This is a genomic window from Klebsiella sp. JN_Kp121 (assembly GCF_040062145.1).
Lineage (GTDB): Bacteria > Pseudomonadota > Gammaproteobacteria > Enterobacterales > Enterobacteriaceae > Klebsiella > Klebsiella aerogenes.
Genome location: NZ_JBEAHX010000013.1, coordinates 1 through 49,738 on the forward strand (window position 1 = coordinate 1; position 49,738 = coordinate 49,738).

Annotated in this window: 42 protein-coding genes; 23 read left to right on the top strand and 19 right to left on the bottom strand. The window is 56.3% G+C overall.

The window, feature by feature from the left end; genetic code table 11:
• Positions 1–162: 162 nt before the first annotated feature.
• The 3 genes from ABLU86_RS16820 to ABLU86_RS16830 all read right to left on the bottom strand — a co-directional run bounded on the left by ABLU86_RS16820 (position 163) and on the right by ABLU86_RS16830 (position 4,940).
• Entirely contained in the window at positions 163–621 is a 459-nt protein-coding gene (locus ABLU86_RS16820; protein WP_015366918.1) for a (2Fe-2S)-binding protein, read from the bottom strand.
• Positions 622–664: 43 nt separating this feature from the next.
• Positions 665–3,880, bottom strand: a complete 3,216-nt coding sequence (locus ABLU86_RS16825; RefSeq protein ID WP_348796347.1) for a molybdopterin cofactor-binding domain-containing protein — start codon at positions 3,878–3,880, stop codon at positions 665–667.
• A 289-nt stretch (positions 3,881–4,169) separates the two neighbouring features.
• Complete coding sequence (locus ABLU86_RS16830) at positions 4,170–4,940, bottom strand: DeoR/GlpR family DNA-binding transcription regulator (protein WP_015705204.1); 771 nt, start codon at positions 4,938–4,940, stop codon at positions 4,170–4,172.
• 92 nt (positions 4,941–5,032) lie between these two features.
• Here ABLU86_RS16830 and ABLU86_RS16835 point away from each other — a divergent pair, with 92 nt between their 5' ends.
• The 8 genes from ABLU86_RS16835 to ABLU86_RS16870 all read left to right on the top strand — a co-directional run bounded on the left by ABLU86_RS16835 (position 5,033) and on the right by ABLU86_RS16870 (position 12,545).
• Positions 5,033–5,416 (top strand): VOC family protein, encoded by a 384-nt coding sequence (locus tag ABLU86_RS16835; protein WP_042894917.1) that lies wholly within the window; start codon positions 5,033–5,035, stop codon positions 5,414–5,416.
• Positions 5,417–5,445: 29 nt separating this feature from the next.
• Entirely contained in the window at positions 5,446–6,096 is a 651-nt protein-coding gene (locus ABLU86_RS16840; protein ID WP_047036685.1) for a CatA-like O-acetyltransferase, family 1, read from the top strand.
• A gap of 183 nt (positions 6,097–6,279) precedes the next feature.
• Positions 6,280–7,983 (top strand): ABC transporter substrate-binding protein, encoded by a 1,704-nt coding sequence (locus tag ABLU86_RS16845; protein WP_042894914.1) that lies wholly within the window; start codon positions 6,280–6,282, stop codon positions 7,981–7,983.
• A 44-nt stretch (positions 7,984–8,027) separates the two neighbouring features.
• Positions 8,028–8,984 carry an ABC transporter permease gene (locus ABLU86_RS16850; RefSeq protein ID WP_020079022.1) on the top strand — a complete coding sequence of 319 codons (957 nt, stop codon included), beginning with the start codon at positions 8,028–8,030 and terminating at the stop codon, positions 8,982–8,984.
• A gap of 2 nt (positions 8,985–8,986) precedes the next feature.
• Positions 8,987–9,934, top strand: a complete 948-nt coding sequence (gene opp4C, locus ABLU86_RS16855) for an oligopeptide ABC transporter permease (RefSeq protein ID WP_348796353.1) — start codon at positions 8,987–8,989, stop codon at positions 9,932–9,934.
• Positions 9,931–10,911, top strand: a complete 981-nt coding sequence (locus ABLU86_RS16860) for an ABC transporter ATP-binding protein (RefSeq protein ID WP_032714358.1) — start codon at positions 9,931–9,933, stop codon at positions 10,909–10,911. Before opp4C ends, ABLU86_RS16860 begins: the two co-directional genes overlap by 4 nt.
• Entirely contained in the window at positions 10,908–11,876 is a 969-nt protein-coding gene (locus ABLU86_RS16865; RefSeq protein WP_213193988.1) for an oligopeptide/dipeptide ABC transporter ATP-binding protein, read from the top strand. Before ABLU86_RS16860 ends, ABLU86_RS16865 begins: the two co-directional genes overlap by 4 nt.
• Before the next feature lie 123 nt (positions 11,877–11,999).
• On the top strand, positions 12,000–12,545 hold the full coding sequence (locus ABLU86_RS16870) for an anti-virulence regulator CigR family protein (RefSeq protein WP_015366928.1): 546 nt from the start codon (positions 12,000–12,002) through the stop codon (positions 12,543–12,545).
• Positions 12,546–12,869: 324 nt separating this feature from the next.
• Here the strand turns inward: ABLU86_RS16870 and ABLU86_RS16875 are convergent, their stop codons facing one another.
• Positions 12,870–15,269 (bottom strand): membrane-bound PQQ-dependent dehydrogenase, glucose/quinate/shikimate family, encoded by a 2,400-nt coding sequence (locus ABLU86_RS16875; RefSeq protein WP_045385957.1) that lies wholly within the window; start codon positions 15,267–15,269, stop codon positions 12,870–12,872.
• Positions 15,270–15,623: 354 nt separating this feature from the next.
• Here ABLU86_RS16875 and ABLU86_RS16880 point away from each other — a divergent pair, with 354 nt between their 5' ends.
• The gene (locus tag ABLU86_RS16880; RefSeq protein ID WP_015705194.1) at positions 15,624–15,764 is read left to right on the top strand and encodes a hypothetical protein; all 141 of its coding nucleotides are present in this window, start codon (positions 15,624–15,626) and stop codon (positions 15,762–15,764) included.
• A gap of 46 nt (positions 15,765–15,810) precedes the next feature.
• Here the strand turns inward: ABLU86_RS16880 and ABLU86_RS16885 are convergent, their stop codons facing one another.
• Positions 15,811–16,701 (bottom strand): LysR family transcriptional regulator, encoded by an 891-nt coding sequence (locus tag ABLU86_RS16885; RefSeq protein WP_020079025.1) that lies wholly within the window; start codon positions 16,699–16,701, stop codon positions 15,811–15,813.
• Positions 16,702–16,841: 140 nt separating this feature from the next.
• Here ABLU86_RS16885 and ABLU86_RS16890 point away from each other — a divergent pair, with 140 nt between their 5' ends.
• The 6 genes from ABLU86_RS16890 to ABLU86_RS16915 are packed head-to-tail and all read left to right on the top strand — an operon-like array spanning position 16,842 to position 22,566.
• The gene (locus ABLU86_RS16890) at positions 16,842–17,549 is read left to right on the top strand and encodes a CoA transferase subunit A (RefSeq protein WP_015705192.1); all 708 of its coding nucleotides are present in this window, start codon (positions 16,842–16,844) and stop codon (positions 17,547–17,549) included.
• A 2-nt stretch (positions 17,550–17,551) separates the two neighbouring features.
• On the top strand, positions 17,552–18,220 hold the full coding sequence (locus ABLU86_RS16895) for a CoA transferase subunit B (RefSeq protein WP_015366933.1): 669 nt from the start codon (positions 17,552–17,554) through the stop codon (positions 18,218–18,220).
• Positions 18,217–19,398 carry an acetyl-CoA C-acetyltransferase gene (locus ABLU86_RS16900; protein ID WP_348796348.1) on the top strand — a complete coding sequence of 394 codons (1,182 nt, stop codon included), beginning with the start codon at positions 18,217–18,219 and terminating at the stop codon, positions 19,396–19,398. Before ABLU86_RS16895 ends, ABLU86_RS16900 begins: the two co-directional genes overlap by 4 nt.
• Before the next feature lie 11 nt (positions 19,399–19,409).
• The gene (locus ABLU86_RS16905) at positions 19,410–20,333 is read left to right on the top strand and encodes a 3-hydroxyacyl-CoA dehydrogenase family protein (RefSeq protein ID WP_015366935.1); all 924 of its coding nucleotides are present in this window, start codon (positions 19,410–19,412) and stop codon (positions 20,331–20,333) included.
• Positions 20,334–20,380: 47 nt separating this feature from the next.
• A complete protein-coding gene (locus ABLU86_RS16910) occupies positions 20,381–21,772 on the top strand; it encodes a GntP family permease (protein ID WP_213759689.1) in 1,392 nt (463 codons plus the stop codon).
• A gap of 23 nt (positions 21,773–21,795) precedes the next feature.
• Positions 21,796–22,566: a 3-hydroxybutyrate dehydrogenase gene (locus ABLU86_RS16915; protein WP_213759690.1), complete on the top strand. Its 771-nt coding sequence runs from the start codon at positions 21,796–21,798 to the stop codon at positions 22,564–22,566.
• A 48-nt stretch (positions 22,567–22,614) separates the two neighbouring features.
• On the opposite strand, the gene ABLU86_RS16920 is transcribed toward ABLU86_RS16915, so the two are convergent.
• Together ABLU86_RS16920 and ABLU86_RS16925 are read right to left on the bottom strand one after the other, a co-directional pair.
• Complete coding sequence (locus ABLU86_RS16920; protein WP_042894888.1) at positions 22,615–23,007, bottom strand: cell envelope integrity TolA C-terminal domain-containing protein; 393 nt, start codon at positions 23,005–23,007, stop codon at positions 22,615–22,617.
• A 92-nt stretch (positions 23,008–23,099) separates the two neighbouring features.
• The gene (locus ABLU86_RS16925; RefSeq protein WP_048228686.1) at positions 23,100–23,972 is read right to left on the bottom strand and encodes a LysR family transcriptional regulator; all 873 of its coding nucleotides are present in this window, start codon (positions 23,970–23,972) and stop codon (positions 23,100–23,102) included.
• A 106-nt stretch (positions 23,973–24,078) separates the two neighbouring features.
• Here ABLU86_RS16925 and budA point away from each other — a divergent pair, with 106 nt between their 5' ends.
• The 3 genes from budA to ABLU86_RS16940 are packed head-to-tail and all read left to right on the top strand — an operon-like array spanning position 24,079 to position 27,340.
• Positions 24,079–24,858 (top strand): acetolactate decarboxylase, encoded by a 780-nt coding sequence (gene budA, locus ABLU86_RS16930; RefSeq protein WP_015366940.1) that lies wholly within the window; start codon positions 24,079–24,081, stop codon positions 24,856–24,858.
• Positions 24,859–24,867: 9 nt separating this feature from the next.
• Positions 24,868–26,547 carry an acetolactate synthase AlsS gene (alsS, locus tag ABLU86_RS16935; protein WP_348796349.1) on the top strand — a complete coding sequence of 560 codons (1,680 nt, stop codon included), beginning with the start codon at positions 24,868–24,870 and terminating at the stop codon, positions 26,545–26,547.
• A gap of 22 nt (positions 26,548–26,569) precedes the next feature.
• Positions 26,570–27,340, top strand: coding sequence for a (S)-acetoin forming diacetyl reductase (locus ABLU86_RS16940; protein ID WP_015366942.1), 771 nt, complete (start codon positions 26,570–26,572; stop codon positions 27,338–27,340).
• A gap of 184 nt (positions 27,341–27,524) precedes the next feature.
• Here the strand turns inward: ABLU86_RS16940 and ccmI are convergent, their stop codons facing one another.
• The 4 genes from ccmI to ABLU86_RS16960 form a co-directional block, all read right to left on the bottom strand.
• Positions 27,525–30,230, bottom strand: a complete 2,706-nt coding sequence (gene ccmI / locus ABLU86_RS16945; RefSeq protein ID WP_348796350.1) for a c-type cytochrome biogenesis protein CcmI — start codon at positions 30,228–30,230, stop codon at positions 27,525–27,527.
• Between the two features lie 79 nt (positions 30,231–30,309).
• Positions 30,310–31,653 carry a cytochrome c gene (locus tag ABLU86_RS16950; protein WP_162198589.1) on the bottom strand — a complete coding sequence of 448 codons (1,344 nt, stop codon included), beginning with the start codon at positions 31,651–31,653 and terminating at the stop codon, positions 30,310–30,312.
• A 10-nt stretch (positions 31,654–31,663) separates the two neighbouring features.
• Entirely contained in the window at positions 31,664–33,448 is a 1,785-nt protein-coding gene (locus ABLU86_RS16955; RefSeq protein WP_015366945.1) for a GMC family oxidoreductase, read from the bottom strand.
• Positions 33,449–33,450: 2 nt separating this feature from the next.
• Complete coding sequence (locus ABLU86_RS16960; RefSeq protein WP_026612334.1) at positions 33,451–34,200, bottom strand: gluconate 2-dehydrogenase subunit 3 family protein; 750 nt, start codon at positions 34,198–34,200, stop codon at positions 33,451–33,453.
• Between the two features lie 511 nt (positions 34,201–34,711).
• Between ABLU86_RS16960 and ABLU86_RS16965 the strand changes: the two genes are divergently transcribed.
• Positions 34,712–35,083 carry a VOC family protein gene (locus ABLU86_RS16965; RefSeq protein ID WP_020079032.1) on the top strand — a complete coding sequence of 124 codons (372 nt, stop codon included), beginning with the start codon at positions 34,712–34,714 and terminating at the stop codon, positions 35,081–35,083.
• A gap of 7 nt (positions 35,084–35,090) precedes the next feature.
• On the opposite strand, the gene ABLU86_RS16970 is transcribed toward ABLU86_RS16965, so the two are convergent.
• The 5 genes from ABLU86_RS16970 to ABLU86_RS16990 all read right to left on the bottom strand — a co-directional run bounded on the left by ABLU86_RS16970 (position 35,091) and on the right by ABLU86_RS16990 (position 40,466).
• Entirely contained in the window at positions 35,091–36,161 is a 1,071-nt protein-coding gene (locus ABLU86_RS16970) for an ABC transporter ATP-binding protein (RefSeq protein ID WP_015366949.1), read from the bottom strand.
• Positions 36,154–37,923, bottom strand: coding sequence for an iron ABC transporter permease (locus ABLU86_RS16975; protein WP_348796351.1), 1,770 nt, complete (start codon positions 37,921–37,923; stop codon positions 36,154–36,156). Before ABLU86_RS16975 ends, ABLU86_RS16970 begins: the two co-directional genes overlap by 8 nt.
• A gap of 126 nt (positions 37,924–38,049) precedes the next feature.
• Positions 38,050–39,138 carry an ABC transporter substrate-binding protein gene (locus ABLU86_RS16980; RefSeq protein WP_032707865.1) on the bottom strand — a complete coding sequence of 363 codons (1,089 nt, stop codon included), beginning with the start codon at positions 39,136–39,138 and terminating at the stop codon, positions 38,050–38,052.
• 465 nt (positions 39,139–39,603) lie between these two features.
• The gene (locus ABLU86_RS16985; RefSeq protein WP_071596086.1) at positions 39,604–40,131 is read right to left on the bottom strand and encodes a DUF2778 domain-containing protein; all 528 of its coding nucleotides are present in this window, start codon (positions 40,129–40,131) and stop codon (positions 39,604–39,606) included.
• 176 nt (positions 40,132–40,307) lie between these two features.
• Positions 40,308–40,466 carry a hypothetical protein gene (locus ABLU86_RS16990; RefSeq protein ID WP_155953463.1) on the bottom strand — a complete coding sequence of 53 codons (159 nt, stop codon included), beginning with the start codon at positions 40,464–40,466 and terminating at the stop codon, positions 40,308–40,310.
• 14 nt (positions 40,467–40,480) lie between these two features.
• Here ABLU86_RS16990 and ABLU86_RS16995 point away from each other — a divergent pair, with 14 nt between their 5' ends.
• Both ABLU86_RS16995 and fdhF read left to right on the top strand, forming a co-directional pair.
• Complete coding sequence (locus ABLU86_RS16995; protein ID WP_020079036.1) at positions 40,481–41,572, top strand: malate/lactate/ureidoglycolate dehydrogenase; 1,092 nt, start codon at positions 40,481–40,483, stop codon at positions 41,570–41,572.
• A 244-nt stretch (positions 41,573–41,816) separates the two neighbouring features.
• On the top strand, positions 41,817–43,967 hold the full coding sequence (fdhF, locus tag ABLU86_RS17000) for a formate dehydrogenase subunit alpha (RefSeq protein WP_045366998.1): 2,151 nt from the start codon (positions 41,817–41,819) through the stop codon (positions 43,965–43,967).
• A 216-nt stretch (positions 43,968–44,183) separates the two neighbouring features.
• On the opposite strand, the gene ABLU86_RS17005 is transcribed toward fdhF, so the two are convergent.
• Positions 44,184–45,191: an AraC family transcriptional regulator gene (locus tag ABLU86_RS17005; RefSeq protein WP_072259371.1), complete on the bottom strand. Its 1,008-nt coding sequence runs from the start codon at positions 45,189–45,191 to the stop codon at positions 44,184–44,186.
• 278 nt (positions 45,192–45,469) lie between these two features.
• Between ABLU86_RS17005 and ABLU86_RS17010 the strand changes: the two genes are divergently transcribed.
• Complete coding sequence (locus ABLU86_RS17010; protein WP_348796352.1) at positions 45,470–47,071, top strand: aldehyde dehydrogenase family protein; 1,602 nt, start codon at positions 45,470–45,472, stop codon at positions 47,069–47,071.
• A 368-nt stretch (positions 47,072–47,439) separates the two neighbouring features.
• Positions 47,440–47,883 (top strand): acetyltransferase, encoded by a 444-nt coding sequence (locus tag ABLU86_RS17015; RefSeq protein ID WP_049035100.1) that lies wholly within the window; start codon positions 47,440–47,442, stop codon positions 47,881–47,883.
• 19 nt (positions 47,884–47,902) lie between these two features.
• Here ABLU86_RS17015 and ABLU86_RS17020 read toward each other — a convergent pair whose 3' ends face one another.
• The gene (locus ABLU86_RS17020; RefSeq protein WP_108418939.1) at positions 47,903–48,487 is read right to left on the bottom strand and encodes a helix-turn-helix domain-containing protein; all 585 of its coding nucleotides are present in this window, start codon (positions 48,485–48,487) and stop codon (positions 47,903–47,905) included.
• A gap of 322 nt (positions 48,488–48,809) precedes the next feature.
• The gene (locus ABLU86_RS17025; protein WP_072001148.1) at positions 48,810–49,430 is read right to left on the bottom strand and encodes a histidine phosphatase family protein; all 621 of its coding nucleotides are present in this window, start codon (positions 49,428–49,430) and stop codon (positions 48,810–48,812) included.
• Positions 49,431–49,738 lie beyond the last annotated feature (308 nt).

The window sequence follows — 49,738 nt, forward strand, 5'->3', positions numbered from 1 at the left end:
GCCGCTATCCGGGAACCCTCCCCGGTGGCGCTTACGCTTACCGGGGCTACCGACCAAATACCGAACCGTAGCCCGGATAAGGCGCTGTGCGCCGCTATCCGGGAACCCTCCCCCGGTGGCGCTTACCGGGGCTACTAACAAAACAGCAGCCCCGTTACAAGATCACGATTTAATCGCGTGTTGAATGGAATCAATAATCGGCTGATAGCCGGTACAGCGGCACATATTGCCTTCTAATACATCCTTTATTTGCGCTTCGTCCGGATGCGGCTCTTTGGTTAATAATTCGGTGGCGCTGACCAGTACTCCCGGCGTACAGAACCCGCACTGCACGCCGCCCTTCTCAATAAATGCATCCTGTAATTTTTGCGTAATCGGATTATCGTTTAACCCTTCGAGCGTCTCGATCTCCGCTTCATCACACTGTTCGGCCAGTACCAGACAAGAACAAACGGCGTTACCGTCCATCAGCACCGTGCAGGCGCCGCATTCGCCAATCGAACATCCCTCTTTGGTGGCGGTAAGATGCAATGTATCCCGCACCAGATCCAATAGGCGCATATTGCCTTCTACTTTTGCTTCCACCAGCTTGCCGTTTACCTTCACTTTAATTGTGCTCATAGCTTTATCCTGTACAGGGCGCTCTGGCGCCCTGATTGAATCATTAAATCCCTGAGGCCCGTTGCGCCTCGGCCATCATGTCGCGGAACATATTGACGAACACCGGCTGCTTATATGCCGCCGACCAGCGCTTACCGATGGCCGCATAGATAAGCTTGTCCAGCACCTCGCAGGCGCTATTAATCGTGTCGCTATTTAACGGTTTCCCTAGCAGGCAGCGTTCAATATCCAGTAACCGCTGCGGCTTACTGAACAGCGCGCCGTCCACCAGACGGCAGTAGCTCACCGTGCCATCATCAGCAAAATCGAGCAGCGCGCTCAGGCTCTGACGGGTGATGTTGAGCGCGTTGCGCCGCCCTAACTGGTGATAGAAACCTTTAGCCCGCGGACGCGCCGGCGGCGGCAGTATCACTTTGGTCAAAAGTTCATCCGGCTGGCGCTGGGTCTTGTAGCCGGACAGCAAAAACTCGCCCAGACCGAGGGTGCGTACGCCATTTAGCGAGCGCAGCTCGATGCGTGCGTCATAGAGGATGGCAGGTGGAATGGAATCGCCGCAGGGCGCGGCGTTGACGATATTGCCGCCGATGGTGGCACGATTACGGATCTGGTGCGAACCGACGGTATGACAGGCCTGCACCAGCAGCGGGTAACGTTCGCGCAGCAGCGGATGATCGGTAATACGGTTAAAGGTCATCGCCCCGCCAATGATGACCTCATGGCTGACCGGATCTTCGCTCACCTGCGTCAACTCCGGCAGACGGGAAATATCAACCAACCGCAGCGCGCGGGTTTGCAGACGCCCCTGCACAATTACATCGGTACCGCCGGCGATAGCCGTCACGCCCTCTTGCGCCAGCAGGGTTAACGCCTCCTGCAGGCTTTTCGCTCGGGTCACTTCCACGTCAGTGAGGCGCAGCACCTGCTTCTTGTTTTCCGCCTCCAGCATCATTTCGCTTTGGCGAACCGGCTTTTTCAAGTTGTAGCCGAGGATCACCTGTTCAAGAGTCAACGGTAATTTATTAAACCGCGTCTCGAGGGCAAAACTCACCGCGTTGTTAATAGCCGCCGCCGCCAGTTCAGTGGCTGGTTCGCCGATCCCCTTCGCGCCCAGAGGCCCGGCGATATCCGGGTTTTCTACGCCGATAATCGTCATCGGCGGAATATCTTTCATCGTCGGCAGCAGGTAGCTGTCGAAGTTTTCCGATTTGACCTGGCCGTTTTCAATGTTGAAGTCTTCCAGCAGCGCATAGCCAAAACCCTGCGCCACCCCACCGTAAATCTGGCCTTCAAACCCCACCGGGTTGAGTACCCTACCTACGTCATGGGCGGCGGTAACATGCAGCAGATCGGTTTTACCGGTGCTGGTGTTCACTCTTACCTCAGCCACCTGGCAGCCGTAAACCCAGGTAAAGTACGGGCTGCCGCAGCCTTTTTCTTCATCCCAGTGAATGGGCGGCGGCACAAACCAGCCGTACTCGGTCAGGCTGACGCTGGCCCATTTGGTTTTATTAACCGCGGTTTTGAAATCAATACGCCGTTCACTGTCCTGGACGTTGATGATAAAGCCATCCTGCCACAAGGTTTCAGCCAACTCGCGGGTGCCGATGCTGTCGCCGACGACGCTGAGAATGCGGCGTTTTATCTTGTCCGCGGCGTCAAGAATCGCCCCGCCGCCGACCATAGTCCCACGGGTTGCCGCCGTCGATCCGCCGTCGCCGATAACCGAGGTCGGCGGTTCCATAAAATGCAGTTCAGATAGAGGAATACCAAAGGCTTCCGCGGCGATTAGCGACATCGCGGTTTGCAGACCCTGACCGTTTTCAGAAACCGATGTCGCCAGATTGACGCTGCCGTCCTCATTCACCTGAATGAGCGCCGTCGAGGTATCTACCCCTTCCGCGCCGATGGAACAACCACGGTAGCTCAGCGCCAGGCCAATGCCATAGCGATAAACGCCGCCTTTTTGGTTCAATTCACGATAGTGCTGGCGTTTTGCCGCAAATTCCGAGGCATTCACCGCCTTACTCAGGACTTCAGTCGCCGAGACGGTGTGTTTATCAAACCGCTGCCCGGTGACCGAGATATCGCCCTGACGCAGCGCGTTCACTTCACGCACCGCCACCGGCGAGAGATTGAGCACGTCGGCAATTTCATCCATAAAGGATTCGTTGGCGTAAACCACCTGTGGTGAACCGAAACCACGCATCGCCGAGGTATAGCTGTTGTTGGTATAGACGGCTTTAACGTCGATATGGACGTTATCAATATTGTACGGCCCAGCGGCCTGCACCGAAGAACGCCAGGTGACGAACGGGGAGGACGCCGCATAGCCGCCGCTGTCGGCAAGAATATCGATTTTGATCGCCAGAATGCGTCCGTTGTCGTCCACCCCGGCGCGATACTTCATTTTATAAGGGTGGCGCTTACAGCTTTCGATAATGGACTGCTCGCGGGTGTAGGTAAATTTCACCGGACGACCGGTCAGGCGCGTCATCAATGCGGAACGGCAGGCCAGGTGATCGATGATGTCATCTTTGCCGCCGAACGAGCCGCCCATCACCGCGCGTTTGACGTTAATCTGGCTTTGCGGGCAGCCCATAAACTTAGCCACGAAGCTGCGTACGCGGTGCGGGTTCTGAATGGAGCCGGAGATAATCAGGCTACCATCGGTGGGGTCAAGCCAGGTCAGTACAACTTCCGGTTCAATGTAAGCGTGTTCCTGGAAGCCCACTTCATATTCACGTTCAATCACGTGACTGGCTTCGGCAAAGCCTATGGCGATGTCACCCTTAACGGTGTGGTGATGGGCGGTGATATTATCGCTGCGCTCCGGGTGAATTCGCCGGGCGTCCGCCGCCAGCGCGGCTTCTACGTCCGTTAGCGGCTCATAGGGCGTATAGCGCACATGTATTTTATCCGCCGCCTCACAGGCGGCTTCATAACTGGTTGCCGCCACCACGGCGACGACATCGCCGTGGAAGACCACCTCGTCTTTGACGATAGGCAGATAATCTTTGACGATAATCCCCACGACCGGAGTACCGGGAATATCTTGCCAGGTGGCGATTTTTACCACGCCTGCAACATTCAGCGCCTCGCTAAGATCTATCGCCTCGATTTTCCCGGCGGGTATATCCGCAAAGCGGCAAACGCCATACAGCATGCCCGGTAAGGTAATATCGTCGCCATAAACGGCCGTTCCTTTGACTTTCGCCAGTCCATCCACGCGCCGTAGCGGCGCTGAAGGTGAAGCACACATAACAGTCCCCTCAATGATTATCCGTTGCGGGCAATCCCGGGTTTGCTAAACGTCGCGCTATCCATAACCCATGGGAAAAGCCACATCACCGATAACAAATCCAAGATTTGTGCCAGAAATCAATGAGGTGCCGTTTAAGCTTCTTTTTTGTGAGTCGTCGCGCAAAATGCGGCTAAAGTGCAGAGAAAATAGCGCAGCTAAGGCCGCGGTCCGCAGGCCAGTAACATTTCGCCGTCGTTTTTATCAAAGTGATAGCCCGGTTTTCTCAAATTAATAATTTGCCCGTGTGTTAAACGGTATAGATACGGATCTCGTGTTCACGGAAAGCATCCCGGTATTTACGGCTGATGTTTTCCTCCACCACCAGCACGTCAATGGCGCTGCTTTCAGCTACCACAAAACGCGCGACGGCGGGGATTTTATCTGAGGTTAAGCCAACGATAATTTCACTGCACTGTTTGATAACCGCTTTCTTAAATTCACAATCGGCGTGATCAAAACCGGTTAGACCTGACTCCGGAGCCATTGCGCAGCCGCCAATAAATCCCTGATCGAAGAGGATCCCCTGCACCTGGGCCACCGCCGATGCGCCGACACAACCGCCTGCCGCGCGTTGCACCAAACCTCCGAGCATCACAACCTCGTAAAGCGGTTTTTTAAGCAGAACCGCCGCGATTTCCGGAGAATTGGTAACCACGGTTAAGGCCAGTTCGCCCGGTAGCGCTTCCGCCATGGCCAGATTGGTGGTGCCGGTATCAATAAAAATACAGCCGCCCGGTTTCACTAGCTGTGCGCACTTCTGTGCGATTCTGCTCTTTGTTGCCCTGTTTTTCTCTTTACGTTCGTTGTACTCCATGGATTCCGGGAGGGTCATCACCGCGCCGCCGTAGACTTTCTTACAATATCCGTCTTTGCTCAACTCATGAAGATCGCGGCGAATAGTGTGTTCAGAGACCTGTAAGCGCTGGGCCAGATCGGCGCAGACGACCCTACCGTCCTCCTGCAGGATCTGACAAATCAGCGCTTGTCGTTGCTGAGGGAAAGCTGCATAATCGAGCACAACAACTCCTTAAAATAAACATAACGAGCAGAAAAGAGCATAATCGTTCACTTATGCGCATGCTGTCAACCCGACCCTTTACGAGGTAAACCATGAAAGTTGCCCATATCGCCCTCTGGACCCGCCATCTTGAGCAGCAAGCACGCTTTTGGGTGGAGTTTTTTGCCGGTGAAATTAACGAAAAATACCGTAGTAAAACCAATCCTGGTTTTGAATCCTATTTTGTAAAAATTGGCTCTGACGTGGCCATTGAGTTAATGTCCAAACCCGGTTTACATGACTCGACCCACGATAACAACCATACGGGGTGGGTGCATCTGGCGATCGCCGTCGGCGGCACGGAACAGGTGAATGCGTTAGCCAAACGCGCTGAAATGGCGGGAATTTTAGTCTCTGCCCCGCGCACCACCGGCGATGGCTATTATGAGGCGGTTATCAAAGACCCGGATGGTAACCTGGTGGAAATCGTCGCATAGTAAGGGAAACCCACATGAAGGAGTCGACCGTGGCACATTATCGCGTCATTGATAAAGCGAGCTGGCCTCGCCTGGATCACTTTACGTTCTACCGTACCTTTGCCAATCCCAGCTTCAATCTGTGCGTACCGGTCGAAGCGCAACAGTTGTACACCTGCGCGAAGGACCGGGGCGTCTCCTTCTTTCAACTGGCGTTATTCGGCCTGTTGCGTGCGGCCAACGCCGTACCACAGCTGAAACAGCGCCTGCGCAACGACGATATCATCGAATATGACGCCATCTCGGTGATGACGCCGATCATGACGGCCAGCGAAGGTTTTCGCCAGGTATGGTGCGATAACGCCGCTGATTTCCCCACGTTTAGCGCCGCCGCGACGCCGCGCATTGAGGCCGCAAAAAGCACCAACCCCTCACCGCTTATCGTGGAAGAAGAAAATTTCTTTTGCGCCAGTTGTCTGCCGTGGCTGCACTTCAGCGCCATGACCCATGCGGAATACTACGTGGGCGCGGCGGTACCCGCCCTGACGTGGGGAAAACTGAAAAATGGCATCATTCCGGTTGCCGGCCGGTTTAATCACGCTTTTGTTGATGGCCTGCACGCCAGCCGTTTTTATGCCAAAGTCGAATATTATTTCGCCAACCCGCAGGCCCTGTGGCTGCCGGTTGAGGCCGGCGATTAGCTGCCGCGGCATAAAGAACAATCTACTATGACTTCCCCGAAAACCGGCATTATATTGCCGGTTTTTTGCTAATGCGAAATGGCTATAAACCATAGCGTTTCGTTGTTAGACAGTATTCAGCGCGCCTCTTATCTTCGTCATGAATTGTAAATAACAACGCAATCATTTGATGAGGTAGCACTTTTGTCCAGATTACGGCAAGGATTAAAAACCAGACAAACGCGCTTCGCGCTGGCGCTGAAAGTGGCGCTGCTCGGTAGCATGGTGGCATTTTCTTCTGTCGCCAACGCCGACGATATTCTTAAAGAAGGGATTACTCCCGCAACCGATGCCAGCCAGATCCCGGCCAGCGCCAAACTGCGTAAAGACACGGTGGTGGCCGGCATTTCCGAACCGCAGGGGATCTTTAACCCTTACTTCTTCGTCAACGGTTGGGATGAGAACGTCACCAACGTTATTTTTTCACGCCTGATTGACTGGGACAGTCAGGGTAAGCTGGTGCCGGGGCTGGCTGAGAGCTGGACGGTGAGCGCGGATAACAAAGTCTATACCATCAAATTACGCCCTAACCTGACTTTCAGTGACGGATCGCCACTCACCGCGGAGGATGTCGCCTTTACGCTGACCGTTCTGCTCGACCCGAAATATGACGGCGATACCGATATCACTCTGGCCAATATCGCCGGCGGCGCGGAATATAAAGCCGGCAAAGCCGATAGCGTGAGCGGCCTGAAAGTTATCGATCCGCTGACCCTGCAGGTTACTACCACCCAGCCGGGCGCGACAACGCTGGCGAAAATCGGCGGTCCGGTATTATCGAAAGCCTGGTACGGCAAAGGGTATCAACGCGGAAATCTGGATTATCTGCGTTCTCTGCACGGAAAACCGCTGGGTAACGGTCCTTATGTCTACGATAAATATATTCCCGGTCAGGAGATTCGCTTCCACGCCAACACGCATTTTTATCGCGGTACGCCGCCAACGCCGCGCTTTATCTATCGCGTGACCAATCCGTCTACCAATTTCCAGCTATTCCAGACCGGCGAAACCGACTACGACGCCTTCACCTCGCGTCCGGATGATATTGAGCAGCTTAAGATGCTCGGTTTTGCCAATATCAACCTGTACGGCTCCAGCGACTACAGCCAGGTGGAGTTCAACCTCCATCGCCCGGCGCTGCAGGATAAAAAAGTGCGTCAGGCGCTGATTTACGGGCTGGACCGCCAGAAGTTAATCGACGTGGTGTATCAGGGATACGGCAAGGTAGCCATTGAACCAATCGCGCCTATTTCCTGGGCCTTCAATGCGCAGGGCGTCAACCCCTACCATTACGATCCGGTGCAAGCGAAAAAACTGCTCGATGAAGCGGGCTGGCTGCCTGGCGCCGATGGCATCCGCGTGAAAGACGGTAAGCGGCTGGAATTGACCCTACTGGCGAGCAAAAAAGTCATTAACGATGCGCTGATCCCAATTGCCAAAGAGAACTGGCGGCAGATAGGCGTGCTGCTGAAACCGCAGGTGGTTGATTTCAACGCGCTGATGGCGCAGCGCAAAGCGGGTAATTACGATCTGGCGTCGTTTAGCACCAGTACTCTCAACGATCCGCATGATGGCGTGTGGGACTTCTACAGCAGCGAGGCCAAAGAGTCGGGCTACCACAATGCTGAAGTCGATAAGCTTATCAATGCGGGTAACGCGGTGCTGGATGTCGAACAACGCAAGCCTATTTATCACCAGCTGTACCAGGTGCTGGCCGAGGATCCGCCGGTTATCTTGCTTGGATACCGGGAGATTCTTTCCGCCAGCAGCGCCCGCGTGACCGGCTTTAAGCCGGATATCTATAACGGCCTCACCGGCAGTTTGCCGGGCGTGAAAATCGTGAAGTAAATCCCCCAGCCGCCGGCCTCCCCGGCGGCTGATGTGAGAATGTTATGAAAAATTTCATCCTGAGGCGCTTATTGCAAACGCTGCCGATGCTGCTGCTGGCCTCCTTTATCATTTTTATGCTCTTTGCCAAAACCCCCGGCGACTTTATCGATGGCAATATCACCTTGACGGCCGCCCGCGCCGCCGAACTGAAGGCGATATACGGCCTCGACCAGCCGCTTTTCACCCGCTACCTTCACTGGCTGGGGCAACTGCTGCGCGGGGATTTAGGCTTCTCGCTGCAATACCAAATTCCGGTCAGCCAGTTACTGAACCAGTACATCTGGAACTCCTTCCTGCTGGCGAGCGTGGCGCTGGTTTTCTACTGGGGTATCGGCCTGACGGTTGGCGTGGTCTCCGCGCTCAGACCTAATTCCTGGTTTGATCATCTGGTGAGTATCGCGGTGTTCGCCGCGATGTCCTTTCCCACCTTTTTCCTCTGCCTGCTGCTAATTAAGTGGTTTGCCGTCGACCTTCACTGGCTGCCGGTAGGCGGGATGACCAATACCGGCAGCGACGATAGCGGCTGGCGGTATGTGCTGCAGGTCGCCGCCCATCTGGTACTGCCGGTACTGGCGCTAGTGATGCTGCAGGCCGGTAGCCTGACGCGCTATTTTCGCGCCAGCATGCTCGACGTGGTGAAGATGGATTTCATTCGTACCGCCCGTGCTAAAGGGCTGCGAGAACGCACGGTTATCATGAAACACGCGCTGCGCAATGCGCTACTGCCGGTCATCACCCTGCTTGGCTTTGAACTGCCGGGATTGTTCTCTGGCGCCATCATTACCGAAAAAGTATTTAACTGGCCGGGGGCCGGACACATTCATATCGATTCGCTGGCCGCTCGCGATTATCCGGTATTGATGGGGTTTACCCTGTTTCTGGCGGTGCTGACGATCATCGGTAATTTACTGGCCGATGTGCTCTACGCGTGGGCCGATCCGCGCATTCGAGTGAGGTAATGATGATAACTTCCCTGTTTGGCCACCGTCGCCGCCTGCGCCAGGCGACAATCCCCGCGCTCGCGCAAATAACTCCCTCTCCATGGCATCAGGCGTGGCGCCAACTGCGCCGCAACCGAATGGCGATGCTGTGTTTAATCCTGCTTGCGGTGATGGCCCTGTGGTGCGCGCTCGGGCCGATGTGGTCGCCGTGGAAAGATGACGCCACCGATGCGCTGATGGTCAACAAACCGCCCGGCGCCGAACACTGGCTGGGGACCGATTTTCTTGGCCGCGATATCTATACGCGTTTACTGCTGGCCGGGCGCATTTCACTGATAATCGGCCTGCTGACCATGCTGCTGTCGGTAACGCTGGGCTACCTGCTGGGAGCGCTATCGGGCTATGTCGGCGGACTCACCGATAAACTGATTATGCGGCTGGCCGATCTGGTGATGACGATCCCCAGTTTGCCTTTATTAATCGTCGCCGGCGCGATGCTCTCCGAGCTCGACTTTTCGCCGGATTCCCGCATCTGGATGGTGGTGATTATGCTCAGCCTGCTGGAGTGGCCAAAGCTGGCGCGGCTGGTGCGCGGGCAGTGCCTGTCGCTACGCGAGCGCGATTTTATGCTGGCGACGCAGGTTCTGGGACTGTCGGCGCGCCGCCGCCTGTTTGGCCACCTACTGCCCAATACCATCCCGATTCTGGTGGTGATGGCGACAATGGCGGTCGCTAACGCCATTCTGAGCGAATCGGCGCTGAGCTACCTTGGCCTTGGCGTAGTACCGCCGACGCCGTCGTGGGGCAATATGATGGATGCCGCCAACAGCCTGATTGATTTTCAGCGGCGGCCCTGGCTATGGATGCCTCCTGGGATTGCCATCTTTATTACCGTCATTGCTATCAACGTGCTGGGTGACGGCCTGCGCGACGCAATGGACCCGAAAATGAAACAGAGGCTGAAATGAGCGCACCATTAATTTCTTTTAAGCAACTTTCGGTCTCTTTCGCTGCTGAAGGAAGCCGGGTGCGCGCGGTACAGGAGGTCTCTTTTTCGATTCAGGCCGGGCAAACGGTAGGTATCGTCGGTGAGTCCGGCTGCGGCAAAAGCGTGACCGCCATGTCGCTAATGGGCCTATTGCCTCCCCAGGCCGCGCGCATTGACGGCGGCGAGATCCTTTTCGAAGGACGCGATCTGCTCACGCTGAAAGCGCGTCACATGGCCGACCTGCGCGGCAACCAGTTGGCGATGATCTTCCAGGAGCCGATGTCGGCGCTCAACCCGGTACTGACCATAGGCGAACAGCTCTGCGAGCCGCTCATCCGCCACCGCGGCGACTCGCCGAAAGCCGCCTGGCAGCGTGCAATACACCTGTTGAACGAGGTGGGACTGGCGCGCAGCGAAAGCCTGATGGCGTACTATCCGCATCAACTTTCCGGCGGTATGCTGCAACGGGTGATGATCGCCATGGCGCTGAGCTGCGGGCCGCAATTATTGATAGCGGATGAACCGACTACCGCGCTGGATGTCACCGTGCAGGCGCAGATCCTGCGTCTGATACGTGACCGCGCGCGCGAAAGCCAGATGGCGATGCTGCTGATCACCCACGATCTGGGGGTGATCGCGCAGATGGCCGAAAGGGTCGTCGTAATGTATGCCGGGCGGATTGTCGAACAGGGAACCACCGTCGAGGTGCTGCGCCAGCCCCAGCACCCCTATACCCGCGGACTTATCGCCTCGCGTCCGGTGCCGGGCGCGCGCCGCCGGCGGCTTTACTCCATTCCCGGTCAGGTGCCGGATCTCGCGCAACTGCCTGCGGGCTGCGCGTTTGCCGATCGCTGCGAACAGGCAACAGCACGCTGCCGTCAGGACACCCCGCCACTTTTTGGGGCCTCGCATCAGGCAGCCTGTTTTTATAGTCAATTCGCGGAGTCGGTGGCATGAACCAGCCCTATTTAATTGAAGTTAATGGCTTGAAAAAGTATTTCCCGCTGCGCGACGGCCTGTTCGGCCAGCAGACCGGGGAACTGCGCGCGGTCGATGACGTCAGTTTTAATATCCGTCCGGGAACGATTTTCGGCCTCGTCGGAGAATCCGGTAGTGGTAAAACCACCGTTGGCCGCACCTTGCTTGGCTTGTATGAAAAGACCGCCGGCAGCATTAAATTCCGCGGTCAGGAGTTATCCGAACTGTCAGCGGCGGCAATGCAGGCCCTACGACCGAAAATTCAACTGGTGTTTCAGGATCCCTATAGTTCACTGAACCCACGCATTCGCATCGGCGAGGCGATTGGCGAGGCGATGCTGCAGCATAAACTATGCACGCGCGCTGAACTCTATGAGAAAGTCATTGCAGTGATGAAGATCTGCGGGCTGGCGCCTCAGCATTACCACCGTTTTCCGCATGAATTTTCCGGTGGTCAGCGGCAGCGCATCGGCATCGCCCGCGCGCTTATCCTCAATCCGGACTTTATCGTCGCCGATGAACCCATTTCCGCACTCGATGTGTCGATTCAGGCGCAGATTATCAATCTGTTTGCCGACCTGCGCGACGAGCGTGGCGTCACCTTTCTATTCATCTCCCACGACCTTGGAGTTGTAGAGCATTTGTGCGACGACGTGGCGGTGATGTACCTCGGTCAACTGGTGGAAACCGCCAGCCGCGATGCGCTGTTTAGCCGCCCTCTTCATCCCTATACCCAGGCGCTTCTGGCCGCGGTACCCACCCTCGATCCCGAAAGCGAACCGCAGGCGGTCGTCCAGGGAGAAATCCCGGATCCGTCGCGCCCGCCTGAGGGCTGCCGGTTTTCGTCACGCTGCCCGCAGGCAAGTGACCACTGCCGCCGTCAGGCGCCGACGCTTCGTGAAATTTCGCCTGGACACCTGGTCGCCTGTCATTGGGCAGGATAGCGATGACCAGCAAGAGGCGAGGCATATTTTCTGCGGAGTATAAAAATAAGAAAACATGACATTGTTAAGGTTATGCGCACGTCATATCTTCAAAGCGTGTACTTCACTTTAAGGAACACCCTTATGATTAAGCGTCGCACTCTCAAATCTGCACTTGCGGCGGTTATTTCGCTCGCCGTCCTTGCCGCGCCAGTTTATGCCAACCCTGGTAATGGCAACGGGGGTGGCGGAGGTCATGGCAATAGCGGCGGAGGTGGCAACCACGGTAATAGCGGTGGAAACCACGGCAATAGCGGTAACCATGGCAACAGCAGTGACCACAGCAACAAAGGCCAGGGAAATGATAAGTCGAAAGAGGATCACGGTAACCGTAAAAACTACGGCAAACCCGACCATGTCGACTCTGATATTAGCTTCTCGCGAGCCCGTTCTCTGGCGGTGAATTATGGTCTGGTAGGTTATCAGGCGCTACCGCCGGGTATTGCAAAAAATGTGGTTCGCGGCAAACCATTACCTCCAGGTATTGCCAAAAAAACGTTGCCGGCATCTATGATTAACGATCTGCCTTACTACCCGGGTTATGAATGGCGTGCAGTGGGCGATGATTTAGTGCTGGTTGCGTTAAGTACCGCAATCGTCACTTCCGTCATTAACGGCGTTTTTGATTAATTTTTACACCTTTCAGGTTACACGCCGAACGTCAAAAAGGCCCATCACCAGGATGGGCCTTTTTTTTGCTTTATGCGACAGGGAATAATGAGGATCCAGACGGACTGGCGGAAAGCGCTAAGAATGTGCAATGGATTTTACTGATTTGAGAGTAGAGAAAACCACGGGTTCGCCGATGTCTCTGGCCTACGTCAATGCCGCAGGGCAGCATATTGCGCAGAGTGATATTCAAAGAGTGAAAGTCCAGCATTGCCCCCTGCTACCTCCCCCGCCTGTCAGCCAGGAACAGGTCCCGTTTACCGGGACCTGTTTCGTTTAGAGAGGTTATTCCTCCAGCGCGTAGGCGATGATATCGTCCCCGACGTCCGGCGAGTGGCTGGCGCCGCCGGCGGAAATCAGCACATACTCTTTGCCGGTTTTCGGCGATTTGTAGACCAGCGGCGCCGCTACCGCGCCAACCGGCAAGCGAGCGCGCCACAGCTCTTTACCGCTGGCGGAATCCAGCGCCCGCAGGTAGTTATCCTGGGTACCGGCGAAGAATACCAGCCCAGAGGCGGTAGAGGTTGGGCCGCCCAGGGTCGGCATTCCCAGCGGGATATGCAGATGGGTTTTCATCCCCAGCGGACCGGTATCTTCCACCGAGCCCATCGGCACCTGCCACAGTAGCTGACGGCTATTCAGGTCAATAGCGCTCATGGTACCAAACGGCGGGGTATTACAGGGCACGCCCAGCGCGGACTGCAGGATGTCGATACGCACGCCGCCGTAAGGCCCGGCAACTTGCGGGCGAACGGTACCCATAAAGCCAGGGACTTCGTCGGTGGAGACTTTGTATTTCGCCATCTCTTCCTTGCGCACCAGCGACATCCGCAACGGCATACGCATATCGTTGACGAACAGCGTACCGGTACGTTCATCGATGGTGATGCCGCCCCAGTTCATGCCGCCGAGCAGGCTTGGCCACTCGATATACGGTTTCTCTGACGGCGGCGTATACATGCCAAGGTAGGTCGACTCTTTAAAATCGATACGGCACATCAGTTGGTCGAACGGCGTCACGCCCCACATTGATTTTTCGCTCAACGGCTCGACGCCTAATTGCGGCATGCCGGTAGAGAACGGCTGGGTGGCAGACAGATGTTCGCCCTCCGCCCCCTGATGAGCGACGGGCAGCTCTTCAACACGGGTCACCGGTTTTCCAGTGCGGCGATCGAGCACGTAAATCTGTCCGGTTTTGGTGGTCTGGATCAGCACCGGGACGTCCTCGCCCTGCTCGTTTTTCATGTGGAACAGTACCGGCTGCGATGGGAGATCATAATCCCAGATATCGTGGTGAACGGTCTGGAAAACCCATTTTGTTTTACCGGTACTGGCATCCACCGCCACCACCGCGGAGCCATATTTCTCTTTCGCTTCATTACGATCGCCGCCCCAGTAGTCCGGCGGACCGTTGCCGGTCGGCAGATAGACCAGATTCAGCTCTTTATCAAAGCCGGGAATGGTCCACACGTTCGGCGTTTCGAGGGTATAAACGCGGCCTTTTTCCGGGTCGGTGATATTTTCCGGCTTGCCAACATCCCAGGCCCAGACGACTTTACCATCGCGTACGTCAAAAGCGCGTACGACCCCGGATGGCTCGCCGTGTACGATATCGCGTACCCAGCCGCCCAGCACCGCAATATGCCCCATGATCACCGGCGTTGAAGTCGGATGGTAGCGTTTGCTGTTTTCGGTGTCGCCCATGCCCTGCTTCAGATCCACGCTACCGTGGTCGCCGAAATCAGCGCACAGTTCGCCGGTTTTGGCATTCAGCGCCAGCAGGCGCGCATCCACGGTCGATACCATGATCCGCTGCGGACACTGTTGCAGCGCCGGGCTCGCTTTTTCTTCCGCGCTGAGCGTATCGTCGCTCTGCACATCATAGTAACCCACACCGCGGCAGGTCACATGTTCCGCCGTCTGCGCGTGCGGGTCAAAGCGCCAGCGCGCCTTGCCGGTATCGGCATCAATGGCGGTCACCACGTTGAGCGGCGTACAGGAATACAGCGTATCGCCAATTTGCAGCGGCGTATTTTCGTCAACGCCAATGGCCGGGCCGGTCAGGCGGCGGCCTGTGTGATAAGTCCAGGCGACTTTCAGCTTATGAACATTTTCCGGGGTAATATCGGTATACGGCGCAAAACGGGTGCCGGAGGCATCGCGGCCAAAGAACTCCCAGTTATCGCTTTTTGCCGCCTGCGTCGCGCTATTGTCGCTCGCCGCTTTCACGACGCCATTGTGGATGCCGCCGTGCGGGTAGAACGCCGAAACCAGCGTCGCCAGCAGCACGATAAAAATAACCGTGGCGCTCCAGTTCGCCAGACGCACGCGAGCCACCGGCATCGCCGCCGCCAGCCACAGGGCCAGCATTAGCATCAGCGCAGGAACCACCAGACGAGGGATCAGGCCCCAGTAGCTGAGCTGCACTTCATACAGCGCCCAGACCAGCGTTAACAGGAAGGTAATAACAGCAAGAGGCAGCGCGTATTGACTACGAGTGAAGTACCCAACGGCGATGATAAGATAAGCGAGACCGGCTAACAGATACCAGGCGCTGCCGCCGAGCGAGAGCAGCTTGCCCCCCCAGATAGTTAAGAAAATCCCAATGCCAAAACTCAGTAACACAAAAAGCAATCGGTAGATGGTGAAGAAAATCCTTCGACCATGACCTTTTTGTTCGTCCATATTTCATCCCATTCGACAGATGTCGATATAACCAAAGCATTTATTTTTAAAGCGCCGATCGATAAGCGATGCCGCTCAGCGCAGTTAACCTGTTGGTTGGACGCCCCAAACCAGGGCGAAGAACGTAAGAAAGTATATGGACATGTAAATTTTATGTAAAATTTAACCGCATAAAATGTTTAGAATTTTTTAATTCATAAAATGAATTTGATAGCTCTTATCGTTGAAAACTACGAAATACTTAGTCTGGGCACGGTATTAACGTAATGTGCGGCAATCGGCCGATGAGATGCATCGCCCTACGCTTTGCCCTATAATTGATGACGGTTAAAACTGAACTTATGTGGGTAACTCATGGAAATTGATCTCGACAACCTGGTCTTTAGCGGCCTGGAAGAAGCGGAAGAGCGTAACGCTGAACGCCTGGACGAAGCGGATAAAAAAGCGCAGGCGATTGTTGCCGATGATGATTGCGGCGATGCCTGCAAAATCTAATGATTAAACCGGCTAACCAGGCCGGTTTTTTTTCGCCTGTAACTGCCTAAGCGGGCAAAAAGCCCTTTAGCGTTTCCAGCAGCGCCTGCGCCGCCTTCGACAACTGCATATGTCCGGCATGAATAACGCCAATGCACTTTTCAATCGGCGGATCGCTTAACGGTAGACAAACCGCTCCCAGCGACTGCATCTGCGACTGGCATAACGCGGGCACCGCGCTGCCGCCCAGACCGCTGGCGACCATCCGCCCGACGGTGACCAACTGATGACTTTCCAGCGCCACGTCCAACTGGCTACCGCTACGCGCCAACTCTTCTTCCAGCATCAAACGCACCGCCGATGGGCGCTGCAGGGTTATAAAATCCAGCGTCAGCAGTTCACGCCAGCTCAACTGCTTTTTACTCGCCAAAGGCGACGTTTTCGGCACGATCGCCACAAAGCGATCCACCGCCAGCGGCGTAAACAGCAGATTGTTGCCGGGCGATGGCTCAAACGCGATCCCCATCTCCACCCGGCCTTCGCGCACCATCTCAATGACCTGCTCATTAATTACGTCATGCACCGTTACGTTGACTCCCGCATAGCGGTCGCGGAAGGCTTTTAGCACTTCCGGAAGCACGTTAGCGGCAAACGACGGCATCGCGGCGACGGAGATCTTTCCCCGCTGCAGGGTGAAACTTTGCCGCATCGCCTCTTCGGCATTATCCCAGTCCGCCAGCAGTTGGCGGGCCATCGGCAGAAAGGTTTCTCCCTCCTGGGTTAAGGTCACTTTGCGGGTGCTGCGCTGCAGCAATGCCCCGCCAAGCGCCTCTTCCAACCCCTTAATGGTCAAACTCAGCGCCGGCTGCGACAGGTTCAGGCGCTCGCTGGCGTGGGCGAAGTTAAGAGTGTGAGCTACCGCTAGAAACGCGCGTAACTGTTTGACACTCATTCTCATTTTTCTACCTGTTAACTAATTGAAAGAATTTAGTTAACGATAAATTAATAAAAAAACCAAATGAGTGGGTCACAAATTCAAAATTATCAAATCAGTCCGCGCCCTTAATGATAGAGCCATCGCAAGGCAGGAGAAAAATGATGGCAGGACTGGATAAGCGCGTAGCCAGCTATGAAGCGGCGCTGGACGGATTAACCGATGGCATGACGTTACTGGCCGGCGGCTTCGGCCTGTGCGGCATCCCGGAAAACTTAATCGCCGAGGTCAAACGCCGCCAGGTACAGGGCCTGACGGTAGTTTCTAATAACTGCGGCGTTGATGGCTTTGGTCTCGGCATGCTGCTGGAAACGCGCCAGGTACGCAAAGTCGTGGCCTCTTACGTTGGCGAAAACGCTCTCTTTGAACAACTGGTACTGAGCGGCGAACTGGCGGTGGAACTGACCCCGCAAGGTACGCTTGCCGAGAAAATTCGCGCCGGCGGCGCCGGAATCCCCGGATTCTATACCGCGACCGGTTACGGCACGCCGGTAGCGGAAGGCAAAGAGGTGCGTCAGTTCGACGGTAAACATTACATTCTCGAAGAAGCTATTCGCGGCGATTTCGCTCTTGTGAAGGGCTGGAAAGCCGACTGGTACGGCAACGTGGTTTATCGCCACACCGCGCAGAATTTTAACCCGTTGATGGCCACCGCCGGACGGATCACGGTAGTGGAAGTCGAAGAAATCGTCGCGCCGGGCGAACTCCCCCCCTCCGCTATCCATACGCCCGGTATTTATGTCGACCGGCTGATCGTCGGGCAATTCGAAAAACGTATTGAACAGCGCACGCTGCGCGCCGGAGGGAACTGAATATGTTAACTCGCGAACAAATGGCGATGCGCGTCGCCCAGGAACTGCGCGACGGCGATTATGTCAATCTCGGTATCGGCATTCCCACGCTGGTCGCTAACTATATTCCTGCCGGTATTGAAGTAATGCTGCAGTCGGAAAACGGCCTGTTGGGGATGGGCGAATTTCCCGATGAGTCAACGATTGATGCCGACATGATTAACGCCGGCAAGCAGACCGTTACCGCCCAAACCGGGGCGGCTATCTTTGACTCCGCCCAGTCCTTCGCCATGATCCGCGGCGGCCACGTCGATCTCACGGTCCTCGGCGCTTTTGAAGTCGATGTCGCGGGTAATATCGCCTCGTGGATGATCCCGGGAAAAATGGTGAAAGGCATGGGCGGCGCCATGGATCTGGTGGCCGGCGCGCAAAACATCATCGTGGTGATGACGCACGCTTCGAAAAACGGCGAATCCAAACTGCTCCCGCAATGTACCCTGCCGCTCACCGGCGCGGGCTGTATTCGCCGGGTACTCACCGATCTCGCGCTACTGGAAATTAGCGACGGCGCCTTTGTTCTGCGCGAATACGCCCCCGGCGTCAGCATTGACGAAATTGCCCGTAAAACGGCCGGACGGCTGGTCATTGCCGATGACGTCCGCGAAATGCGCTTCACTAAGGAGGCAATATGAAAGAAGTCGCTATCGTCTGCGCGCTACGTACGCCAATCGGCAGTTTTCGCGGCGCCTTGTCTTCCCTTTCCGCCGTCGAGCTAGGCGCCGCCGTAGTGCGTGGTCTGCTTGAACGCACACAGCTACCGGCCAGCGCCGTTGACGAACTGATTTTTGGCCAGGTTTTAACCGCCGGCTGCGGACAGAATCCGGCGCGACAAACCGCGCTGCGCGCCGGGCTACCGGTTGAAACTCCGGCCGTTACCGTCAATCTGGTTTGCGGTTCCGGGCTGAAAGCTGTGCAACAGGCGGTACAGGCCATTCGCAGCGGCGAGGCGGAGATAGTGATCGCCGGCGGCCAGGAGAGCATGAGCAATGCTCCGTATCTGGTTCAGGGCGCGCGCGATGGCCTGCGCTTCGGCCATGCCAGCATGCAGGACAGCATGATTCAGGACGGATTATGGGATGCGTTTAACGACTATCACATGGGCATCACCGCCGAGAATCTCGCCGACGCCTTTGATATCTCCCGCCCCCAGCAGGATGCCTTCGCCGCCCTTTCGCAGCGCAAAGCCGCCGCCGCGATAGCCGCCGGGCGCTTTCAGGCTGAGATAGTGCCGCTTAGCGTCCCTCAGGGTAAAAAAGCGCCGCGCATGGTGGACGCAGACGAACAGCCGCGCCCGGAAACCAGCGAACAACAGCTGGCGCGGTTGCGCCCTGCCTTTCGCACGGAGGATGGCAGCGTCACCGCGGGCAATGCCTCTTCGCTCAACGATGGCGCGGCGGCAGTCTTATTGATGAGCGTCGATAAAGCGCGGCAGCTTGGCTTGCCGGTGCTGGCGCGAATTGTCAGCTCTGCGGTGGCCGGCGTCGATCCGTCCGTGATGGGTATCGGCCCGGTAAGCGCTTGCCGGAAGGCGCTGCAGCGCGCCGGTTGGTCGCTGGACGAGGTGGATCTCATCGAAGCCAACGAGGCCTTTGCCGTGCAGGCGCTGGCCGTTGGCAAATTGCTGGAGTGGGACAGCCAGAAAGTCAACGTCAACGGCGGCGCTATCGCGCTCGGCCATCCGATTGGCGCCTCAGGATGTCGCATTCTGGTTAGTCTGCTGCACGAGATGCAGCGCCGCGATGTCAGCAAAGGCCTGGCGACGCTTTGCGTCGGCGGCGGTCAGGGTATCGCGATGACCATCGAACGTTAACAGGAGCCACTATGTTTACACCACAACTGGCGGTACTGGGCGCCGGCCTTATGGGCGTCGGCATCGCCTGTCATTTTGCCCGCCACGGCCACACCGTACGCCTCTACGACACCGACCCGGCGCGCGTTAGCGAGATTCCAGGCGTCGCCGCCGCCATTTTGCGCGAGCTCGAAGAGTGCGAGCAGTTTGATGCCGCTCAGCGTACGGCGGTGCTCTCGCGCCTCTCCGGCACCACGGCATTAGGCGATCTTGCTGACGCGACCTTGCTGATCGAAGCGATTCCGGAACGTCTGGCGCTCAAGCACGCCTTATACCGCGAACTGGAAACCTTAATAGCCGACGAAGCCATTATCGCCAGTAACACCAGCGGACTACCGCCCGATCGGTTGGCGCAGGGTATGCGGCATCCGGAACGCTTGTTAATCGCCCACTTCTGGCATCCGCCGCATTTTATCCCGCTGGTGGAAGTGGTGCCGGGCAGCGCAACCCTGCCGCATCTCGCCAACCAGGTCAGCGATTTTTTATCCTCCTGCTCGCTGGAAGCGGTAGTACTCAACCGCGCCGCGCCGGGGTTCGTCGGCAACCGACTACAGTTCGCCCTGCTGCGCGAAGCGCTGCATATCGTTAAGAGCGGCATCGCTTCGCCGGAGGTGGTCGACAAAGTGATGCGCGCCTCGCTCGGCCGCCGCTACGCGATGGTCGGGCCGCTGGAAGCCGCCGATATGACCGGTCTGGCGACCGTCCAGGATATCTGCCAGCACCTGCTGCCGGAACTGGCCACAGGCAGCGACATGATGTCGCTGGTCGCCGACAAGGTTGCGCAAGGCGCTACCGGCGCCCGCAGCGGGCAAGGTTTTTATCACTGGGATGAGACCCGGCAGAAACGAATACAGTCGCGCCGTGAGCATCAGCTGCGCTACGCCCTGAAACCGTAACTTCTCGTTTTGTACCCCGACAATAACAATGATAGTGAGGAGTCGTAATGAGTGTGTTGATTGCCCTGGCCGCGCTGGCATTATTGATGCTGGCTGCGTATCGTGGATACAGCGTTATCCTGTTTGCCCCTATCGCCGCGCTTGGCGCGGCCCTGCTCACCGACCCGAGCGCGGTAGGCCCGACCTTTACCGGCCTGTTTATGGAAAAAATGGTCGGTTTCGTGAAGCTCTATTTTCCGGTATTTCTGCTCGGCGCCGTCTTTGGCAAGCTGATTGAACTATCGGGCTTCTCGCGTTCCATCGTCGCCGCCGCGATTCAAATTCTCGGGCGTCGACATGCGATCCCGGTGATCGTGCTGGTCTGCGCCCTGCTGACCTACGGCGGCGTTTCGCTGTTCGTGGTGGCATTTGCGGTCTATCCCTTTGCCGCCGAACTGTTTCGCCAGAGCGGTATCCCGAAACGGCTGATCCCGGCAACCGTCGCGCTGGGTGCGTTCTCTTTCACTATGGATGCCCTGCCGGGCACCCCGCAGATTCAGAACATTATCCCCACCAGCTTTTTTGGCACCAACGCCTGGGCCGCCCCCTGGCTTGGATTGATAGGTTCACTGTTTATCATCACCTTCGGTTTACTGTGGCTGGAACGACAGCGGCGTAAAGCGCTCGCGAATGGCGAGGGTTACGGTACCGATCTGCAAAACGAGCCGCAGACGCCGGATAACATCAATCTGCCGCATCCGCTGATCGCCATTGCCCCGCTGCTGCTGGTTGGCCTGCTGAACCTGCTGTTTACCCGCTGGATCCCGCAATGGTACGGCGCCAGCCACGAGCTAACGCTGCCAGGGCTTGCCAAACCCATCGTCACCGAGGTCGGCAAAATCACCGCTATCTGGGCCGTCGAGGCCGCGCTGCTATCCGGCATCGTCGTGGTGCTGGTGTTCGGTTTTCGTAATATTCGCGGCCGTCTGGCGGAAGGCAGCCGTACGGCGGTCGGCGGCGCGATCCTCGCGGCGATGAATACCGCCTCGGAATATGGCTTCGGTGCGGTGATTGCCGCCCTGCCGGGTTTTCTGGTGTTGTCGAAAGCTCTGACCGCCATTCCCAATCCCCTGTTAAACGAGGCGATTAGCATAACCGTACTGGCGGGGATCACCGGCTCCGCCTCCGGCGGGATGAGCATCGCGCTGGCGGCAATGTCCGATACCTTCGTGGCCGCCGCCCACGCCGCTAATATTCCGCTTGAAGTACTCCACCGCGTCGCTTCAATGGCCAGCGGCGGCATGGATACCCTGCCGCATAACGGCGCTGTCATCACGCTGCTGGCAATCACCGGTTTAAGTCATCGCCAGGCTTACGGCGGCATTTTCGCCATTACGCTTATCAAAAGCCTCGCGGTTCTGTTTGTCATTGCCGTGTTCTATTTAACCGGTATTGTCTGATGCCTGATTTAAGGAGTAACGAAATGAATTTAAACGGTAAAACGGCGCTGGTCACCGGCTCCACCAGCGGTATTGGTTTAGGCATTGCCAAAGTACTGGCGCAGGCCGGCGCGCAGCTGGTGTTGAACGGTTTTGGCGACAGCACGAGCGCGCGAGCCGAGGTTGCCGCGCTGGGTAAAATTCCCGGCTATCACGATGCCGACCTGCGCGACGTCGGGCAAATTGAAGCGATGATGCGCTATGCCGAAAGCGAATTTGGCGGCGTCAATATTGTGATTAATAACGCCGGTATTCAGCATGTGGCACCGGTGGAGCAGTTCGCGGTGGAAAAGTGGAACGATATTCTGGCGATAAATCTGTCCAGCGTCTTCCACACCAGCCGACTGGCGCTGCCGGGCATGCGCGAGCGCAACTGGGGGCGGATTATTAATATTGCCTCCGTGCATGGGTTAGTCGCCTCGAAAGAGAAATCCGCCTATGTCGCCGCCAAGCATGGGGTGATTGGCTTTAGCAAAACGCTGGCGCTGGAGACTGCGCGCACCGGCATTACCTGCAACGCGATTTGCCCTGGCTGGGTGCTGACGCCGCTGGTTCAGCAGCAGATCGATAAACGTATCGCTGAGGGAGCCGACCCGGAGCAGGCCAGAGCGCAGCTGCTGGCTGAAAAACAACCTTCCGGAGAATTCGTAACGCCGCAGCAACTGGGGGAAATGGCGCTATTTTTATGCAGCGACGCCGCCGCGCAGGTTCGCGGCGCGGCGTGGAATATGGATGGCGGCTGGGTGGCGCAGTAATTATCTTCCCAACGGGGAGCCTGTCTGTTCCTCCCCGGTTGGTTCGTGCTATTCACCCTTCATATCAAACCGCGATTGAGCAAAGGCCTTGTAGACTTTATCGTTAGTAAACGGCGGGAAGATCGCACTTTTTGCCGCCTCACGCAGCGCGGCACAATAGGCTTTATTTCCCTCAGCCGTATTCATCTTTTCCAGAGTGCCATCCTGGGCGAATTCTAAATGCAGGCGGCACTTTTTTCCCCGCCACGCGTAGCGGTCAGCAAGTTGCGACTCGAAGGCTTCTTTGATCCCCCTCGCCTGCTGACCATACTCATCCTCATCGCTAAAACGCCCGGAGTCACAGCTACCGAGGGCAGAGGTTTTATGACAATCCGACGGGTGTAGCGGCGCACAACCGCTTAGCGCAACGACTGCCGCGACAAATATCCATGCTTTTTTCATCATACATCCCTGTTGGTTTCAGCAATAAAAAACTGCCATTACTGTACCGCAAACCGGAACGATCGCAGCCTGCTATTTCTCAGGGGCAATAATCAAAACATCTCCAAAAATCGCTTCACCGTGCGCGAACGCTCGAAGCGCCGCCAGGCGATGGCGATATCGGTCTTGACCGGCGTCCCCTGTATCGATTGATAGCTTACGTTGGGCAGCGCGATACAGGTCATCGACTGCGGCACCAGCGCGAAACCAAATCCGGCGTTAACCATACTCAGCGACGATGAAATCTGCGACGACTGCCTGGCGCGGTTCATATCGATCCCGGCGCGCAGGCAGCTATTGAACACCAGCTCATACAAACCCGGCGCCACTTCGCGCGGGAAGAGGATCGGCGCGACGTCCCGCAACTGTTCCAGCGCCAGCGTCGGTTCCGCTGACAATGGATTATCGCGCGGCAGCGCAATGACCATTGGCTCTTCATCAATGATACGCAAGTTAAACGCCTTACTGCTTTCACACGGCAATCGGACAAAGGCGATATCGATCTCCGCCTCGCTCAGCGCCGCCATCAAATTTGCCATGTTGCCCTCCCGCTGATGGAGGACGACGCCTGGGTGATCGAGCTGAAAACGGTGCAGCAACGTGAAGATTTGTGGATGGAAAGCATCAGAACTGGTAATGCCTAACGACAGGCTGCCGTTCATTCCGCGGGCAATGCCCTTGGCCTTTTCCAGCGCCGCATCGCTCAGCGCGAGGATTTGGCAGGCATCTTCATAAAAGGACTCCCCGGCTTCGGTCAGCTCCACCCCGCGGGTTAGCCGACGCAACAGCGGAGTGCCTACCTCTCGCTCAAGTCGCTGAATTTGCTGACTTAACGGTGGCTGTGAGATACCCAGTTCTTTCGCTGCCCGGGTGAAGTGCCGCGTCCGGGCGACGGCGACAAAATAGCGTAGATAACGAAGTTCCATATCGAAAACGTCTCAAACCAGCATGGTTTCTATATTGGAACTGTGAGCTGAATCGGGTCAACCTTTATTTAATCTTTCTTATATTTGTTGAACGAGGAAGTGGCTCATGAATCATGCTTCAGATTGCACCTGTGAAGAGAGTCTGTGTGAAACGCTACGCGCGTTTTCCGCCCAGCATCCCGATAGCGTGCTATATCAAACTTCGCTGATGAGCGCCCTGCTCAGCGGCGTCTACGAAGGTACCACCACCATTGCGGACCTGCTGAAGCACGGTGATTTCGGGCTCGGCACTTTTAATGAACTCGACGGCGAGCTGATCGCGTTTAGCAGCCAGGTTTATCAACTGCGTGCCGACGGCAGCGCGCGTAAAGCGCGTCCGGAACAGAAAACGCCGTTTGCGGTGATGACCTGGTTTCAGCCGCAGTACCGTAAAACCTTTGACCATCCGGTCAGCCGCCAGCAGCTGCATGAGGTTATTGACCAGCAAATTCCTTCCGACAATCTGTTCTGCGCGCTGCGAATCGATGGTCATTTCCGCCACGCCCATACCCGCACCGTGCCTCGTCAGACGCCGCCCTACCGGGCGATGACCGACGTGCTCGACGATCAGCCGGTTTTCCGCTTTAACCAGCGTGACGGCGTACTGGTCGGTTTTCGTACCCCGCAGCATATGCAGGGAATTAACGTCGCCGGCTATCACGAACACTTCATTACCGATGACCGCCAGGGCGGCGGCCACCTGCTGGACTACCAGCTCGACCGTGGGGTATTGACCTTCGGCGAAATTCATAAGCTGATGATCGACCTTCCCGCCGACAGCGCGTTCCTGCAGGCCAATTTGCATCCCGATAATCTCGATGCCGCCATCCGTTCAGTAGAAAGTTAGGAGGTTCACATGGACAAACAGTATCCGCAGCGCCAGTGGGCGCACGGCGCCGATCTGGTCGTCAGCCAACTGGAAGCGCAAGGCGTACGGCAGGTCTTCGGGATCCCCGGCGCTAAAATCGATAAGGTTTTCGACTCGTTGCTGGACTCTTCAATCCGCATTATTCCGGTACGTCACGAGGCCAACGCCGCCTTTATGGCCGCCGCGGTCGGGCGCATTACCGGCAAAGCCGGCGTCGCGCTGGTGACCTCCGGACCCGGTTGTTCCAACCTGATAACCGGGATGGCCACCGCCAATAGCGAAGGCGACCCGGTGGTGGCGCTGGGCGGCGCGGTCAAACGCGCGGATAAAGCCAAACAGGTACACCAGAGTATGGACACGGTGGCGATGTTCAGCCCGGTCACCAAATACGCGGTAGAAGTGACCTCGCCGGATGCGCTGGCGGAAGTGGTTTCTAACGCTTTTCGCGCCGCCGAGCAGGGTCGCCCGGGCAGCGCCTTCGTCAGCCTGCCGCAGGATGTGGTCGATGGTCCGGTGACCGGCAAAGTCCTGCCCGCCAGCAGCGCGCCGCAGATGGGCGCCGCGCCTGACGAGGCAATCAATCAGGTTGCGAAGTTGATTGCCCAGGCGAAGAATCCGGTGTTCCTGCTTGGATTAATGGCCAGCCAGACGGAAAACAGCGCCGCGGTGCATCGTTTGCTGGAAACCAGCCATATTCCGGTCACCAGCACCTATCAGGCCGCCGGGGCGGTCAATCAGGATAACTTCTCGCGCTTCGCCGGGCGCGTCGGGCTGTTTAACAACCAGGCCGGTGACCGCTTATTGCAACTGGCCGACCTGGTTATCTGCATCGGCTATAGCCCGGTGGAATACGAACCGGCGATGTGGAACAGCGGCAACGCGACGCTGGTACATATCGACGTACTGCCCGCCTATGAAGAGCGTAACTACACGCCGGATGTCGAGCTGGTGGGCGATATCGCCGGCACGCTGAACAAGCTGGCGCAAAATATCGATCATCGGCTGGTGCTCTCGCCGCAGGCCGCTGAAATCCTCCACGACCGCCAGCATCAACGCGAACTGCTTGACCGCCGCGGAGCACAGTTGAATCAGTTTGCCCTGCACCCGCTGCGTATCGTTCGCGCCATGCAGGATATCGTCAACAGCGACGTCACGCTGACGGTCGATATGGGGAGCTTCCATATCTGGATCGCCCGCTATCTCTACAGCTTCCGCGCCCGTCAGGTGATGATCTCCAACGGTCAGCAGACCATGGGCGTCGCCCTGCCGTGGGCCATCGGGGCCTGGCTGGTCAATCCGCAGCGCAAAGTGGTCTCGGTTTCCGGCGATGGCGGTTTTCTGCAATCCAGCATGGAGCTGGAAACGGCGGTCCGCCTGAAAGCCAACATCCTGCATCTTATCTGGGTCGATAACGGCTACAACATGGTCGCCATCCAGGAAGAGAAAAAATATCAACGCCTGTCCGGCGTCGAGTTCGGTCCTATGGATTTTAAAGCCTATGCCGAATCCTTCGGCGCGAAAGGGTTTGCGGTGGAAAGCGCTGAGGCGCTGGAGCCGACGCTACGCGCGGCGATGGACGTCGACGGCCCGGCGGTGGTCGCCATCCCCGTGGATTACCGTGATAACCCGCTGCTGATGGGCCAGCTACACCTGAGTCAAATTCTTTAAGTCATCACAAAAGGAAATGGAAATGAAAAAAGTCGCACTTGTCACCGGCGCCGGTCAGGGCATTGGTAAAGCTATCGCGTTACGCCTCGTGAAGGACGGTTTTGCCGTGGCGATCGCCGATTACAATGACGTCACAGCGAAAGCCGTGGCGGATGAAATCAACCAGCACGGCGGCCGGGCAATCGCGGTCAAAGTCGATGTTTCCGACCGTGAGCAGGTGTTTGCCGCCGTCGAACAGGCGCGAAAAACGCTGGGCGGATTCAACGTCATCGTCAATAACGCCGGGGTCGCGCCATCAACGCCTATCGAATCCATTACGCCGGAGATTGTCGACAAGGTCTACAACATCAACGTTAAAGGGGTGATCTGGGGGATTCAGGCGGCAGTCGAGGCCTTTAAAAAAGAGGGGCACGGCGGCAAAATCATCAACGCCTGTTCGCAGGCCGGACACGTCGGCAACCCGGAACTGGCGGTCTACAGCTCGAGCAAATTCGCCGTACGCGGTTTAACGCAAACCGCCGCTCGCGACCTGGCGCCGCTGGGTATTACCGTTAACGGCTACTGCCCGGGGATTGTGAAAACCCCGATGTGGGCCGAGATCGATCGTCAGGTATCCGAAGCGGCGGGTAAACCTCTGGGCTACGGAACTGCCGAATTCGCCAAACGCATCACCCTCGGCCGCCTGTCTGAGCCAGAAGATGTCGCCGCCTGCGTCTCTTATCTCGCCAGCCCGGATTCCGATTATATGACCGGTCAATCGCTGCTGATCGATGGCGGGATGGTATTCAATTAATAAAAAATAAGCTCTGACATGGTTTGCCCCTGCCTGTTCGCAGGGGCTTTTTTTCGTCTGTTACGCCGTTATTTTGCCGGGTGGCGGCTACGCCTTACCCGGCCTACCGTTCGCGCGGTCACTGCCATTTGTAGCCCCGGTAAGCGACAGCGCGACCGGGGAGTAGTGCAGAAAAAGCAAATATTTACCGCGCCTGCTGCTGCGCCTGCGCCAGCTGGCGGGCAATCGCCTCGCGGCGGGCATCGCCCTCCGGCAACAACATCAGCAACTGCTGTAGCGCCGCTACCGCCTGCGGATAGTCTTCATTGCGTACCGCGCTGAGCGCCAGCATCTCCAGCACCGGCAGGTTTTTCGGCTGCCGCTGATGCAGATCGCGCAGCAACAGCTCGCCCATCCGCATCTGCGCGTTATCGCCCGCCCGCACCAGCGCGCTGGCATAATCAAAGCCTACCGCCGGGTCATCCGGCGCCAGCTTATGCGCCCGCCCGAACGCGCCGATCGCCGTCTCGCCATCGTTTAGCAGCAAACCGAGCCGCCCAAGCAGTTGCCAGCCGGCGAGATCGTCAGGGCTAGCCTGCAGATGGCTGCGCAGCCCAAGCCTCAGCTGGGCCAACTCATCCATCCGCAGCGGCGCTGCGGTAGGATCTTTCGCCTGCGCCAGCAACGCGGGATAATGGCGCTCGCTCTGTCGCCACAGCAGCACCTGACCCACATCGCTGGTTTTCAGATAGAGCCCGCCGCTGACAAAGACCAATAATAGCGCCCCCGGTAGCAGCAACCAGCGGCTAAGCGGCCGAACGCGCGTCTGTTCCTGCGGCGAGATATCCGCCAGCAGCGTACGTTGCAGCTCGACGATCATCGCCTCATTACTATCAGTATGCTCCTGCTCCAGTTCGCGCAGTCGGGACTGGTACAGCGAGCGGTTAATGTCATTGCGATCCGCTGCTGTTTTCTGTTGCCGCGACCGGCGGTAACGCGGATCGAGCATACAGCACAGCCCACCCAGCGCCATCAGTACGCCGCCGTACCAGATCCAGCGCACGAATGGTTTGTAGTACAGACGCACCGCCCAACTGCCATCATCCAGTTCTTCACCCAGCGCGGCGTAAAGATCGCGGGTAAACCCGCCGCTGATGGCCGCTTCGGTCATCATCATCCGGCTGGCGGTGTAAAAGCGTTTTTCGGCATACAGCGTGGCTTCCGGGCGACCGTTGCGGCTGACGGCAATCACCCCCTCGCCGCCGTTCCAGTTCGGCCCGACGATATTACGCACGCCCTTGAAGACGAAGTGATAACGATGAATATCGAGGCTGTCGCCAGCCCGCATGCGGACATCGCGCTCGATGCTGTAGTTCTGGCTGAAGGTGATGCCAATGACGGTTACCGCCACGCCGACATGGCCGAGCACCATTCCCCACTGGCTACGCGTTAAGGTGCGCAGGCCGCGCCAGAAGCCGTGGCGATGCGTGGCCCGTTCATGGACTTCAATCAGCGCGAAGATAAGCACCCACAGCGCCATCATCAGGCCGATGAACGCCATCGCGGTGATGCGGTCCTGAAGAAGCCATGGTAACGCCAGTGAAAGTGACAACGTCACGACAAGTGATATCGCCAATCGTTTAAGCTGTTTACCAGGCTCATCGCGGCGCCAACGAATCAGCGGCCCCAGCCCCAGCAGCAGCGCAAACGGCGCCATCAGCGCGGTGAACATGGTATTGAAGAACGGTTCGCCGATCGATATCGTCCCCAGCCCCAACGCTTTATGCACCAACGGCAGCAGCGTGCCTAACAGCACCACCAGCATCGCGGCCATCAGCAGAATATTGTTGCCAAGCAGGAACGACTCGCGCGACCAGAGCGTATGTTCCACTCGCGCCCGCACTCGCCCACCTTTCACCGCATACAGCAGCAGCGAGCCGCCAATCGCGAGGGTCAACAAGGCCAGTATAAACATCCCGCGCGCCGGATCGGAGGCAAAGGAGTGCACCGATACCAGCACGCCGGAACGCACAAGAAAAGTCCCCAGCAGGCACAGCGAGAAAGCCGCCAGCGCCAGCAGTACCGTCCAGGCGCGGAAGCTGCCGCGCTTTTCGGTCACCGCCAGCGAATGCAGCAACGCGGTGCCGACCAGCCACGGCATAAACGAGGCGTTTTCCACCGGGTCCCAGAACCACCAACCGCCCCAGCCCAGTTCGTAATAGGCCCACGCCGAGCCCAGCACGATCCCAAGTGTCAGGAACATCCACGCCGCCTGCGTCCACGGGCGCGACCATCGCGCCCACGCGGTATCCAGCCGCCCCGCCAGCAGCGACGCAATCGCGAAGGCGAAGGCCACCGAGAAGCCAACGTAGCCCATGTAGAGGATCGGTGGATGAAAAATCATCCCGATATCCTGCAGCATAGGATTGAGATCGCGGCCATCTACGGGATACAGCGGCAGGCTGCGGCTGAACGGATTGGAGGTGAACAGGATAAAAAGCAGGAAACCGAAGGCGATCATTCCCATCACCGCCAGCACCCGCGCTACCGCGTCGGGCGGCATCTGGCGACTGAAGAGCGCGACGGCGAACGTCCACACGCTGAGCAGCAGCACCCACAGCAGCAAAGAGCCTTCGTGCGCTCCCCAGGTGGCCGCCACCCTGTACCACACCGGCAGCGCGCTGTTGGAGTTTTCCGCCACATAGCGCACGGTGAAATCATTGATTACAAAGGCATGCACCAGCAGCGCAAACGCGCCGATGATGCAGATAAACAGCGCGCAGGCCAGCGGCCGGGCTAATGCCATCAGCCATCGTTCCTGGCGCGCTGCGCCCCATAGCGGAAAGATACTTAGCAGCAGCGCCAGCCCTGCCGCCAGACACAGCAGGTAGTTGCCCAGTTCCGGCATCATGGCTGTGTCCCCTGTTGTTCAGGTGTCATCACGTTTTTTACCTCAGGCGGGGCGAATCCAGTGCCCCGCCCCGGCCCAGTTACTCTGCAGCAGCCGGCAGTTTCGAGACGTCGGCGTTACCTAACGCCTTCTCATCGCGAATCATCGACTTATCTTTTCGTACTTTCGCCACATCGCTGGCGCTCACCGGCGGCGCGTTGTTGCCCCAACTGGTGCGGATGAAGTTGACCACATCCGCAACCTGTTGATCGTCAAGACGCCAGCCGAATGACGGCATGGTCAGGTTCGAGACCGCATCCTTCACCGCCGGCGTGGTGTTGCCGGTCAGAATGATGTGAATCAGCGAGGTCGCATCTTCGGTCTGTACCACCGGGTTGCCTTTCAACGACGGGAACGCGCGTTTATAACCGACGCCGTCGGTACGGTGGCAGGCAGCGCAGTTATCGACGTACAGCGCCGCGCCGGTTTTGCTGTCATCGCCTTTCCACAGATCTTTCGCCACGCTATCTTCCACCGGAGCTGGCGTCTGTTTACCGCCGCGCGGCGGTAACGACTTCAGATAGCGAGCAATAGCGGTGATATCGTCATTCGAGAGATACTGCAGGCTGTGCTCAACCACGTCGCTCATGCCGCCGAAGACCACGGATTTATCATTGCGCCCGGTTTTCAGGAACTCGGCCAGTTCGGCCTCGCTCCAGCTCCCCAGCCCGTCGCGATTTTCACCGCGCAGGCTGGAAGCTACCCAACCGTCAATCGGCGCATTGCTACCCGCCAGGTAATCATCGCCTTCACTTTCGCTAAGCGCTTTTTCCTGCATCGTCAGGCTACGCGGGGTGTGGCAGGCGCCGCAGTGGCCAAGCCCTTCCACCAGGTAACGACCGCGCTCCAGTACCGGGTCCACCTGCGGATTGGCGACAAAGTCGCTCGGGGACGGAGCGAAGATGCCGCGCCAGAACGCCAGCGGCCAGCGCATCGACAGCGGCCACGGAATGTCCGTGTCTTTGTTGGCGACGTTAACCGGCTCCACGCCGTGCATAAAGTAGGCGTACATGGCGCGCATATCCGCTTCGTTGATACGGGCGAAGGAAGGATACGGCATCGCCGGATAGAGCGTTGAGCCGTCTTTACGCACGCCTTTACGCACCGCATCGTCAAACTCTTCGAAGGTATAACCGCCAATACCGTCCGCTTTGTCCGGCGTGATGTTGGTGGAATAAATGGTGCCGATCGGCGTTTCCATCGGCAGACCGCCGGCAAAAGGTTTGCCCTCTTTACCGTTGGTGTGGCAGGCCACGCAGTCGCCGGCGCGAGCCAGATATTCGCCCTGCTTAATCAGATTGCTGTCCGCAGGCGCCTCTTCGGCGAACGCCGCGCAGCTTAACGCACCGAGAACCAGTGCCGATAACCATTGCATTTTCATGATTTGCTTTCCCTTATGCCTGCACCAATGGACCCGGATTTCTCAGGTACTGTTCGCGGATAGCCTTCGCCGACCAGTAGGCCAGCGCGGCAACGGTCCCCGTCGGGTTGTAGCCCAGCCCCTGTGGGAAAGCGGAAGCGCCGATGACGAAGACGTTATGCACGTCCCAGCTCTGCAGATAACGGTTCACTGCACTGGTTTTCGGATCTTCGCCCATCACCGCGCCGCCGTTCATATGGGTGGTCTGGTAGCTGGTGGTGTCAAAGTGGCTATTGGCGTTTTTCGGGCTGCCGAGCATATATTTCGGCTTCATCGCTTTGGCGATCGGCGCCATCTTATCGAACATAAACTGCGCCATCTTGATGTCGTTTTCCTGCCAGTCGAAGGTCATGCGCAGCAGCGGCTGACCAAAGACGTTTTTGTAGTTCGGATCGAGATCGAGATAGTTCTGCCGATAGGACTGATGCGCGCCGTGGGCATCCATCGACAGGTGGTGCGTGTAGGTGTCGGCCACCGCCGATTTCCATTTACTGCCCCACGCCGGGGTACCCGGAGGCACCGGCACGCCGGAGATCGGTTTAGTCCCCGCCTGGTTGACCCAGAACGGCGAACCGCCAACGAAGCCTGCCGCGCCGTGATCGAAGTTATCGGCGTTGAAGTCATCGACGCCGACGCCGTTGCCGCCCGCGCCGATGAACGGGTTGGTGAAGGTATCTTTATCGAAAATGGCCTTGATAGTGGTCATGTTCTGATAGGCGAAGTTACGTCCGACCACCCCTTCGCCCGTCTCAGGATTGTACGGTTTACCGATCCCGGAAAGCAGCATCAGATGCACGTTATGGAACTGGAAGGCGCCGATAATCACCAGATCCGCCGGCTGTTCCATTTCACGGCCCTGACCGTCGACATAGGTCACACCGGTGGCGCGGGATTTATCGTCGGTCAGATTGACCTTCAGTACGTTGGCGTTGGTACGCAGTTCAAAGCGTTTTTCCTGGCGCAGCGCCGGCAGAATGTTAACGTTCGGCGAGGCTTTCGAATACATGTAGCAGGCGTAGCCGCTGCAGAAACCGCAGAAGTTACACGGCCCCATCTGCGCGCCATACGGGTTGGTATAGGAGTCGGAGGTGTTTGCGGAAGGCAGGTTATAGGGATGATAGCCCACTTCCAGCGCCGCTTTTTCAAACAGCTGCGCCGACCAGGTATTTTTCTGCGCCGGTAGCGGGAAATCGTCCGAGCGATCCGGCGCAAAGGCGTTACCGCCGCGGCCTTTACCGACAACCTTCCCTTTAACCGACCAGGCGGTACCAGAGGTGCCAAAGACTTTTTCCGCTTTATCGAAGAACGGTTCCAGTTCGTCGTAGGTGACGCCGAAATCCTGGATGATCATATCCTGGGGAATGAAGTTTTTGCCGTAACGCTCTTCATAATGGCTGCGCATACGCAGTTCGATCGGATCGACGCGGAAATGCACGCCGGACCAGTGCAGACCCGCGCCGCCAACGCCGGTGCCCGGCAGGAAGGCGGCCAGTTGGCGATAGGGTACCGCCTGCTGGCTGGTGTTGTGACGAATCGTCACCGTGCTTTTAGAGAGATCCTGGAACAGCTTGCGGCGGATGTTATAGGTCAGCTCATCGATAACCTGCGGATAAGCGCCGTCCGGCCAGGTATCGCGCATCGGGCCGCGCTCCAGCGCGACGACGTTGAGCCCCGCTTCCGTCAGCTCTTTGGCCATGATCGCGCCAACCCAGCCAAAGCCAACGATCGCCACATCGGTTTTTTTCAATACGGTCGCCATGATTACGCCCTCTCCCCATTAATTGATACCGGCGGGAAGGGATAGCGTTCGCCTCGTTCAACCCAGTCCATAAAGTCGGCGCGCGCGCCGGGAAAATTAATCAGCGTCCAGCCGACCATGCCTTTATTGCCGCCATGGATAGGGTCGCTGAAGAAGCCTTCGCGGGTGTTTTGCAACAGATAGGAGAAAAACAGCGAGGCCGGGAGCTGTTTGAACTGCGCCTTGCCGGATTCCCACAGACCGAGCGCCTCATCCTGCTGTTCGCCGCTCAGTTCAGCAAAGCTCTTGTGATACTGGTTTTGACACCACTCTTCGGCATCGGCGATACCGAGGTTATAAATCTGTTTTGGAACCAGCGGCAGCTGGTAGCCCATCTCTTTCGGCACGTCGGGGTTAAATGGCCCCTGCATATACCAGATGGAACCGGTGGCATAAGGGGTGTTAAGCTGGCGGTCGATAAACTCCGGCACACCGGCCTCTTTGGCGCCGGGACCGAGTTCATCGGCCGGGATTAAGCGAGCGACGGCGGCGTTGATAAACAGCCACTCGCGATCGTTGAAGAATTGCGGCTTCCAGTCGCTGGATGTCGCGTTGCCACCGGCTGAAGGTGCGGAGGCCGCCTGTGCCGTGGCGCTCGCCGCCACGCCAATGGCGCCCACGCTGCCGCCGCCGATGACTACCGTTGGAATCAAGGCCATTGATTTTACTAAAAAATCACGCCTTGAATTGTTGGTTTTCTCGCTCGACATAATCACATTCCTGTCAATTAAAAATACTGTTTTGTCGCTTACAAGCCCAGCAAATCCCGCTCTGGTACCGATACCATTGAACTGTTGCGAAACAGACCGTCTGGCTTTGGCCAATAAGACGTACAATAAATCGCCAATAGCGATAAGATTTATAGGGTTATCGTTTGGATATTAGACGATTCTCAACGCAACGCGGGAAAATGGCGCAAATATTCACCGGGTTGTCACGATAAGATCGGGCATTTAATAACCTGAGTGCGGTAAGTCATGCGGAAATTTCGCGCCTTTGGTTTTACCAAAGCGCCAATAAAGGGTGATATGTATCACATTTGTTATTTTTTGTTTATGGTACATGGCAGATTAAGCACCTGTAAATACTCGCTTAATGAATAATTAAACAATTCGAGCTGTTAAATTAGTTAATCACCGTTGTTAATTAAATCGATACTGGTTCCCTTATCAATTTAACGACACGGTGATGTCGTACAGATATTCCCAACCACAAGGAGAATTTATGTTCGATCATGTCAAATTTGGCGTCAGTGATTATGCCGCGAGCAAGGCATTCTTTTTACAGGCGCTGGCGCCGCTCGGCGTGACGCTGGCAGGCGAAGGCGAGCCAGCTTACGGTGCGGAGTTAGCCGGAGCGAACGATGCCTCTTTATGCCTCTATCAAAGCGAAGATAAACCCGCACCGCTGCATATCGCCTTTTGCGCCGACAGCCGCGAGCAGGTTGACGCCTTCTGGCACGCGGCGCTGGCCGCCGGAGGCAAGGATAACGGCGCGCCGGGATTACGACCTAATTACCACGCCAATTACTACGCCGCCTTTGTCATTGCGCCAGATGGACACAATATCGAAGCGGTGTGTCATCTGGCGCCCTGAGCAAAGTTTATCGCTGCGGAAAAATCCACACATCATCCGCGGGCAGCGTCAGATGACAATGTTCGGCATCACGCAGGGCCGTGCCGTAGGCGCGGATGGCAAAGTCATCGCCCTCGGTGCGGAACAGATATTCCCACCGATCGCCGAGGTACATGCTGGTCAGCAGCGGAAGTTCCAGGCTGTTATCCTGCGGCGAGCAGTCAAGGCGCAGCCGTTCGACGCGGATCACCGCCGTCGCCGGCTGACCGACGCTGACCCCCTCGCCCGCGCGGCCCCATAGCGCCCAGCTGGCGCCTTCAACTCGCGCGCGTCCGTCCTCCAGCGCCGTCACCTTACCGTGCAGGCGGTTATTACTGCCCATAAACTCGGCGGCAAACAGGGTGGCCGGATTGCCGTACATCTCCTGCGGCGTCCCCTGCTGTTCAATCACGCCGTTGTTAAGCAACAAAATGCGATCGGAGATCGCCATCGCTTCATTCTGATCGTGGGTGACCATCAGCGCCGACAGGCCCAGCTTAATAATGAGCTCGCGCAGGAATACCCGCGCCTCTTCGCGCAGCTTGGCGTCGAGGTTAGATAGCGGCTCATCCAGCAGAATAACCGGTGGGTTATAGACCAGCGCCCGTCCTATGGCCACGCGCTGCTGCTGGCCGCCGGAAAGCTGATGCGGATGCCGATTACCGAGATGTCCCAGACCTAGCTGCTCGAGAACGCTCTGCACCCGCTGTTTAATCTCGCCGCTGGCCACCTTACGCAGTTTCAGCGGATAGGCCACGTTGTCGAATACCGTTTTATGCGGCCACAGGGCGTAGGACTGGAACACCAGCCCGAGATTACGCTCTTCCGCCGGGATCTCGCTACGCGGACTGCCGTCATAAACCACGTTATTGCCGATGGTGATCCGCCCGGCGGTCGGTTTCTCCAGCCCGGCGACCGCGCGCAACAGCGTGGTTTTCCCGCTACCTGAAGGGCCAAGCAGCGACACCACTTCCCCGCGTTTGAGCTCCATCGACACCCCTTTCAGCACCGGGTTGTCGCCATAGGTCAGATGCAGATTGTCTACCGATAACTCAATCATGTAATTTCACTCCAAAGCGCAGGGCGATACCCAGACCGACTACCACCAGCAGAATATTGATAAACGATAGCGCCGCGACGATATCAATGGCGCCCGCCGCCCACAGAGAGACCAGCATCGACCCGATCGTTTCGGTGCCTGGCGACAACAAATAAACGCCGGTTGAATATTCGCGTTCAAAGATCAGGAACATCAGCAGCCAGGAGCCGATAAGCCCGTAGCGCGCCAGCGGAACGGTGACGTGGCGGGTGATTTGCCCGCGAGAGGCGCCGGTGCTACGCGCGGCCTCCTCCAGCTCCGGCGCCACCTGCAGCAGCGTTGATGAGATAAGGCGCAGGCCGTAGGCCATCCACACCACCGTATAGGCCAACCAGACGCTGAAAATGGTGTTGCGCAGCGCGCGCAATTGCACGATAAGGTGTTCGCGCAGCCAGTCGGCGACCGGCAGCGTCGAGAGCCAGCCGTTTTTCAATGACTGATCGAGCCACATCGGCACAAACAGAAACACCCACAGAAACGCCAGACCGGCCAACAGGCCCGGCACCGCGCGCGGTACCAGCACGCTGTAGTCGAGAAAGCGCGTGACGTTATCCGGTTTACGGTGCATGGCGATACCGACAAACAGATAGCAGACCACCGCCAGTGCGCCGCCGATAATCCCGATCGCCATCGAGTTGACGATCGCCCGCAGCAGGTTCGGCTGCTGCCAGATGTTGCGGAAAGTCGCCAGCGACAGCTCATCCCATAGCGAAACGCCAACGCCCCAATTGGAAATAAAGGCCCGTAGCGCCACACCCAGTAGCGGGACGCCGATGGTTACCGTCAGCCACGCCACCACGACCGCGCCCGCGACCCAACGCCATTTCCCCAGCGGCAAGGCGCGCGACTGCGACGCTTTACCTTTCATGGTCACGAAGCGATTGGCGGTAAGCATCAACCGGCGCTGCAACATCACCAGCGGAATGGTAATGCAGATTAACACTACCGCGACCGCCGCCATCAGATGGTAAGAAGGCGTTCCCAGTTTATTAGTCAACTTATAGAGATAGGTCGCCAGCACCATGTTGCCTTCCGGATCGCCGAGCACCAGCATCAGGCCAAAGACCTCAAGGCCGAGGAAGAACAGCAGCACGCAGGCGTAGAGGATGGACGGGCGTACCATCGGCAGGCTCACCGAGGTCATCACCTGCAGCGGCGTGGCGCCGACGGTACGCGCCGCCTCTTCCACATCCGAACCGACGCTGCGCAGCGCCGAGGAGATATAAAGATAGGCATGCGGGACGTGCGTTAAACCGGCGATTACCACGATGCTAAACATCGAGTAGATATTCCACGGCACAAAACCAAGCCACGCCTGCGCCCACTGCGACAGGAAACCGACCGGCCCGGCGGCCACCACGTAACCAAAGCCCAGCACCATCGGCGAGACGAAAATCGGCACCAGGATCAGCGGCTCAATAAAGCGCCTGCCGGGTAAATCGGTACGTACCATTAAAAAGGCCAGAATGCCGCCCAGCGGAATCGCGATAATGACCAGACCAAAAGCGAGGATAAATCCGGAGCGTAAGGCCAGGTAAAAATCCGGGTCGGTAAAAATAAAGCCGAAGGCTTCGAGGCTCCACTCTTTCGAGCGGGCAAAAAATGGTGCGGAAAGAAAACTTTGCGCCACGATAAATAATAGCGGAACGTAAATGACGAGTGCCGCTATCAATACCACCATGCCACGCGGTAGCCCTTGCCACTTTCTGCGTAAAATGTTCATCTTTAATTCCCCTGGCAAAGTGCAGAGATAAATTATCAAGAAGAGATAATGAGTACTTATTTACTGAATACTGATACGATCATTCCCCCGGATACATTCCAGGGGGAAGTTTCACAGGTAATTACTTTATTTCGCAGCAGCGGCACGCCATTGCTTAATAAATTCCAGACGCTGTTTGGGTTGCAGATATTGCAGCAGGCTTTCATCCACCGGAATCGGCTTCAGCGCATTGCCCAGTAATTTCGTCATCCCGTCGATATCATTTTTACCTTCAATGTCGTTGCGAATTGACGGGATATCGCCCTGAGAGGCAAGAATCGTTTGCCCTTTTTCCGACAGTACATAGTCGAACCACAGTTTCGCCGCATTAGGATGCCCTGCTTCCGCAGTGATAAATGAGACGCGGGACAGCACCAGCACGTAGTCTTTCGGATAGGCGATGCCTAATGACGGGTCGGTTTTAGCGCGCGCTTCGGCATAGGAGCCGAGGATGTTATAGCCGATCAGGTTTTCACCGGAGGAGACGCGCTCCATCATGGTGCCGGTAGAGGATTGCACCGTCAGGCCGCCTTTGGCGATATTCGCCAGGTCGGCAAAGTAATTGCCGTCAGCCTTGCTATCCTGCACCGCCAGCATAAAACCAAGCCCCGATTTCTCGATATCGTAGGTGGTGACTTTGCCTTTAAATTTATCAGCCTGCCCGGCGATAAGTTTGGCCAATGCGGTATGTGAATCCGGCACTTCATTTTGTGGGATCAGCCGTTTGTTATAGATAAAGACCACCGGCTCATAGGTTGTGCCGTAGGCTTTTTGCTGCCAGACCGCCCATTTCGGCAGCTTGCCAACTTCTGGTGAAGCATACTCTTGCGCATAATCGGTGGCTAATTTCAGCGCCGTGTCCATAGAAGAGCTCCACACCACGTCGCCGCTACCGCCGCCGGCGGCTTGTTCACTAATATAACGGTTGTACAGCTCGGTGCTGTTCATATCGTTATATTCAACTTTAATCCCAGGATATTGCGCTTCAAAGCCTTTAATTAACGGCCCTGCCGCTTTGGTGTCCGTTGTGGAATAAACCACGACTTTGCCCTCTTTCACCCCGGCATCAACGACTTTTTGATAATCTGCCGGGTAGCCCTGCGGCAGCTCCGCCAGCGCGGAGTACGAGAAGACTGTCGTCAGTGAAACCACTAAACCGCCGATTTTCTTATACATAAAATCAACCCTTAAGCATCAATAATTAAACACAAATTTAACATATAGTGCTACAACCCCCTCTGCAACGCTGGGGGAAGGGTTTTTATGGCTTTTGTGACAGTGGTGTAGTTTAAAAAGTGGTGTTTATGGAGTTTATTCAGCGAATAGAGAAAACAGCGAGCGAGGTCACAGATTAATGCCGCAGCGTCACGAAGCGATTACCGCCAATGGCAAAGCCTTTATTTGCATTTCTTCAGGACCATTCGAATAAAGAAAAACAGGAGCAGCGCATACAGCAGCGCCATTACCAGGATGGTAATAAAAGAAATGGGATCTGCTCCTGATTCATATGGTTGACTGAGACGGGAGTTAAATAGGCACCAGGTATGATCTATCACCCAAAGCGTGATGCCATTTAGAGGTTTACCATAGCTGCTAAGCCATAAGGCAAAAAGAAAACATACCGCAAATAGTAATGAATTCTTAATGTACTTCACAACTGGCATAGTCTCGGCTCCCCTGAACATCTACGTAACCATAAGCCAATAAACCCGATCGAGAACCCGGTACTTTCACTTTAGATGTTCTCAATAATGTTTGCCTAACAATATAAAAATCATTTCTATCCACAAATGTTATACAACCTTGCGACAGACCGCCTCCATCTGGCCTTAAAGGATGAAGTCGGAAACTACCTCTTAAGACCCCATTAATCAAAATACTATCAGTCATCGTTTGAGCGCTAAATAACCCAAACCATTCACTGTGGTCATTGCCTGTTATCAGATCCCCTACCCACGCTCTAAACTGATTAGTCCTCGACCCAACAGGCCGATCTACTATCCAATATTTCCCGACTGGTATGGCACTATTCGGTCGAAATGCACAGTTGGCAAGATTAGTATATGGATTTTGACCGCTAAAAACTCTGTAGTTACCAACGCCATAAACATGCAGGATTGCGTATCCATCTTTATCGAAATTATCGTATGTCATCCTCATTATTTGCATGTATTCCCTTATTCTATCAGGCTTGGTATTTATTACATCAACTGAACGGAATCAATACGATACCTCTTTTATCGCTCCATCACAATAAAATTGCTCAAATAAAAAACCATCACATAACGCTATTCAGAGTAATATTAAATTTACTTCTGACAATAATAAATGTACCTTTTACATATTCACCTAATATTACATTCAAAACCATTTTGCCGGGCGGTTTCGTCAAAATGAACCATGCCAATAATCTCCCTATTCAGTGAGAGATATTTATCGCCTTGATCTTCTGCGCCTTGCGGCGCAGCATGGAACGGCAAACGCAACAAAACAACAACATACATCGAGGAGACTATCCGTGCCTACAGGACATCGCTTTCGCCCCACGGAGCTACACCACTTCGTCACCACCCTGTTCACGCAGCTGGGCAGTACATCAACCGAAGCCGCGCTGGTCGCAGACCACCTGATCGCCGCCAACCTTGCCGGACACGATTCGCACGGCGTCGGCATGATCCCGAGTTACGTAAAATCCCATAGCGAAGGATTTTTGCAGCTTAACCGCCATGCCAGCGTGATGAAAGACGCCGGCGCCGTCGTCACCCTTGACGGTAACGCCGGCTTCGGTCAGGTCGTTGCCCATGAAGCCATGCAGTTGGGGATTGAAAAAGCCAAACAGCACGGCCTCGCGGCGGTAGCGCTGCGCAATGCTCACCATATCGGGCGAATCGGTTACTGGGCGGAACAGTGTGCGGCCCAGGGGTTAATATCCATTCATTTCGTCAGCGTCGTCGGCGATCCGATGGTGGCGCCATTTCGTGGCAAAGATAGCCGCTTCGGCACTAACCCGCTCTGCGTGGTCTTCCCGCGTGAAGGCCACCCGCCGCTGCTGCTCGATTACGCCACCAGCGCCATCGCTTTTGGCAAAACCCGCGTCGCATGGCATAAAGGTGAAGCGGTGCCCGCCGGCTCATTGATTGATTCTCGCGGCGAGCCGACCACCGATCCGGCGGTGATGCAGACCTCACCGCTTGGCGCCCTGCTCACCTTTGCCCAACATAAAGGCTATGCCCTGGCGACGCTGTGCGAGGTACTCGGCGGCGCGGTCTCAGGCGGGCAAACGACCCACCAGGACAGCCTGCAGGGCTGCGTCGACGCCATCTTCAACTGCATGACCACCATTATCCTTAGCCCCGAAGCCTTCGATGCACCGCAGATGCAGCGCGAAACCGAGGCCTTTATCGACTGGTGTAAACAGTCGCCGCACGATGCCGATACACCTATTCTGGCGCCGGGTGAGTGGGAAGCGGCCAATCGTCAGCAGCGGCTGGCAAACGGTATTCCGCTCGATGCCAGTAGCTGGCAGGCGATCTGCGCCGCCGCGCGGCAGGCCGGGATGTCGCAGGAGACGTTGAACCAACTGCAGCAGAACATGGAAGTCAACGCTTAACCTCAATCCCCGCGGGGCGATCGTCAGCAACGGCGTCCCGCGTCATCGTCACTTATGACGACATCCATGATTTTCCCGCGTCTTCATCACCTTCATCCCGCGTAATCAGCGCTATCTTCACTTTGGCACGCATTATGCAATCGATTTGCATCGCACGACGATCGACGTCGCGCGTTTGCTGACGGTAGCCTGCCGGGCCCGGCGCGCTATCGCCCTATCTTCACTGTTAACAGGTCTGTTACTGATGAATAAAATTACCAGCGTGTGCCCCTATTGCGGGGCGGGTTGTAAACTCAAATTGGTTGTCGAAAATGATAAAATCATTCGCGCCGAGGCCGCCGACGGCGTCACCAATCAAAACCAGCTATGCCTGAAAGGCTACTACGGCTGGGATTTCCTCAATGACACGCAGCTTCTCACACCTCGCCTGAAGCAGCCGATGATTCGTTATCAGAAAGGCGGCCCATTCACCCCGGTCAGTTGGGAAGAAGCGATTCGCTACACCGCCGCTAAGCTCCGCGAGATCAAGGCCAAATATGGCCCACGCGCCATCATGACCACCGGATCGTCCCGCGGCACGGGGAATGAAACCAATTACGTGATGCAGAAATTCGCCCGTGCGGTACTCAATACCAATAACGTCGACTGCTGCGCCCGCGTTTGCCACGGGCCGTCGGTCGCCGGGCTGCAGGCTTCGCTCGGCAATGGCGCGATGAGCAACTCGATAAGCGATATTGAGAACTCAAAATGTCTGCTGGTCTTTGGCTATAACTGCGCCGATTCTCACCCTATCGTGGCGCGAAGGGTATTGAGAGCCCGCGACAACGGCGCGAAAATCATCGTCTGCGATCCGCGGCGCATTGAAACCGCCCGCATCGCCGACCAGCATCTGCAGCTCAACAACGGCAGCAATATGGCGCTGGTCAACGCCTTCGCCTATGTCCTGCTGGAAGAAGATCTCTACAATCACGATTACGTTGAGCGTTATACCGAAGGGCTTGAGGCCTATCGTGAGGCGGTGAAAGACTACTCTCCCGAAGCCGTGGAAGCGCTGGTCGGCGTCCCGGCGCTGGCCATTCGCCGGGCGATGCGCACCTTCGCCGCCGCCCCTTCCGCCACCATTATGTGGGGAATGGGCGTAACCCAGTTTGGCCAGGCGGTTGATGTCGTCCGCGGTCTCGCCAGCCTCGCGCTGCTGACCGGCAACCTCGGGCGGGCTAACGTCGGCGTCGGCCCGGTCCGTGGACAAAATAACGTTCAGGGCGCCTGCGATATGGGGGTGTTACCCAACCAGTTCCCGGGCTATCAGGACGTCACCGACGCCGCGGTGCGCGCCAAATTCGCCAATGCCTGGGGCATCGATCCGGCGCTGATGGATACGCAAATCGGCACCCGTATCACCGAAGTCCCGCATAAAGCGCTGGCGGGAGAAATCAAAGCCTACTACATCATGGGCGAGGATCCGCTGCAAACCGAGGCCGATCTGGGTCTGGTACGCAAAGGGATGGAAGCGCTGGATTTCGTGGTGGTGCAGGATATTTTTATGACCAAAACGGCGGAAGTGGCTGACGTGCTGCTGCCGGCGACGTCCTGGGGCGAGCACGGCGGCGTCTTTACCTGCGCCGACCGCGGCTTCCAGCGTTTCGAACAGGCTATTCCGCCCACAGGTAATGTGAAACGCGATTGGGAAATTATCAGCCTGCTGGCCAGCGAGATGGGCTATCCGATGCATTACGCCAGTAACCAGCAAATCTGGGATGAAATGCGCGAACTCTGTCCGCTGTTCTACGGCGTAACCTGGGAGAAAATGGGCGATATGGGCCACGTGCAGTGGCCGTGCCCAACGCTCGATCACCCCGGTACGCCATGGTTGTATCAGGATAATCACTTTGATACTCCATCGGGCAAAGGGCAACTGTTCGCCGCGCCGTGGCGCGCGCCGGCGGAAACACCGGACGATGATTTCCCGCTGGTGCTCTGCACGGTGCGCGAAGTCGGCCATTACTCCTGCCGTTCAATGACCGGCAACTGCGCGGCGCTGCAGTCGCTGGCGGACGAACCTGGCCGGATCCAGATGCACCCTGCCGATGCCGAGCGGGCAGGTATCGGCGATCGTCAGCTGGTATGGGTGAGTTCGCGGCGAGGCAAAGTGATGACTCGCGCCGATCTCAGCGAGCGAATCAACCCCGGCGCGGTGTATATGACCTACCAGTGGTGGGTCGGCGCCTGTAACGAGCTGACCCAGGATAATCTGGATCCTATCTCGAAAACCCCGGAAACCAAGTACTGCGCGGTGAAGGTAGAGGCTATTGCCGACCAGGACTGGGCGGAACGGTACGCCTGGACGACCTATAGCCTGATGAAGGCGCGGTTAAAGGCGGCGGCTAACGCCTGAGGGTGAATTCAGGGAGAGGCTTAGCTTCTCCCTGATATCTGACGTTGACCGGATTGACATAAAAATAGGTCTTCTTTGGCAGGACAGCTGAAAATCTTTTGTACCGCTCAGGGAGCTGCCAGCAGGGACTGAAGTATAAAGCCGCCCACCCGTCCTGGGGACGCCGGCAAACAGGGCTTTCCCCTGTTAGGTAAGTTTAGACATGGTGTGTTTTCCTCAATTCAAGCGCATGGCATGACGGACGCTGTCAGGTGTTTTTCCAGTCCACCCCTGGAATGCGCGATAAAAGGAATTGGGATCTTCGAATCCAAGGAGGAAAGCGATCTCTGCGCCGGACATCGTGGTATTTGCCAGGTAGTGTCGGGCAAGGCTCTCCCGCACCATATTGACCAGGGCGCGAAAGTTTTCCCCCTCCTCCTCAAGCCGACGTTGAAGCGTACGCTTACTCAAGCCCAGTCGTTCCGCGGCCTTCTCAATGGTAGCCGCGTTACCAGGCAACAGCTCCAGTAAGACAGCACGCACGCGTTCCGCCGTCGACGCCGTCGAATCAAGTTCACTGAGCCGTCGGCGAAGATCGGGTTCGAACGCGTGAAACATGCTTTCGTTGACCGTCAGGAATGGACGCAAAGCATCCACAGCGGCGAAAGCGATAACTGGATACTCTCCCTTTTGCACAGGTACGCCGAAGAAATTCTCGTAACGCCGGAGATAACGACTGGACGGAAGTTGCGGCAGGATAACGCGATGCGCCTTAATGTGCTCACGGGTAGCCAGTCTGGCTAGTCGCACGAAAAACGCAATCTCGGCCACTTGCAGCGAGTAAGGTACCTCGGTTTGTATCGACAACCAGCGAGGTGTCACGACCAGCTCGCCTGCGTCACCCGTATTGACTTCCAGGCTCATGGGCGCCACCAGTTGCTTGTATTTGGCGAGGCGCTGCAAAGCCTGTACCAGATTCGCGCTGCACAGGGCAGCGAACAGTGGTGGGTTGAAAGAATCAGCCGAGAGAGTCTCGACGAGGCGTAAGGGAAACATGGCATCACTTGCCTCAGCCTCTAAAGCGCGCCAGAAACGAAAATAGTCTTCGCCAGAAAGCCCCTGTCTTGTACGGGAGAGTAAATCGTCTGGAAGGCCGGCCCGACGTAATACATGGCCAGGCTGAACACCTAAGTCCTTCAGTATTGCCAGCCAGCCAATATCCATGGGAAAAGTTTTGTTTTGCACCTTCAGAACTCCGTCACTATTGCTCATTCAACCGACGCTCAGAGTATAGAGCAGTCGTGCGCTTAACCCCCTTCAAACCGCGCCACAATGACTGCACGTTGCGCCAACCTGTAACATTCGCGACTCACTCCCTGTGCTGGCATCTCTCGCATTAAAATTGGCGCGGATTGCCAGAGCGTTGTCGCGGCTTGCTTCCTATAGTGAGATGTAAACATCGCACCAGCCAGGACACGTTCCACCTGTCCTGGCGGTCCAATCTGAGCAATAGAGAAATTCCAATGAATGCTACCGAAGCTATCGACCAACTGGATCCCCAAAAATGGACCACAACATCTCCCGCAGAACGTTTGCGCCTGCTGGAGGAAGTCCGTGCAAACCTGAAGAAGTACGGTGATGACCTCGCCTTCGTCGACAGCAAGATGAAGAATGACATCCTCGGTGCGCCTCTTTTTTCATACCCAATGTCTAAGGTTGCTACCGTCGTTCCTATGGCGAGTACCGTCTCGGCAGCCATCATCCTTTATGAATCCATTCTCGACGGCAAGATGCCACAGCCGCTGAGCGTGGAAAAAGTGAGTGAGGATCTCTACGACATTTATGTCTTTCCGCAGGAGCGGAAGGACAAGTTGATGTACGCGGATCAGAAGAGTCGCATCCGTGTGAAAGGCGCGCCGAAACAAATCAATCCGATGGAAAAGCCCGCGGGTATTATTGCCGTGCTGGGTGCAGGCAACTACAGCTCAGCGCTCGAGGTGTTGAAAGCGATCTTCTTCGAGAACTGTGCGGTCGTACACAAACCGCATCACCTGAACGAAGAAACCGACAGGATTTGGGCAAAGATCATGCAGCCGCTGATTGATCGGCGCGTTCTGAGCTTCTGCGATGCCGATCGGGGACATGATCTGACAGTAGACCCCCGCCTCTCCAGGATCTACTTTACTGGTGGAACCGCGACGGCCGAGGCTATCATGTCAGCGACAGAGACGCCGCTGCTCTCCGAATGCGGCGGTAATAACCCATGCATCATCGTGCCGGGCGACCGGCCATGGACAAAGAAGGAAATTGAGCACCAGGCAGTGCAGATAGCCACCATGGCGAAGTTCAATGGTGGCGCGAACTGCGGTCGTCCCCAAACTCTGGTGACAAGCAAGCACTGGCCGCAGCGCAAGGAATTCCTCGACGCGCTGCGGGTCGCTATCTCGGAGACTACTCCGGCCATGGGTATGTACTACCCTGGCGCCGACAAGGTCGTGGATGGTTTTCGACAGGCCTATCCCGATGCGGAAGTACTGAGCCCCGAGGGCGGCAAGTATCCGCATTCCGATGTCATATTACTAACAGACGTCGAGCCCGGTGGCTACGCCACTTCACATGAAGCGTTCAGCCTGGTGCTCGCTGAGGTGCCGCTTGACCTGCCAGCCAATGCCGCGCACTTCCTCCCCGGCGCCGTCAAGTTCGCCAACACCCAGCTCCTTGGCACGCTCGCCAGTGCGATACTTATCGATGAGGACACCAGAAAGGCCCATCAGAAATTACTCGAGCAGGCGGTGTCTGACCTGGAATATGGTGCGGTCGCCATCAACAGCATGCCGTCCTTCATTTTTCTCAACCCCTATCTGACCTGGGGTGGAAATGAGGCAGGCAAGACGTTCGTTTCTGGTCGCGGCAACTTTGGCAACCTACTCAATTACGAGAACGTTGAGAAATCGATCATGGAGACAAAGTTTATGTCACCAGGGCACATGCTCTATACCAACAAGCGAGCGTTCGACAATATGGCTGGAAACATGGCGAATTTCGCAGTCGAGCCTACCTGGATGAACCTGACCTGTCTGATGGGGGACGCCATCCGCGATAGCTTCCGTAAAAAAGATTTCTGAGTCAGTAGAACGCATCGGCCTGAAAGGCATTATCCATTGCCCCTTACTCGACTATCTTCTAGCGAGTCTGCTTCATAGCCTGAGCAGTGAATGTGACCTTGAGGACATGCATAGGGTGAGCTCCACAACAATAAATCGGAACTCATCGCGGCTTTCCACAATAAATCGTGGTGCTCGAACGGCTTGTACGCCAGTTCGAGCGCTATCAGGCCAGCGCCGGTCGTGGCATTCTGCACCTGAAAGTGAGTCTAGCAACGATAGACTTGACGACACATTCACTATTGTGAATTTAATTACACCATAGTAAATTACGTGGATTCATTTTGTAGGTTATTACCCAAAAACATGTCCATTTTAAGGAAAAAAAGATGATAAAAATCAGAATGTCACGACCTTCTGAAGCGGAAGACATCATCCAAATTTGGAAAAGTTCTGTCGATGCTACGCATGATTTTCTGTCAGCTCACGACCGGCAAGAGATCGAAAAAGAGGTGGTCGGCTTTTTTTCGGAAACCCCTGTATGGGTAGCGACAAATGATGAAGACCAGCCACTCGGATTTATGTTCTTACATGATGGTCACCTGGAGGCCCTGTTCGTAGATGCTGCTGCTCGCGGGCTTGGCGTCGGAAAACAGTTGATATCCCATGCCCTTGCTCTTCATCCTGATTTAAGCGTCGACGTCAATGAACAAAACCAACAGGCTGTCGGGTTTTATCAACATATGGGCTTCCAGGTTTCAGGGCGCTCCGGGCAGGATAGTCAGGGAAGACCTTATCCCCTGCTGCACCTGCGTAAAGGGAATGGCGTCTAACCGTTTAGCAGGGGAAATATCATCTGTTTTTTTGGCTAAACGCAACGATATATGTACAGCTCTGTTCGCTATCCGGGTTGGTCATTTGGCACTCGCCAGCAAAGGTAAGAGCAAGACAGTCACCCGCTTGCAAATGATGAGTCTGATGATTGACCCTAAAATCAAGGTTGCCGCTCAGCATCCAAAGTGTTTGCCCGCAAAGATGCTCAATAGCGGAGGCGGGGATCGTCAGTTGACCCATTGCAGGGATTTCAACTTTTATCAGTTCCGGACTGGCGCCCGCCGGGGACAATGTCCAACGAATAATGCCTGATTGTTCATCTGTCCAATGCTGCTGCTGGTGAGCGAAACGAACCAGCGAATTCTGATGTTCCTCAAGCTCGGCGAAAAGTTTTGATAGCGTAATATTCATGGCATTCGCTAAACGACTAAGGATAGTCGCGCTGGGGCTGGAGACGCCTCGTTCAATCTTACTAATCATCGCCTGGCTCACGCCTGAGCGTTGAGCAAGCTCCGTTACCGTCCAGTTACGAGCTTTCCTGTGCTTTAGTAATAACTGTGCAATGTCGCTATCTACTATCTGATTTTTCGCTGTTTTATCCATTTCACCCTCACTTTCGCCAGCCTGATTATGCCATTACCTCAATTAGGCTGGAATCATTGATTGTGTCAGTGTGAAAAAGTCCGGTTTCAATAGCTGGACAATCATTTTAAGTACCTACGTCATCAGAAGAGCATGAGTTTGCGATGCCCGCATCCGGCACAACGCGGGTAAGTTAATCCGAGTTCTTCGTTTCATAGCAACGTCCCCCCTTGATTAAGGATAGCGTTGCATCGACCCGTTGAACTCACAGCGAGGAGTGAACATTGTGCTTAAATAATGATGACTCTGGCAGGATGGGTTTTCAATGCCTGGAAGGTAGCCACTAATTCAGGTGACGTAAATGTGTAGCAATCCCCCACTTTAGGCCAATACATTTTCCATTAATCAGGTCGATAACAGAATAACTTGCATTGGGATGAGCATAGCGAGGGAAACTATCGACAGTCCCTTCTTTAAGAATTGCCAGAGTGCCCTGACTGACATGCCCGTGAGACACAATACATATTGTTTGTTGATGTGATGAGGTATCTTCCAGGTTTTGTAAAAAACGCATAACTCGCTGAGAAGCATGCGCCAGTGACTCCCCCCCTGGTGGACAATACTCTGCATCAAGCCTGAATAATGCATTTGCATAGTTTGGATGTTTTTGTCTGAGTAGTTCTAACGGCATACCTTCAAACTGACCAAAGGCCTGCTCTTTAAGGGCCGGTTCAGCCGTCAGTGAACAATGAAAGTGTTCAGCCAGGCTTTGCCCCATTTGCCAGGCACGCCCAAGCGGAGAAGCGTAAACACGCTCTATTTGATACTCACTTGCACTAAACGCTGCTAGTAGGACGGATGTTTCACGCAAACCCCGACAGGTCAAGGAGCTATCGCTGTGCCCCTGAATAATTCCTTCCCAATTCCACTCTGTTTCTGCGTGTCGAACAAGTATCAATTTCATCGTTAGCTGGCCATGCTCGTTGTTGATCAAAATGTCCCAACTGCGCGATGTCAAACACACACCGTTGAAGCAGCTGAAGGCTTTCCTGTTGTGGAAATAATGAACAAGTGTAGCTTATTGCCGTTATGCAGCGGCTCTGGGTGTGGGGCGCTGAATTTTATCCGTAGTTAACTTCCGCTTTTGGCACGAAGCGGACAGAACTTTAGCGGCGCAACGCGCCATAGACCAGAAGTGGATTCTTTAGTTCCGAAAGCTGCTTGCTATTTGAGCGAAAGGTAGTGCAATCTGTGTAGCCTCAGCTGAACCAT

What these genes read in the sequence shown, in the direction of transcription:
- ABLU86_RS16925 (WP_048228686.1), bottom strand. Translation starts at nt 23,972, where the DNA reads ATGGAACTTCGTTATCTACGCTATTTTGTCGCCGTCGCCCGGACGCGG.
- ABLU86_RS16990 (WP_155953463.1), bottom strand. Translation starts at nt 40,466, where the DNA reads ATGTATGTTGTTGTTTTGTTGCGTTTGCCGTTCCATGCTGCGCCGCAA.
- ABLU86_RS16905 (WP_015366935.1), top strand. Translation starts at nt 19,410, where the DNA reads ATGTTTACACCACAACTGGCGGTACTGGGCGCCGGCCTTATGGGCGTC.
- ABLU86_RS16965 (WP_020079032.1), top strand. Translation starts at nt 34,712, where the DNA reads ATGTTCGATCATGTCAAATTTGGCGTCAGTGATTATGCCGCGAGCAAG.
- ABLU86_RS16955 (WP_015366945.1), bottom strand. Translation starts at nt 33,448, where the DNA reads ATGGCGACCGTATTGAAAAAAACCGATGTGGCGATCGTTGGCTTTGGC.
- ABLU86_RS16910 (WP_213759689.1), top strand. Translation starts at nt 20,381, where the DNA reads ATGAGTGTGTTGATTGCCCTGGCCGCGCTGGCATTATTGATGCTGGCT.
- ABLU86_RS16880 (WP_015705194.1), top strand. Translation starts at nt 15,624, where the DNA reads ATGGAAATTGATCTCGACAACCTGGTCTTTAGCGGCCTGGAAGAAGCG.
- ABLU86_RS16940 (WP_015366942.1), top strand. Translation starts at nt 26,570, where the DNA reads ATGAAAAAAGTCGCACTTGTCACCGGCGCCGGTCAGGGCATTGGTAAA.
- ABLU86_RS16850 (WP_020079022.1), top strand. Translation starts at nt 8,028, where the DNA reads ATGAAAAATTTCATCCTGAGGCGCTTATTGCAAACGCTGCCGATGCTG.
- ABLU86_RS16985 (WP_071596086.1), bottom strand. Translation starts at nt 40,131, where the DNA reads ATGCAAATAATGAGGATGACATACGATAATTTCGATAAAGATGGATAC.
- ABLU86_RS16875 (WP_045385957.1), bottom strand. Translation starts at nt 15,269, where the DNA reads ATGGACGAACAAAAAGGTCATGGTCGAAGGATTTTCTTCACCATCTAC.
- ABLU86_RS17025 (WP_072001148.1), bottom strand. Translation starts at nt 49,430, where the DNA reads ATGAAATTGATACTTGTTCGACACGCAGAAACAGAGTGGAATTGGGAA.
- ABLU86_RS16860 (WP_032714358.1), top strand. Translation starts at nt 9,931, where the DNA reads ATGAGCGCACCATTAATTTCTTTTAAGCAACTTTCGGTCTCTTTCGCT.
- ABLU86_RS16890 (WP_015705192.1), top strand. Translation starts at nt 16,842, where the DNA reads ATGGCAGGACTGGATAAGCGCGTAGCCAGCTATGAAGCGGCGCTGGAC.
- ABLU86_RS16865 (WP_213193988.1), top strand. Translation starts at nt 10,908, where the DNA reads ATGAACCAGCCCTATTTAATTGAAGTTAATGGCTTGAAAAAGTATTTC.
- ABLU86_RS16825 (WP_348796347.1), bottom strand. Translation starts at nt 3,880, where the DNA reads ATGTGTGCTTCACCTTCAGCGCCGCTACGGCGCGTGGATGGACTGGCG.
- ABLU86_RS16820 (WP_015366918.1), bottom strand. Translation starts at nt 621, where the DNA reads ATGAGCACAATTAAAGTGAAGGTAAACGGCAAGCTGGTGGAAGCAAAA.
- ABLU86_RS16835 (WP_042894917.1), top strand. Translation starts at nt 5,033, where the DNA reads ATGAAAGTTGCCCATATCGCCCTCTGGACCCGCCATCTTGAGCAGCAA.
- fdhF (WP_045366998.1), top strand. Translation starts at nt 41,817, where the DNA reads ATGAATAAAATTACCAGCGTGTGCCCCTATTGCGGGGCGGGTTGTAAA.
- ABLU86_RS16885 (WP_020079025.1), bottom strand. Translation starts at nt 16,701, where the DNA reads ATGAGAATGAGTGTCAAACAGTTACGCGCGTTTCTAGCGGTAGCTCAC.
- ABLU86_RS16920 (WP_042894888.1), bottom strand. Translation starts at nt 23,007, where the DNA reads ATGAAAAAAGCATGGATATTTGTCGCGGCAGTCGTTGCGCTAAGCGGT.
- alsS (WP_348796349.1), top strand. Translation starts at nt 24,868, where the DNA reads ATGGACAAACAGTATCCGCAGCGCCAGTGGGCGCACGGCGCCGATCTG.
- ABLU86_RS17010 (WP_348796352.1), top strand. Translation starts at nt 45,470, where the DNA reads ATGAATGCTACCGAAGCTATCGACCAACTGGATCCCCAAAAATGGACC.
- ABLU86_RS17020 (WP_108418939.1), bottom strand. Translation starts at nt 48,487, where the DNA reads ATGGATAAAACAGCGAAAAATCAGATAGTAGATAGCGACATTGCACAG.
- ABLU86_RS16975 (WP_348796351.1), bottom strand. Translation starts at nt 37,923, where the DNA reads ATGAACATTTTACGCAGAAAGTGGCAAGGGCTACCGCGTGGCATGGTG.
- ABLU86_RS16900 (WP_348796348.1), top strand. Translation starts at nt 18,217, where the DNA reads ATGAAAGAAGTCGCTATCGTCTGCGCGCTACGTACGCCAATCGGCAGT.
- ABLU86_RS17015 (WP_049035100.1), top strand. Translation starts at nt 47,440, where the DNA reads ATGATAAAAATCAGAATGTCACGACCTTCTGAAGCGGAAGACATCATC.
- ABLU86_RS16870 (WP_015366928.1), top strand. Translation starts at nt 12,000, where the DNA reads ATGATTAAGCGTCGCACTCTCAAATCTGCACTTGCGGCGGTTATTTCG.
- ABLU86_RS16980 (WP_032707865.1), bottom strand. Translation starts at nt 39,138, where the DNA reads ATGTATAAGAAAATCGGCGGTTTAGTGGTTTCACTGACGACAGTCTTC.
- ccmI (WP_348796350.1), bottom strand. Translation starts at nt 30,230, where the DNA reads ATGATGCCGGAACTGGGCAACTACCTGCTGTGTCTGGCGGCAGGGCTG.
- opp4C (WP_348796353.1), top strand. Translation starts at nt 8,987, where the DNA reads ATGATAACTTCCCTGTTTGGCCACCGTCGCCGCCTGCGCCAGGCGACA.
- ABLU86_RS16970 (WP_015366949.1), bottom strand. Translation starts at nt 36,161, where the DNA reads ATGATTGAGTTATCGGTAGACAATCTGCATCTGACCTATGGCGACAAC.
- ABLU86_RS16915 (WP_213759690.1), top strand. Translation starts at nt 21,796, where the DNA reads ATGAATTTAAACGGTAAAACGGCGCTGGTCACCGGCTCCACCAGCGGT.
- budA (WP_015366940.1), top strand. Translation starts at nt 24,079, where the DNA reads ATGAATCATGCTTCAGATTGCACCTGTGAAGAGAGTCTGTGTGAAACG.
- ABLU86_RS16895 (WP_015366933.1), top strand. Translation starts at nt 17,552, where the DNA reads ATGTTAACTCGCGAACAAATGGCGATGCGCGTCGCCCAGGAACTGCGC.